The 54,171-nt window shown below is 67.5% G+C and carries 57 protein-coding genes (2 of these 57 only partly in view); 29 read left to right on the top strand and 28 right to left on the bottom strand.

Annotated elements, in window-relative coordinates:
• The 3 genes from J2X92_RS11370 to J2X92_RS11360 all read right to left on the bottom strand — a co-directional run.
• On the bottom strand, positions 1-561 hold the 5' end (the start) of the coding sequence (locus J2X92_RS11370; protein WP_307575749.1) for a CHAT domain-containing protein. It extends 1,485 nt beyond the left edge of the window; the window shows 561 of its 2,046 coding nt (coding positions 1-561); its start codon is at positions 559-561; its stop codon lies beyond the left edge, outside the window.
• A 246-nt stretch (positions 562-807) separates the two neighbouring features.
• Positions 808-2,994: a catalase HPII gene (gene katE, locus J2X92_RS11365; protein WP_307575747.1), complete on the bottom strand. Its 2,187-nt coding sequence runs from the start codon at positions 2,992-2,994 to the stop codon at positions 808-810.
• A complete protein-coding gene (locus tag J2X92_RS11360; protein ID WP_307575745.1) occupies positions 2,991-3,263 on the bottom strand; it encodes a hypothetical protein in 273 nt (90 codons plus the stop codon). The genes katE and J2X92_RS11360 overlap by 4 nt, the downstream gene beginning before the upstream one ends.
• Before the next feature lie 232 nt (positions 3,264-3,495).
• Here J2X92_RS11360 and J2X92_RS11355 point away from each other — a divergent pair, with 232 nt between their 5' ends.
• Complete coding sequence (locus tag J2X92_RS11355; RefSeq protein ID WP_307575743.1) at positions 3,496-4,314, top strand: transglutaminase-like domain-containing protein; 819 nt, start codon at positions 3,496-3,498, stop codon at positions 4,312-4,314.
• 9 nt (positions 4,315-4,323) lie between these two features.
• On the opposite strand, the gene ligD is transcribed toward J2X92_RS11355, so the two are convergent.
• The 3 genes from ligD to J2X92_RS11340 all read right to left on the bottom strand — a co-directional run bounded on the left by ligD (position 4,324) and on the right by J2X92_RS11340 (position 7,400).
• A complete protein-coding gene (gene ligD / locus J2X92_RS11350; RefSeq protein WP_373424824.1) occupies positions 4,324-5,211 on the bottom strand; it encodes a non-homologous end-joining DNA ligase in 888 nt (295 codons plus the stop codon).
• A gap of 8 nt (positions 5,212-5,219) precedes the next feature.
• A complete protein-coding gene (gene ku / locus J2X92_RS11345) occupies positions 5,220-6,209 on the bottom strand; it encodes a non-homologous end joining protein Ku (protein WP_307575742.1) in 990 nt (329 codons plus the stop codon).
• Between the two features lie 204 nt (positions 6,210-6,413).
• On the bottom strand, positions 6,414-7,400 hold the full coding sequence (locus J2X92_RS11340) for a succinylglutamate desuccinylase/aspartoacylase family protein (RefSeq protein WP_307575741.1): 987 nt from the start codon (positions 7,398-7,400) through the stop codon (positions 6,414-6,416).
• Between the two features lie 199 nt (positions 7,401-7,599).
• Here J2X92_RS11340 and J2X92_RS11335 point away from each other — a divergent pair, with 199 nt between their 5' ends.
• On the top strand, positions 7,600-7,872 hold the full coding sequence (locus J2X92_RS11335; protein ID WP_307575740.1) for a hypothetical protein: 273 nt from the start codon (positions 7,600-7,602) through the stop codon (positions 7,870-7,872).
• A gap of 7 nt (positions 7,873-7,879) precedes the next feature.
• Here the strand turns inward: J2X92_RS11335 and rpe are convergent, their stop codons facing one another.
• Positions 7,880-8,575, bottom strand: coding sequence for a ribulose-phosphate 3-epimerase (gene rpe, locus J2X92_RS11330; RefSeq protein ID WP_307575738.1), 696 nt, complete (start codon positions 8,573-8,575; stop codon positions 7,880-7,882).
• 71 nt (positions 8,576-8,646) lie between these two features.
• Here rpe and apaG point away from each other — a divergent pair, with 71 nt between their 5' ends.
• From apaG to J2X92_RS11310, 4 genes are read left to right on the top strand one after another with little or no spacing between them, the layout of a single operon-like run.
• Complete coding sequence (gene apaG / locus J2X92_RS11325; RefSeq protein ID WP_307575736.1) at positions 8,647-9,042, top strand: Co2+/Mg2+ efflux protein ApaG; 396 nt, start codon at positions 8,647-8,649, stop codon at positions 9,040-9,042.
• A 33-nt stretch (positions 9,043-9,075) separates the two neighbouring features.
• On the top strand, positions 9,076-9,279 hold the full coding sequence (locus tag J2X92_RS11320; protein ID WP_307575735.1) for a hypothetical protein: 204 nt from the start codon (positions 9,076-9,078) through the stop codon (positions 9,277-9,279).
• On the top strand, positions 9,276-10,547 hold the full coding sequence (locus J2X92_RS11315; RefSeq protein WP_307575734.1) for a cation:proton antiporter: 1,272 nt from the start codon (positions 9,276-9,278) through the stop codon (positions 10,545-10,547). Before J2X92_RS11320 ends, J2X92_RS11315 begins: the two co-directional genes overlap by 4 nt.
• Before the next feature lie 8 nt (positions 10,548-10,555).
• Positions 10,556-11,770 carry a YbdK family carboxylate-amine ligase gene (locus tag J2X92_RS11310; RefSeq protein WP_307575732.1) on the top strand — a complete coding sequence of 405 codons (1,215 nt, stop codon included), beginning with the start codon at positions 10,556-10,558 and terminating at the stop codon, positions 11,768-11,770.
• Positions 11,771-11,780: 10 nt separating this feature from the next.
• On the opposite strand, the gene J2X92_RS11305 is transcribed toward J2X92_RS11310, so the two are convergent.
• Positions 11,781-12,761: a GlxA family transcriptional regulator gene (locus J2X92_RS11305; RefSeq protein ID WP_307575730.1), complete on the bottom strand. Its 981-nt coding sequence runs from the start codon at positions 12,759-12,761 to the stop codon at positions 11,781-11,783.
• A 103-nt stretch (positions 12,762-12,864) separates the two neighbouring features.
• Between J2X92_RS11305 and J2X92_RS11300 the strand changes: the two genes are divergently transcribed.
• On the top strand, positions 12,865-13,494 hold the full coding sequence (locus J2X92_RS11300) for an isochorismatase family protein (protein ID WP_307575728.1): 630 nt from the start codon (positions 12,865-12,867) through the stop codon (positions 13,492-13,494).
• Between the two features lie 25 nt (positions 13,495-13,519).
• Entirely contained in the window at positions 13,520-14,479 is a 960-nt protein-coding gene (thiL, locus tag J2X92_RS11295; protein WP_307575726.1) for a thiamine-phosphate kinase, read from the top strand.
• Here the strand turns inward: thiL and J2X92_RS11290 are convergent, their stop codons facing one another.
• Complete coding sequence (locus tag J2X92_RS11290) at positions 14,480-15,190, bottom strand: DUF3053 domain-containing protein (protein ID WP_307575724.1); 711 nt, start codon at positions 15,188-15,190, stop codon at positions 14,480-14,482. It abuts the gene before it with no gap.
• A 216-nt stretch (positions 15,191-15,406) separates the two neighbouring features.
• Here J2X92_RS11290 and J2X92_RS11285 point away from each other — a divergent pair, with 216 nt between their 5' ends.
• The 4 genes from J2X92_RS11285 to J2X92_RS11270 are packed head-to-tail and all read left to right on the top strand — an operon-like array spanning position 15,407 to position 17,292.
• Complete coding sequence (locus J2X92_RS11285) at positions 15,407-15,934, top strand: phosphatidylglycerophosphatase A family protein (RefSeq protein ID WP_307575722.1); 528 nt, start codon at positions 15,407-15,409, stop codon at positions 15,932-15,934.
• Between the two features lie 8 nt (positions 15,935-15,942).
• A complete protein-coding gene (locus J2X92_RS11280) occupies positions 15,943-16,485 on the top strand; it encodes a CinA family protein (protein WP_307575720.1) in 543 nt (180 codons plus the stop codon).
• Position 16,486: 1 nt separating this feature from the next.
• On the top strand, positions 16,487-16,981 hold the full coding sequence (locus J2X92_RS11275) for a nuclear transport factor 2 family protein (RefSeq protein ID WP_307575718.1): 495 nt from the start codon (positions 16,487-16,489) through the stop codon (positions 16,979-16,981).
• On the top strand, positions 16,978-17,292 hold the full coding sequence (locus J2X92_RS11270) for a GNAT family N-acetyltransferase (protein ID WP_307575717.1): 315 nt from the start codon (positions 16,978-16,980) through the stop codon (positions 17,290-17,292). Before J2X92_RS11275 ends, J2X92_RS11270 begins: the two co-directional genes overlap by 4 nt.
• Here J2X92_RS11270 and J2X92_RS11265 read toward each other — a convergent pair.
• Entirely contained in the window at positions 17,282-18,469 is a 1,188-nt protein-coding gene (locus J2X92_RS11265; protein ID WP_307575781.1) for an MFS transporter, read from the bottom strand. The two genes, J2X92_RS11270 and J2X92_RS11265, sit on opposite strands and share 11 nt — an antisense overlap.
• A gap of 46 nt (positions 18,470-18,515) precedes the next feature.
• A complete protein-coding gene (locus tag J2X92_RS11260; protein ID WP_307575780.1) occupies positions 18,516-19,298 on the bottom strand; it encodes a UPF0149 family protein in 783 nt (260 codons plus the stop codon).
• Between the two features lie 60 nt (positions 19,299-19,358).
• On the opposite strand from J2X92_RS11260, the gene J2X92_RS11255 reads away from it, so the two are divergent.
• Positions 19,359-21,056, top strand: a complete 1,698-nt coding sequence (locus J2X92_RS11255) for an FMN-binding glutamate synthase family protein (protein ID WP_307575715.1) — start codon at positions 19,359-19,361, stop codon at positions 21,054-21,056.
• The gene (locus tag J2X92_RS11250; RefSeq protein ID WP_307575713.1) at positions 21,053-21,979 is read left to right on the top strand and encodes a hypothetical protein; all 927 of its coding nucleotides are present in this window, start codon (positions 21,053-21,055) and stop codon (positions 21,977-21,979) included. The genes J2X92_RS11255 and J2X92_RS11250 overlap by 4 nt, the downstream gene beginning before the upstream one ends.
• On the opposite strand, the gene J2X92_RS11245 is transcribed toward J2X92_RS11250, so the two are convergent.
• Positions 21,976-22,596 carry a putative toxin-antitoxin system toxin component, PIN family gene (locus J2X92_RS11245; RefSeq protein WP_373424823.1) on the bottom strand — a complete coding sequence of 207 codons (621 nt, stop codon included), beginning with the start codon at positions 22,594-22,596 and terminating at the stop codon, positions 21,976-21,978. The two genes, J2X92_RS11250 and J2X92_RS11245, sit on opposite strands and share 4 nt — an antisense overlap.
• Between J2X92_RS11245 and J2X92_RS11240 the strand changes: the two genes are divergently transcribed.
• On the top strand, positions 22,564-22,965 hold the full coding sequence (locus J2X92_RS11240; protein WP_307575711.1) for a surface-adhesin E family protein: 402 nt from the start codon (positions 22,564-22,566) through the stop codon (positions 22,963-22,965). The two genes, J2X92_RS11245 and J2X92_RS11240, sit on opposite strands and share 33 nt — an antisense overlap.
• Positions 22,966-22,989: 24 nt before the next feature.
• Here the strand turns inward: J2X92_RS11240 and J2X92_RS11235 are convergent, their stop codons facing one another.
• Complete coding sequence (locus J2X92_RS11235) at positions 22,990-24,234, bottom strand: THUMP domain-containing class I SAM-dependent RNA methyltransferase (protein WP_307575709.1); 1,245 nt, start codon at positions 24,232-24,234, stop codon at positions 22,990-22,992.
• An 83-nt stretch (positions 24,235-24,317) separates the two neighbouring features.
• On the opposite strand from J2X92_RS11235, the gene J2X92_RS11230 reads away from it, so the two are divergent.
• The 4 genes from J2X92_RS11230 to J2X92_RS11215 all read left to right on the top strand — a co-directional run bounded on the left by J2X92_RS11230 (position 24,318) and on the right by J2X92_RS11215 (position 28,097).
• Positions 24,318-26,114: an ATP-binding response regulator gene (locus J2X92_RS11230; RefSeq protein WP_307575707.1), complete on the top strand. Its 1,797-nt coding sequence runs from the start codon at positions 24,318-24,320 to the stop codon at positions 26,112-26,114.
• A 90-nt stretch (positions 26,115-26,204) separates the two neighbouring features.
• Positions 26,205-26,828, top strand: coding sequence for a cytochrome b (locus tag J2X92_RS11225; RefSeq protein ID WP_307575705.1), 624 nt, complete (start codon positions 26,205-26,207; stop codon positions 26,826-26,828).
• On the top strand, positions 26,825-27,403 hold the full coding sequence (locus tag J2X92_RS11220; protein ID WP_307575703.1) for a YceI family protein: 579 nt from the start codon (positions 26,825-26,827) through the stop codon (positions 27,401-27,403). The genes J2X92_RS11225 and J2X92_RS11220 overlap by 4 nt, the downstream gene beginning before the upstream one ends.
• 58 nt (positions 27,404-27,461) lie before the next feature.
• The gene (locus tag J2X92_RS11215; RefSeq protein ID WP_307575701.1) at positions 27,462-28,097 is read left to right on the top strand and encodes a YceI family protein; all 636 of its coding nucleotides are present in this window, start codon (positions 27,462-27,464) and stop codon (positions 28,095-28,097) included.
• An 18-nt stretch (positions 28,098-28,115) separates the two neighbouring features.
• Here J2X92_RS11215 and J2X92_RS11210 read toward each other — a convergent pair whose 3' ends face one another.
• The 7 genes from J2X92_RS11210 to argS form a co-directional block, all read right to left on the bottom strand.
• Positions 28,116-29,717 (bottom strand): phospholipase D family protein, encoded by a 1,602-nt coding sequence (locus tag J2X92_RS11210; RefSeq protein WP_307575776.1) that lies wholly within the window; start codon positions 29,715-29,717, stop codon positions 28,116-28,118.
• 13 nt (positions 29,718-29,730) lie between these two features.
• A complete protein-coding gene (gene rpoN / locus J2X92_RS11205) occupies positions 29,731-31,323 on the bottom strand; it encodes an RNA polymerase factor sigma-54 (protein ID WP_307575699.1) in 1,593 nt (530 codons plus the stop codon).
• Between the two features lie 17 nt (positions 31,324-31,340).
• The gene (gene lptB, locus J2X92_RS11200; protein WP_307575698.1) at positions 31,341-32,135 is read right to left on the bottom strand and encodes an LPS export ABC transporter ATP-binding protein; all 795 of its coding nucleotides are present in this window, start codon (positions 32,133-32,135) and stop codon (positions 31,341-31,343) included.
• The gene (gene lptA, locus J2X92_RS11195; protein ID WP_307575696.1) at positions 32,132-32,869 is read right to left on the bottom strand and encodes a lipopolysaccharide transport periplasmic protein LptA; all 738 of its coding nucleotides are present in this window, start codon (positions 32,867-32,869) and stop codon (positions 32,132-32,134) included. The genes lptB and lptA overlap by 4 nt, the downstream gene beginning before the upstream one ends.
• A gap of 153 nt (positions 32,870-33,022) precedes the next feature.
• Positions 33,023-33,670, bottom strand: a complete 648-nt coding sequence (locus J2X92_RS11190; RefSeq protein ID WP_307575695.1) for a thiol:disulfide interchange protein DsbA/DsbL — start codon at positions 33,668-33,670, stop codon at positions 33,023-33,025.
• Positions 33,671-33,844: 174 nt separating this feature from the next.
• Positions 33,845-34,585 (bottom strand): SPOR domain-containing protein, encoded by a 741-nt coding sequence (locus tag J2X92_RS11185; protein ID WP_307575693.1) that lies wholly within the window; start codon positions 34,583-34,585, stop codon positions 33,845-33,847.
• Between the two features lie 7 nt (positions 34,586-34,592).
• Complete coding sequence (gene argS / locus J2X92_RS11180) at positions 34,593-36,278, bottom strand: arginine--tRNA ligase (RefSeq protein ID WP_307575692.1); 1,686 nt, start codon at positions 36,276-36,278, stop codon at positions 34,593-34,595.
• A gap of 131 nt (positions 36,279-36,409) precedes the next feature.
• Here argS and J2X92_RS11175 point away from each other — a divergent pair, with 131 nt between their 5' ends.
• Positions 36,410-36,850, top strand: coding sequence for a PsiF family protein (locus tag J2X92_RS11175; RefSeq protein ID WP_307575691.1), 441 nt, complete (start codon positions 36,410-36,412; stop codon positions 36,848-36,850).
• A gap of 57 nt (positions 36,851-36,907) precedes the next feature.
• Here J2X92_RS11175 and J2X92_RS11170 read toward each other — a convergent pair whose 3' ends face one another.
• The 5 genes from J2X92_RS11170 to J2X92_RS11150 all read right to left on the bottom strand — a co-directional run bounded on the left by J2X92_RS11170 (position 36,908) and on the right by J2X92_RS11150 (position 42,556).
• The gene (locus J2X92_RS11170) at positions 36,908-38,950 is read right to left on the bottom strand and encodes a fused MFS/spermidine synthase (protein ID WP_307575689.1); all 2,043 of its coding nucleotides are present in this window, start codon (positions 38,948-38,950) and stop codon (positions 36,908-36,910) included.
• A 6-nt stretch (positions 38,951-38,956) separates the two neighbouring features.
• Positions 38,957-39,409: a DUF2214 family protein gene (locus J2X92_RS11165; protein WP_307575688.1), complete on the bottom strand. Its 453-nt coding sequence runs from the start codon at positions 39,407-39,409 to the stop codon at positions 38,957-38,959.
• 73 nt (positions 39,410-39,482) lie between these two features.
• Positions 39,483-40,409, bottom strand: coding sequence for a LysR family transcriptional regulator (locus J2X92_RS11160; protein WP_307575687.1), 927 nt, complete (start codon positions 40,407-40,409; stop codon positions 39,483-39,485).
• Between the two features lie 25 nt (positions 40,410-40,434).
• Positions 40,435-41,625 (bottom strand): CaiB/BaiF CoA transferase family protein, encoded by a 1,191-nt coding sequence (locus J2X92_RS11155; protein WP_307575686.1) that lies wholly within the window; start codon positions 41,623-41,625, stop codon positions 40,435-40,437.
• On the bottom strand, positions 41,618-42,556 hold the full coding sequence (locus J2X92_RS11150) for a hydroxymethylglutaryl-CoA lyase (protein ID WP_307575684.1): 939 nt from the start codon (positions 42,554-42,556) through the stop codon (positions 41,618-41,620). The genes J2X92_RS11155 and J2X92_RS11150 overlap by 8 nt, the downstream gene beginning before the upstream one ends.
• 117 nt (positions 42,557-42,673) lie before the next feature.
• Between J2X92_RS11150 and J2X92_RS11145 the strand changes: the two genes are divergently transcribed.
• The 4 genes from J2X92_RS11145 (at position 42,674) to J2X92_RS11130 (ending at position 47,704) form a co-directional block, all read left to right on the top strand.
• Complete coding sequence (locus J2X92_RS11145; protein WP_307575682.1) at positions 42,674-43,414, top strand: IclR family transcriptional regulator; 741 nt, start codon at positions 42,674-42,676, stop codon at positions 43,412-43,414.
• A 103-nt stretch (positions 43,415-43,517) separates the two neighbouring features.
• Positions 43,518-44,195, top strand: coding sequence for a haloacid dehalogenase type II (locus J2X92_RS11140; RefSeq protein WP_307575681.1), 678 nt, complete (start codon positions 43,518-43,520; stop codon positions 44,193-44,195).
• Positions 44,196-44,255: 60 nt separating this feature from the next.
• Positions 44,256-46,430 (top strand): malate synthase G, encoded by a 2,175-nt coding sequence (locus J2X92_RS11135; RefSeq protein WP_307575679.1) that lies wholly within the window; start codon positions 44,256-44,258, stop codon positions 46,428-46,430.
• Positions 46,400-47,704 (top strand): MFS transporter, encoded by a 1,305-nt coding sequence (locus J2X92_RS11130; RefSeq protein WP_373424818.1) that lies wholly within the window; start codon positions 46,400-46,402, stop codon positions 47,702-47,704. Before J2X92_RS11135 ends, J2X92_RS11130 begins: the two co-directional genes overlap by 31 nt.
• Here J2X92_RS11130 and J2X92_RS11125 read toward each other — a convergent pair.
• On the bottom strand, positions 47,701-48,465 hold the full coding sequence (locus J2X92_RS11125; protein WP_307575676.1) for a hypothetical protein: 765 nt from the start codon (positions 48,463-48,465) through the stop codon (positions 47,701-47,703). The genes J2X92_RS11130 and J2X92_RS11125 overlap by 4 nt on opposite strands.
• Positions 48,458-48,685 carry a hypothetical protein gene (locus J2X92_RS11120; protein WP_307575675.1) on the bottom strand — a complete coding sequence of 76 codons (228 nt, stop codon included), beginning with the start codon at positions 48,683-48,685 and terminating at the stop codon, positions 48,458-48,460. The genes J2X92_RS11125 and J2X92_RS11120 overlap by 8 nt, the downstream gene beginning before the upstream one ends.
• 400 nt (positions 48,686-49,085) lie before the next feature.
• Here J2X92_RS11120 and J2X92_RS11115 point away from each other — a divergent pair, with 400 nt between their 5' ends.
• On the top strand, positions 49,086-49,658 hold the full coding sequence (locus tag J2X92_RS11115) for a fasciclin domain-containing protein (RefSeq protein ID WP_373424817.1): 573 nt from the start codon (positions 49,086-49,088) through the stop codon (positions 49,656-49,658).
• Positions 49,659-49,704: 46 nt separating this feature from the next.
• On the opposite strand, the gene J2X92_RS11110 is transcribed toward J2X92_RS11115, so the two are convergent.
• A complete protein-coding gene (locus J2X92_RS11110) occupies positions 49,705-50,631 on the bottom strand; it encodes a LysR substrate-binding domain-containing protein (RefSeq protein WP_307575674.1) in 927 nt (308 codons plus the stop codon).
• Between the two features lie 82 nt (positions 50,632-50,713).
• Here J2X92_RS11110 and J2X92_RS11105 point away from each other — a divergent pair, with 82 nt between their 5' ends.
• The 4 genes from J2X92_RS11105 to J2X92_RS11090 form a co-directional block, all read left to right on the top strand.
• Complete coding sequence (locus J2X92_RS11105) at positions 50,714-51,037, top strand: DUF2917 domain-containing protein (RefSeq protein ID WP_307575673.1); 324 nt, start codon at positions 50,714-50,716, stop codon at positions 51,035-51,037.
• 130 nt (positions 51,038-51,167) lie between these two features.
• Positions 51,168-52,346 (top strand): acetyl-CoA C-acetyltransferase, encoded by a 1,179-nt coding sequence (locus J2X92_RS11100; protein ID WP_307575672.1) that lies wholly within the window; start codon positions 51,168-51,170, stop codon positions 52,344-52,346.
• Positions 52,346-53,149, top strand: coding sequence for an enoyl-CoA hydratase-related protein (locus J2X92_RS11095; protein WP_307575671.1), 804 nt, complete (start codon positions 52,346-52,348; stop codon positions 53,147-53,149). The genes J2X92_RS11100 and J2X92_RS11095 overlap by 1 nt, the downstream gene beginning before the upstream one ends.
• Positions 53,150-53,153: 4 nt before the next feature.
• Positions 53,154-54,171: the 5' portion of an acyl-CoA dehydrogenase family protein gene (locus J2X92_RS11090; RefSeq protein WP_307575669.1), read on the top strand. It continues 146 nt past the right edge of the window; 1,018 of the gene's 1,164 nt are visible here — the first part of the coding sequence; the start codon lies at positions 53,154-53,156; its stop codon lies off the right edge, out of view.

Below are 54,171 nucleotides of genomic sequence, written 5' to 3'. Positions count from 1 at the left end.
CATGTCTCGCGCCCGAGCGGCATCGCCCGATTCGATGAGCGCATTGACGAGCGAGGCTTGGACCAGCGGCGCATAGCGCGGCGAGCTGTTGGTCAGCGCCTCGTCGTAGCTGAGCACGGCGCCGGCGTAGTCGCCGCGGCGCGTGCGCACGTCGCCGATCACCTTCTGCACCGGGCCGACCACCAGCTTGGGGTCGCGCGCCGGATGCCTGAGCGCCTCGCGCGCAAACTCCTCGGCCTTGTCGAGCTGGCCCGAATAGCTGTAGACGATGGCCAGGTCGCGGTTGGCCATGGCCATGAGGTTCGGATCGCGCGTGGCATTGGCCAGGTGCAGCGCCTTGCTGGCGGCGCGCACGCTCTGGCGGAATTCACCGGCCTCGGCCAGCGCCACCGCCTGGCTGCAATACTGGTAGCCGGAGAGCTTGACCGCGTCCTGCCCGTAGAGCACCGCGCCCTCGCTGGTCAGGGCCAGCAAGGTGTCGGTGTCCGCAAGCCGGGCCTGCTCGGCCTTGCTGGCGGCGGCCTCGGCATTGGTCGCCTGCTGCTGTTGTGCCAATGCCAACGGCCCATGGCCCAGCAGGAAAATGCCAGCCAGCCCGAGGGCACCCGCGGCTCCTGCACGACGTGCCGAGCGCCCCCATCCCGTTCTCGAAAACCACGTCATTGGACCCCCGCGCGCGGCCCGTGTGCCCGCGGTTGCGGGGGTCGACGTCGCGGAAGTGCGCGCCGTTCAGGCCTCGTGGGGAAAGTCTAGGAGCGGCCCTGCGCCCCGCCTATTCGCAAGACGGTCTAGCGCAAAAGGACTATTTCATGCGGGGACCGAATCGATGTCGGTGCGGTCCCAATGGCGATGCTTGGCAATCGCGGCAATGAAATCCTGCGCGATCTGCGTGGCCGCGGTGGCATCGCCGAGGTTGGTCACGGGCGTGGCCGCCACCACCATGCCGGGAGGCAGGCTGCCGGGTTGCGCGTCCGCGCCGATGCCCAGCCTCGACAGCAGCTGCACGCCCTCGCCCACCGTGCAGATGGCCTTGCAATGCTTGTAGGCCTCGAGTACGAAGTGCACGGCATCGCCCATGCCCGCGAGCGCCGCGGCGCCCAGGCTGCCGCCGGGCACCAGCACGGCATCGAACATCACCGAAGGCGCATTGGCGAAGGTCATGTCAATGTCGATCTGCCGCTTCGACGCGCTGGCCACGGTGCCCAGGCGCGGGCCCACCACCTTGCACTTGCCGCCAGCCTGCTCGAGCGCATCGCGGATCGGCTTCAGAGAGGCCGAGTCGATGCCGTCCGCCACGAGGATCGCGATCTTGCGGGTGCGGATCGAGCCGTCGCCGGTGTCGACCATGCTGAGCGCGGGCGACTCCTCGATGGGCAAGGTCATGCGGTGCTCGCGATAGCCCGCGCGGCCCGCTGCCGCCTTGGCATCGGGCGCACCGATGCCCAGAGGCTCGGCCACGCGGCGCGCAAGCTTCTCGTCGACGTGCGCGAGGTTGTCGACCATGCGCTGGCGGATCGCCGGCACGTCCACCTTCGAGAGCTCGAAGCGAAAGCCCGCGACGATGTGTTCCTTCTCTGCCGCGCTCTGGCTGTTGAAGAACAGGCGCGCCTGCGTGAAGTGGTCGTCGAACGATGGGCTGCGCCGGCGCACCTTGGTTCCCTCGACATCGTCGGGGAAGGACTGGAAGCCCACGCTGCCCCCGTCGACCCGGAACTCCTTGCCGTCGCCCAGCGAGTTGGGCTCGTAGGCCACCTGGCCTCGCGCGATGGTCTGGCGGTGCATGCCGTCGCGCTGGAAGTTGTGGAACGGGCACACGCTCTTGTTGATGGGCAGTTCGTGAAAGTTGGCGCCCCCCAGCCGAGAGATCTGCGTGTCGGTGTACGAGAACAGCCGGCCCTGCAGCAAGGGATCGTTGGTGAAGTCGATGCCGGGCACCACGTGCCCGGGGTGAAACGCCACCTGCTCGGTTTCCGCAAAGAAGTTGTCGGGGTTGCGGTTGAGCACCAGCCGGCCGATGCGCTGCACCGGCACCATCTCTTCAGGAATGAGCTTGGTCGGATCGAGCAGGTCGAAGCCGAGCGACTGCGCCTTGTCCGGTGCGATGAGCTGCACGCCCAGCTCCCACTCGGGGAAGTCGCCGCTCTCGATGGACTCCCACAAGTCGCGGCGATGGAAGTCGGGGTCCTTGCCCGCGATCTTCTGCGCTTCGTCCCACGCGAGGCCGTGAATGCCGAGCTTGGGCTTCCAGTGGAACTTCACGAAGTGGCTCTCGCCGCGGTTGTTGACGAAGCGGAAGGTGTGCACGCCAAAACCTTCCATCATCCGGAAGCTGCGCGGGATGGCGCGGTCCGACATCGCCCACATCAGCATGTGGGTGCTCTCGGGCATCAGCGAGACGAAATCCCAGAAGGTGTCGTGCGCGCTCGCGGCCTGCGGCATCTCGTGGTGCGGCTCGGGCTTGACGGCATGAATGAGGTCGGGGAACTTCATCGCGTCCTGGATGAAGAACACCGGGATGTTGTTGCCCACGAGGTCGTAGTTGCCCTCGCGGGTGTAGAACTTGACGGCAAAGCCGCGCACGTCGCGCACCGTGTCGGCCGAGCCGCGCGAGCCGGCCACGGTCGAGAAGCGCACGAAAACGGGCGTCTTCGCGTCAGGGTCCTGCAGGAAGTCGGCCGCGGTGAACTGCGACATCGACTTGTAGACCTGGAAGAAGCCATGCGCCGCCGCGCCGCGCGCATGCACCGCGCGCTCGGGAATGCGCTCGTGGTCGAAGTGCGTGATCTTCTCGCGCAGGATGAAATCTTCGAGCAGCGAGGGGCCGCGCAACCCGGCCTTGAGCGAGTTGTGGTTGTCTGGAATCTGAAGACCCTGGTTGGTCGTCAGATTAGGCGCATGATCGGTCGCGAAGCCATCGAGTTGCTGCTGCTTGGCATTGCTGCCATCCGTGGCCTTTGACCGGCGTCCGGCGGCGGCCTTGTTCTGAGGCGTCATCGAGGATCTTTCATGGGGGGGTCAACTTCGTTGTCGAGAAAAAGGTCAAGCACGTTCACCAGCGCAATCAGGCAGATGAAACCCGCCACGGCGGCCACCACCCAGAAAAGGATCTCATCTCCCCAGGCACCGGCGAACGAATCGAACAGCGACGAAAGCTCCATGGTTCGCTCCAGCAGATCAGGTTTCAATGGCCAGTCGGTGCTTGCGCTGCAGTCTCCATGAAGCCACGAAAGGGCGGCTTTGATGGCGGTTGCGAGCGAATCCAAAGGTTATGTTTTTCTCACACTGTTACCCGTAGTGGCGGCTCGCCCTCGCATGTGGGAGAGACGGTGCGCAAGGGGTAGGAGCGCACCGACACCACATGGTCCCCGCCTACGGCGCCTCGCGTATCTGCCCGCGTGCCGCGGCTCGGGCCCTTCTATAGCATCGGGCAAGGACGGCATGAAGCCTGCTTGCACGACACCGACAACACACATGGTTCACACAGGGAAGAAGCAAATGCAGATCAGGATCGGTTTCGACATCGAGCTCGCCGTCACGGCACCCACGGCCTTGATCTACATGCTGCAGGTTCATCCCTCGCGGGCGGCGGATCTCCAGAACGGCGAGCACATCACCATCACCCCGCCGCTGCACACCGACTACTACATGGACGTGTTCGACAACCACTGCGCTCGCGTTCGCATTCCCGAAGGTGTTTCGAGTGTGCGGCTGCGCAACCATGCGGTGGTGTTCGACCCTGGCTGGGCGGACCCGGTGGACTACAGCGCCATCCAGCACGCAGTGGCCGACCTGCCGGTATCGACGCTGCCCTTCCTGCTGCCGAGCCGCTATTGCGAGGTCGACAGCGAACTGCTGCAGTTCGCATGGGACACCTTCGGCGGCGTAGTGCCGGGCTGGCATCGCGTGCAGGCGATCTGTAATTTCGTGCACGATCACCTGCGCTTCGACTACCAGACCGCTCGCCCGACCCGCACCGCGCTCGAAGGCTTTCGCGAAGGCACGGGCGTGTGCAGGGACTTCAGCCACCTGGCCATCGCGCTGTGCCGCTGCATGAACATACCGGCGCGCTATGTCACGGGCTATTTGGGCGACATCGGCATTCCGCCCGTGCCGTATCCGATGGACTTCAGCGCCTGGTTCGAGGTCTACCTCGGCGACCGCTGGCACACCTTCGATGCACGCCACAACACGCCGCGCATCGGCCGCATCGTGATTGCGCGCGGCCGCGACGCGGCCGACGTGGCGATCACCATGGTGTTCGGCGTCAACTCGCTGCAGCGCTTCGAAGTGACGACCGAAGAAATAGCGCAGTAGGCCTCTTCGCTAGGGCAGGTAGCCGAGCATCTGCATCGCGGCGCCCAGCGTCGTGCGGCTGCCTTCCATAGCGTCCCAGGGCGCGTTGCCGACTGCTAGGCGTGGGCCGATGTTGGCGACCGTCCAGTGCGCGGCGCTGCCCAGGTCCGGCAGCTCTTCCCAAGCCAGCGGCACCGACACGCCCAGACCCGGGCGCGAGCGCACCGACCAGGCACAGGCGGTGGTGGCGCCAAAGCCATTGCGAAGATAGTCCGGGAAGATCTTGCCGACGCGGTTGCGCGGGCCGCTCTTCACGACGAAGCGCTCGGGCACCGTGCGCGCCAGATGCTCGACGATGGCGCGCGAGAAGCCCCGCACCTCGTCCCAGCCGAACTGGCGCCGAAGCGGCACCACCACGTGCAGCCCCTTGCCGCCGCTGGTCTTCACGAACGCCGGCAGACCGAGCTCGTCGAGCAGCACGTGCACGAGCAGCGCCGCCTCCTGCATCTTCTGCCAGTCGACGCCTTCGCCCGGATCGAGGTCGAAGGTCATCCGGTCGGGCTTGCCAATGGCGCGCGAGGTGGCGTTCCAGGTGTGCAGCTCGATGGTGTTGAACTGCGCCGCGCCGACCAATGCCCGCGCGGTGTCGATCTGCAGCAGCGGGTCGTGCCCCGGGTCCAATGCGGGGTCGAGCAGCTTGATTCCGGCGATGTCGCTGTGCTGTGCGTGCTTCTGGAAGAACAGCTCGCCGCCCACGCCTTCCGGTGCGCGCACCAGTGCCACGGGACGGCCCTTGAGGTGGGGAAGGATCAGCGGCGCCACGGTCTGGTAGTAGGCTGCGAGCTCGCCCTTGGTGATGCCGCTCGCGGCGTCGATCACGCGCTCGGGATGGGTGATGCGCGGTGCCTGGGTGCTCATTCGATCGTTCATGCCGCGCTGCGCCGGGTCGAGGCGGCCTTGGCCGCGGTGCTGCGCTTGCGGGCGGGGCTGCCGGTGCTCTTGGCGGCGCCCTTGGCGGCGCCCTTGCCGTGTGCCTTGCCCCTCGGCTTGTCGCGCGTGTCGGTAGTGATGGTGGCCTTGCCGCCGCCGCCCTGGCGCAGGCTGCGCTGCAGCAGTTCGGTCAGGTCGATGATCTTCGCGCCGCGGCCCTCTGCCCCCTGGCCTTCCTCGGGTTCGGGCTGAGTCACGGTCTCGGTCTGGCCTGCGGCCACCTTGCGGTCGACCAGGCGCAGGATCTCATCCTTGAACTCGTCCTTGTAGTCGGCGGGGTCCCACTCGGCGCTCATGTCTTCGACCAGCTGTTCCGCCATCTTGATCTCTTGCTCGCGCAGGCCCGCCTTCTTCGCGTCCTCGGAAGGCAGCGGCAGGTCGGTCCAGGGGCGGATGTCGGCGCCCCAACGCAGCAGATTCAACACCAGGCCGGGACCCACGGGCACGAGCGCGGCAAGGTGCTGCTTGGTCTGGATCACCACGCGCGCCATGCCGATGCGCCCGGTGCGCTGCAGCGTTTCGCGCAGCAGCGCATACACCTTGGCTCCGCGGTTGATGGGCGCCACGTAGTAAGGGCGCTCCAGGTAAACGAAGGGAATGGCGTTGGCGGGGACGAAGCTCTCGATCTCGATGGTCTGCGTGGTCTTGGGGTAGGCGTCGGCAATCTTCTTGTCGCTCAGCACCACGTATTCGCCGTCTTCGTATTCGATGCCCTTGACGATGTTCTCGCGCGCGATTTCCTTGCCGGTCTTCTTGTTGATGCGCTTGTAGCCCACCGGGTCCATGGTGCGCTTGTCGAGCCAGTCGAAGTCGATGGCCTGGCTGGTGGTGGCCGAATAAAGCGCGACCGGAATATGGACCAGGCCGAAGCTGATCGCGCCCTTCCACAGGACGCGCGGCGCCGGTGCTTTTTTCGAGACTGCCATGGGCACACTCCTTCAGCGTGGAGACTTGCGCCCCAGGACGTTGCGGGGTGTAGGAACGCTACGGCGCCCGCCGTAGGGTTCAGGCCGGCATTTTCTCCCTCCCCTCCGGGGGAGGGCTGGGGGTGGGGGCAAGCGGCGTGTCCATTGAGCGCTCTGCCCGCCCCCATCCCAGCCTTCCCCCAAAGGGCGAAGGAGCGAAATGCGTCAGGGCCCGAGCACGCGCTCGCTCGGGCGCGCAAAGTAGAACCACTCGGCGCCGGGCAGCGCCAGCGCATTGGGGAAGACGATGAAGCCGTCGTCCGGCGCGCTCACCATCGTGCCGTCGTGGCGCATGCCGATGGGCTCGCCGCGCTGCACCGGATCGAAAGTGGCCCAGTCGCGCACGAAGCTGTCTTCCTCGTCCAGCCGGTCCGTCACGCTCGCCAGGCGCAGCAGGCGGGGCGGTGCGGGAGGCGCGGCCTCCAAGCCTTCAGGCAGCGGCGCCATGCCGAGCAGCGCAAGCGCACGGCGAATGGCGCGCCACGCCACCTCGGGCGCCTCGGGGTTCTGGTGCTGGCCGCATTCGAGCGTGACGCCGTAGCCGCCGCAATTGCGGATGTACTCGTTGGTGCCTCGGCCGAAGTCGATCGCGCCCTCGCCCACCTCGGCGCCGGCGGCGCGCTGCGCCAAGCCGGCGGCATAGATATCGAGCCAGCCCTCCACCACGATCGGCGTGCCCAGGTGCAGTGCGAGCAGGCCTTCCTCGCGGGCGCGCGCGAAGGGCTCGAGCGAGCCGTCGTTGTCCCGCGGGCCGATCATCGCGAAGGCCTCGCCCTCGCTCTGGAAGGAATGCAGGTCGAGCAGCACGTCGTGGCGCTCGATCACCTGGCACAGCACGTTGGTGACCCTGCCCTCGTAGTCCGCGGGCTCGGCCACGGGCTTGAACAGGCGGTTGAGGTTGCGCTCGCCTTCCCGCTGCAGGCGCCGCCTTGCAAGCGGGTTGGCAATGGGCACCAGCGTCAGCTGGCCTTGCAGCAGCTGGAGCGTGCCGCCATCGATTTCGCGCAGCACGCGCTCGATGCCGACGGTGCCGCAGGTCTCGTCGCCGTGCACCCCGCCCATCACGAGCAGCCGGGGACCGGGATTCAGCGACGCTACGGTATGGATGCGCAGGCTGTCGGTGGCGGCGCCGGCAAAAGGATCGGAGGACATGCGGGCGATTATTGCGGAGGCCTTGCCCTTGGCGCAAAGCTGCTACTCGTTTCATAGCGGCGCAGCCAAGGTGGCCAGACGAATCGCATCGTCCGGCTCGGCCGCGGAGGGCCTACAGGGCATGCCTCGCCTGTCCTACCGGATGCGTCCCGCGGGCCATGCAGGCTTCAACCTGACCCTATCGAAAAGGAACAGTGCCATGACCAGCAGCAAGCCCCGCCCGAAAGAACCCAGCACCCCGGAAGACCCGGTGCGGGACGCCGGCGGCGGCAACACCAAGATCGAACAGGGCGGCGATTCGGCGCCGCGCCTGCCCCACGAACATGACCAGTCTTCGGACAGCCAGGAAGCGCAGGACGGACAGCCGCCTGAAGTGGGCCGCAGGGGCCATGACGACATCGAGCGCGGCACCGTGGACACGGACCGCGGCCCGGTGGCCGACCGCGTCTACAACGACAAGGTCAAGCGCTGAGCCGGATTTACTTCTTGCCTACGCCAGCGAGCTGCTCGCGCATCGACGAGATCACGGCGCCGTAGTCCTTGGCATTGAAGATCGCGCTGCCCGCCACGAAGGTATCGGCACCGGCCGAAGCCACGCGCGCGATGTTGTCGGCCTTGATGCCGCCGTCCACCTCGAGGCGGATGTCGCGGCCGCTCTGCTCGATGCGCTTGCGCGCGAGTTCGATCTTGCGCAGCGCCGAATCGATGAAGCTCTGCCCGCCGAATCCGGGGTTCACGGACATGATGAGGATGAGATCGATGTCGTCGATGGCCCAGTCGAGCGCTTCGAGTCCAAGTCCCGGATTGAAAACCAGCCCCGCCTTGCAGCCCGCGCCCTTGACGGCCTGAATGCTGCGGTTCACGTGCGGCGAGGCATCGGGGTGAAAGCTGATGTAGTCGGCGCCCGCTTCGGCAAAAGATGCGGCCAGCGCGTCGACTGGCTGGATCATCAGGTGCACGTCGATCGGCACTGGTTCGCCGGCGGCCGTCTTGGCGTAGGGCTTCAGGGCCTTGCAGATCATCGGGCCGAAGGTGAGGTTCGGCACGTAATGGTTGTCCATCACGTCGAAATGGATCCAGTCGGCGCCGGCGGCGATGACCTTGGCCAGCTCGTCGCCCAGGTGGGCGAAATCGGCCGAAAGAATGGAGGGGGCGATGCGAAACGGCGTGCTCATGCGCCGATTGTCGCAGCCGCCGCAAAACCCGGAAAGCAGTGCAAGAGAAGGCTCCAGTTACCATCGCGCGCATGCCGCAAAGCCCCATCAGTGTTCACGTAGAGCCGCGCTACCTCGCGGAGCAGTCCTCGCCGAAGGACAAGATCTACACCTTTGCCTACACGGTCACCGTGACCAACGTGGGTGAAATCAGTGCCCAGCTCATTGCGCGCCACTGGCTCATCAACGACGCCTCGGGCCATGCCCAGGAGGTCAAGGGCCTGGGCGTGATCGGCCAGCAGCCGCTGCTTGCACCGGGCGAATCGTTCCGTTACACCAGCGGCTGCCGCCTGCAAGCGCCGAGCGGGACCATGCACGGCAGCTATTTCGTAGTCACTGAAGATGGCGAGCGCTTCGACGTGCCGATTCCGATGTTCGTGCTGGAAGCCGACATCGGCGGGGCCCCGGTTTCAAGGGTATTGCACTAGGTAGCCCCTGTCCTGCGTCGCTGCGACTGGGCCATGCGACACTGTCGGCCGGGCAGCCCGCGCTTTGGTAGGGTGGCGCTCATCCCGGAGATGGGCGCGCTCAAAGTGCGCGTGAACTTTTGTCTCGCTTTTCGTCTGGCGCTGCGCGCGCGCAGCGTCAACCCCGGTGACCGCATCCGCGGCGCCGCCCAGGCACGCTGGCGCAGCCGGCCCTTCCGCATTTTTCTACCTGCATGAATTTGACGAGTCTCTTCAACGATCTGCTGGGCTTCTGGTCCGAGTGGCTGCGCCCTTCGGCGGGCCTGCCGACCGTGCTGTGGTCGCTCCTGTTGGCCGCGGCGGCCGCCTCCGGCCACCTGGTGCAACGCTACCTGGGCTTGCCCAAGGTGGTGGGCTATTCGGTGGTCGGCGCGGTGGTCGGCCTGGCCGGCTTCGAAGGCGCCATCTGGCCGCTGCGCGGCATCGGCCTGTTCCTGCTGGAACTGGGCGCCGCCGTGGTGCTGTTCGAGGCCGGCGGTCGGCTGCCGCTGCGCTGGTTCCGCCACAACCCGATGGTGCTGGTGCAAAGCCTGCTCGAAGCCACGCTCACCTACTTCGGCGTGTACTGGATGCTGCAGCTCTTGGGCCTGCCCGATCCGGTGGCCAACCCGATCGCGCTGATGGCCATCGTGGCCTCACCGGCGGTGCTGAGCCGCGTGATCATCGACACCCGCGCCTCGGGGCCGGTGACCGAGCGCGCCATGACGCTGGCGACGCTCAACACCTTCTATGCGCTGGCGCTCGGCTATGCGCAGGCCGGGCTGATCGAGCGGGCGCCGCAAACGCTGCTGCAAAAGCTCTACCCGGTGGCGGTGGTGCTCGGCCTCTCGTTCGTGATCGGCGGCATCCTGGCGCTGGCGCTGCGCACGGCGCTGCGCTTCATGAGCCCGACGAGCGAGAACACCTCCATCTTGCTGCTCGCGCTCATCGCGGCGGCCAGCGCTCTCACGGCCCACTTCGGCGGCTCCGCCCCGCTGGCCGCCCTGATCGGCGGTGTGCTGCTCAAGACGCTCAACGCCAAGCCCTGGGCCTGGCAGCGGCAGCTCGGCACGGCCTCGTCGCTGCTCACCATGCTGATGTTCGTGCTGGTGTCCATCGTGGCTGCGCAGGCCGACTGGACCCTGCCCGTGGCCAGCATCGTGCTGGCGGTGATCGGCGTTCGCCTGTTTGCCAAGATCGCCGGCGTGGCCATTGCCAATCCGGGCAGCGGCGCGAGCTGGAACCAGGCCTTCTGGGTCGGCTGCGCGATGTCGCCGCTGTCGTCGATCGCGCTGCTCATCGCGTCGAACTTCACCACCGCGTCGCCCTTGCTCGGCACCATGATCACGCAGGTGGCCCTGCCCTCGATTCTTTTGATGGAAGTGATGGGCGCCGTGCTCGCCACCGTGGCCATCCACGCGGTGGGCGAGAGCTCGGTGCCCTGGGCACCCCAGGCCTTCAGCACCACGGAGGACACGCAGCGATGACCGCGGCCATGCCCCTTTCCAGTAACAACCCTCTTTCGATCGACCCGGACAGCGACGACTTCCGCTCCGCGGCGCTTCCCGCCGATCCCGCGAGCCGCGTGGTCAAGCTCGAACCCTTCAACCACTCCGAAGCGCTGTCGCTCGGCGTGGAACTGGAACTCCAGCTCGTCAACACGCACGACTACGACCTGGCGCCTTATGCGGAGGACATGCTGCGCCTGATGGCGCAGACGCCGCTCCCCGGCAGCGTGGTGCCCGAGATGACCTCGAGCATGATCGAGATCTCGACCGACATCTGCCATTCGGCGCAGGACGTGATCACGCAGCTCTCGCCCATTCGCGAGGCGCTGATCAAGAATGCCGACAAGCTCAACATTGCGGTGGTGGGCGGCGGCACGCATGCGTTCCAGCAATGGCACGAGCGGCGCATCTACGACAAGCCGCGCTTTCGCGAGCTGTCGGAGCTGTACGGTTACCTGAGCAAGCAGTTCACCATCTTCGGGCAGCACGTGCACATCGGCTGCCCCGATGCCGACGCGGCGCTCTTGATGCTGCACCGCATGTCGCGCTACATCCCGCACTTCATCGCGCTGTCGGCCTCGTCGCCGTTCGTGCAGGGACAGGACACGCAGTTCGACTCGGCCCGGCTCAACTCGGTGTTCGCGTTTCCGCTCTCGGGGCGCGCACCCTTCACGTTGAGCTGGAAAGAGTTCGAAGCCTACTTCGAGCGCATGACCCGCACCGGCGTCGTTCGCAGCATGAAGGACTTCTACTGGGACATCCGGCCCAAGCCGGAGTTCGGCACCATCGAGATCCGCGTATTCGACACGCCGCTCACCGTGGAGCGTGCGGCCGCGCTGGCAGGCTACGTGCAGTCGCTGGCCGCTTGGTTCCTGCAGGAGCAGCCTTTCGAACCGACGGAAGACGACTACCTCGTCTACACCTACAACCGCTTCCAGGCCTGCCGCTTCGGGCTCGACGCGGTGTATGTCGACCCCGCCAGCGGCCAGCACATGCCACTGCGCGACCACATCCTCATGACCATGACGCAGCTCGAATGGCACAGCGAGGCGCTCAACGCCACGCAGGCCTTGGGCGAGCTGCGCACCAGCGTCGAAGCCAATCGCAACGATGCGCGATGGCTGCGCGAAAAGCAGGGCAAGGAGCGCCTGCTGGCCGAGGTGGTGCGGCAGGCGGCGCTGCGCTTTCGCGGCGCGGCCTAGTTGATCTGATTCAGGCGGCCACCACTGCGTCCTGCGAGAACTGCCTGCGGTACGCCGTGGGCGAGGTCTTGAATGCAGCGACGAAGTGCTTTCGCAGCGACACCGCCGAGCCGAAACCCGCATCGGTGGCCACCCGCTCCACCGGATGGCCGGTGGTCTCCAGCAGCCGCTGCGCGAGCGCCAGGCGCTGGTTCTGAAGCCATTGGCCCACGGTAGTGCCCGTGGCCTCGCGAAAGCGCCGCGTGAAGGTGCGCCGGCTCATCAGCGCGCGCTTGGCAAGGCCGTCCAGCTCATGCGCACTGTGCAGATGGCGGCCCAGCCATTCGAGCAGCGGCGCGAGCCGGTCGCTCTCGGCGGCGGCAGGCACCGGCCGCGCAATGTATTGCGCCTGCCCGCCCTCGCGATGCGGCGCTACCACCATGCGCCGCGCGGCACGGTTCGCCGCCTCCGCACCGTAGCGCACGCGCAGCAGGTGAAGACAGCAGTCAATGCCGGCTGCCGTGCCTGCGGACGTGAGCACGTCGCCATCGTCGACATACAGCACCTCGGGCTGCAGCGTGACCTTCGGATATTGCCTTGCAAAGGCTTCAGCCAGGTTCCAGTGCGTGGTGGCCGGGCGGCCGTCGAGCAGGCCCGCCTCGGCCAGCACGAAGGCGCCCAGGCACAGCCCGACCACGATGGCGCCGCGGCGGTGCGCCGCCTGCAATGCACGAATGAGCGCGGGCGGTGCGGGCCGCCCGTCGTCGCGCCATGAAGGGACGATCACGATCTGTGCCCGCCGGATGGCTTCGAGCCCATGCGTCACCACGAGCGTGAATCCCGCGTTGGTTTGCAGCGGGCCGGCCTCGGTGCCGCAGACTTGCAGACGAAAGCGCGGAACGCCGGCCTCGGTGCGGTCTTCGCCGAAGACCATGCACGGCACGGATAGGTGAAAGGGACTGATGCCGTCGAAGGCCACGACGGCGATGGTCTCAGCAGGCTTGCTCTTCATGGCCCGATTTTATCGATGAATGGCTTCCGGGCCACTTTCTCGCATGCACCCGAGCGAGAACAATCACCTCATTCCACAACACATCCAACGGAGCAGACAGACCATGAGCAACACCACCGCACCGCGCCGCGCCCTCGTCGTGATCGACGTGCAGAACGAATATTTTGAAGGCGGCGGACTGCCGATCGAATACCCGCCCGTGGAGCAATCGCTGCCCAACATTGCCCGGGCCATGGACGCAGCCCATGCCGCCGGCACGCCCGTGGTGGTGGTTCGCCACCATGCACCCAAGGGTGCCCCGGTGTTCCAGGCCGACACCCACAACGGGCAGCTGCACCCTGAGATTGCCAGGCGCCCGCACGACCACCTCGTGACCAAGGCATTCCCGAGCGTCTTCACCGGCACCGACTTCGGCGACTGGCTTGCGCGCCACGAGATCGACACGCTGAGCGTAGCCGGCTACATGACCCAGAACTGCGATGCATCCACCGTGTTCGAGGCGATGCACCGCGGGCTGAACGTGGAGTTCCTGTCGGACGCCACCGGCGCGCTGCCCTATTCGAATGCGGCCGGCCGGGTGAGCGCCGAGGAGATCCACCGCGTGTTCAGCGTCGTCTTCCACAGCAATTTTGCGGCCGTGACGAGCACCGAGGCCTGGATCGCGGCCATGCAGGCCGGCCAGGCGATCGAGAAGGACAACGTGGTGATGTCGAACCGGCGTGCGCGGGGGTGAGTGTCGTAGCGCTTATGCTCGCCCCATGGGTGAATTCGACCTGATCGCACGCTACTTCAAGCGCCCCGCCAAGCGCTCTCCGCTCGGCGTGGGCGACGACTGCGCACTGCTCGCGCCAGCGCCCGGCATGCAACTGGCCGTGTCGTCCGACATGCTGGTCGAAGGACGCCACTTCCTTTCGACTGTAGATCCGGCGCGGCTCGGCCATAAGGCGCTGGCGGTGAATCTCAGCGACCTGGCGGCCTGCGGTGCGAAGCCCTTGGCCTTCACGCTCGCGCTCGCGCTGCCGGGTGTCGACGAGCCCTGGCTCGAGGGCTTCTCGCGCGGGCTTTTTGCGCTGGCCGACGAACACGGTTGCGAGCTCGTCGGCGGCGACACCACGCGCGGGCCGCTCAACATCTGCATCACGGTGTTCGGCGAAGTGCCGGCCGGCGCGGCGCTGCTGCGATCGGGCGCACGCGCCGGTGACGACATCTGGGTCAGCGGCACGCTCGGCGACGCACGGCTCGCGCTCGAAGTGTTTCGCGGCACGCTCGCACTGCCGGCCGAGGTGTTCTCCATGGCACGACAACGCATGGAGCAGCCCACGCCGCGCGTCGCGCTAGGGCAGGCGCTGCGCGGCATGGCTTCGTCCGCCGTGGATGTGAGCGACGGGCTGGTCGGCGACCTGGGCCACATCCTCGCCTCGAGCCGCGTGGGCGCCACGCTCGATGCCGATGCAGCCGTTTCGGTTGTGTCGGCCGCAGCATCCTCCGACCTCGGCTCCGACGTGCTGCGCACCTGCGCGCTCTCGGGCGGCGACGACTACGAGCTGGTCTTCACCGCGGCACCCTCCGCGCGGGCGGTAGTCGAACAGGCCGGCAAGGCAAGCGCCACGCGCGTCACGCGCATCGGCCGCATCGAGGCCGAAGCCGGCCTGCGCATCGTGGACGCGAGCGGCGCGCCGGTGGCGCAGCGCTTCGGCTCCTTCGACCACTTCGGCTGATCAGGGCCCTCGGACCATCGCCTGCATTTTTGTTTGCGCGGCGTTGATGGCCTTCGAGTGGCCGTTGAGGTCTTGCAGCATCTTGTTGAGCTCGGCCTGTACGGCCGGATCGCTCACGGTCAGGGACGCGCCCGACACCTGGATCTTCGACTTGTTCTTTTCGAGGTAGTCGCCCACCGCCAGCGCGCCGTCGAACACGGAATCGAGCGCGGGGAACACCTCCTTGAAGGTGGCGGCCGGCGTGGCGACGGTCTTTTCATAGGCCTTGTCGTAGACCTGCTTCAGGTCGTCCGGCTGCTTGAGGCTGGCATGCGCGGCGTCTGCCTTGGCCAGCTCCTTGTCGAGCGCTGTGCGCAGACCGCCCAGCCCCTCCTTGGCCGCCTTGAGGTCGTCGCGTCTCGATGCCAGATCGGCCACCGACCGCAGCGCACCCTTGGCCATCACCTGGCTCATCGGCTGGCCGACGGACTTGTTCATGCCTTCGTTGAAATCGGCAATCACTGCGTAGTGCTGCGCATAGTCGCCGAAAGAGGCTTTCTCTTCGGGCGTGAGCGTTGGCACGCGCAGGCCCGGCTTGTCGAGCACGCGGGTCTGCAGGAAGCCGATGAAGGCGGTGCGCTGTTCCGCCTCCTTGTTGCCGCAGGCCGCGAGCAGCACACTGAACGCGAGGCAGAGCCAAAAGGCGCTGAAACGGATTGGGGTTCTTTTCATGATGACCATCCCTTTGCTTGAAATCGAGCCGCCGAGCATACGACGGCCGTTGGCGCCGGCGAATACATCGGAGGGCATGCATTGCTTACAGCGATCGCTTGACCACCTCGGCGACACCGCGCGGCGTTGGGCAGCGCCCGAATGCGCGACACTCTGGCCTTGATGCAAGCCGCTTCTTCCCCTTCTCCCGCCCCCTCTGCTTCTTCCGCAGGCGCCATGCCGCAAGCCACGCCCCACCGTCCGACAATCGGCTTTCTTCTCTCCCACCCGGCGCATTTCATTGCCATGGGTTTCGGCTCCGGGCTGCCCCGTATCGCGCCGGGCACCGTCGGCACGCTGTGGGCCTGGGCGGCCTTCGTCGTGATGCAGCTGTGGCTCACGCCCGCCGCCATCGGCTGGGTCATCCTGGCCTCGCTGCCCATCGGCTGGTGGGCGTGCAGCGTCACGGCACGCGACATGGGCGTGGCGGACCCGGGCAGCATCGTGTGGGACGAGGTGATCGCGTTCTGGATCGTGCTGTGGCTCGTCACGCCGGCTGGCCTGCTCGCACAGGTCATCGCGTTCGGCCTGTTCCGCTACTTCGACGCCGCCAAGCCCGGCCCGGTGGCCTGGGCGGATGGCTTGTTCAAGCAACGCGACGCCTCCGAAGTACGCTGGTGGCGGGCAGGTTTTGGCATCATCCTGGACGACCTGGTGGCGGCGTTCTGCACGCTGCTGGTCATTGCGCTCTGGCGCGCATGGTGAAGAACTTCATGGAACCGTCCTCCCCGTCGAACTTTCTTGCCGACCAGGCCACGCCCGTGCTGGTGGCGGCCACCGCCGATCTGCTGCTGAAGAAGGGCTGGATGATGGCCACGGCCGAAAGCTGCACCGGCGGCCTCATTGCGGGCGCGTGCACCGATCTCGCAGGCTCCAGCGCATGGTTCGAGCGCGGCTTCGTCACCTATTCCAACGCAGCCAAGATCGAGCTGCTGGGCGTCGATACGGCGCTGATCGACACCCACGGCGCGGTCAGCGAAGCCGTGGCGCGCGCCATGGCCGAAGGTGCCATCGCGCGATCGGCGGCCCAGGCGGCAGTGGCCGTGACCGGCGTGGCCGGCCCGACAGGCGGGAGCCCCGAGAAGCCGGTCGGCACCGTGTGGTTCGGCTGGTCGGTCGGCGGGCAGGTTCGCACCGAGCGCCGCCGCTTCGAGGGCGACCGCGCCGCCGTGCGCGCGGCCACGGTGCACTACGCGCTCCAGACATTGGTGGGCCTGCTCGGCCCGCATTCAGACACAACAAAAGAGGCCCCATGACATGACAGCAGCAGCCAATGCCCAGACCATCGAGCGCTTTTACCAAGCCTTTTCAAGGCTCGACGGCCCCGCCATGGCGGCCTGCTATGCCAGCGATGCGGCATTCGACGACGAGGCCTTTTCGCTGCGCGGTCGGCGCCAGGTGGGCGGCATGTGGCGCATGCTGTGCGATGCCACCCGGGCCAAGGGCGCCGACGTCTGGCGCCTGACCTGGCGCGACGTGCACGCCGACGACACCAGCGGCCAGGCCCACTGGGACGCGCACTACCGCTTCAGCGCCACGGGCCGGCTGGTCGACAACAGCGTGGATTCGCGCTTCAGCTTCACGCCGGAAGGACTGATCGCCACGCAGCAAGACAGTTTTGCGTTCTGGACCTGGTCGCGCCAGGCCCTGGGTGCCCCCGGCCTTCTGCTCGGCTGGACGCCGATGCTGCGCAACAAGGTACGCGCCACAGCCGCCGCCAATCTCGCCACCTATCTCGCACGCCAACCATGAGCAACAGCAACCTCGTCATCACCAACAACGAAGCCCAGCATCGCTACGAAGCCATGCTCGAGGGCCAGCTCGCGGCCTATGCCGAATACAACCTGCTGACCGACGCCATCATGTTCACCCACACCGAGGTGCTGCCCGAGCACGAAGGCAAGGGCGTGGGCTCCGGCATTGCGCGGCATGTGCTCGACGAGGCGCGCGCCAAGGGCCTGCACGTCATTCCGGTGTGCCAGTTCATCGCCGGCTACATCCGCAAGCACCGCGAATACGCCGACCTCGTGCGGCCCGACATCCAACGCGCCTTCAAGATCTGAGAGCGTCGGCCTTTGGCGCGGGCAGCCACGCGAAGGCCGCGATGCCCAGCACCAGCAGCAGTGCGATGGTGGCCAGCACGGCCGTGAGCGGATCGCCGCCATGTGCCGCGGCCACCGAGGCCGCCACGCCGGTTCCCCACTGCATGAGCGCCACGCCGAGGAACATCGCCATGGTGAACACCGCCATCGCGCGGCCCGTGAGCGTGACCGGGTAGGCCACGCGCACGTCGGCGTATTGCCAGACGATGAAGCCCGAGAGCACGCCGATCAGCACCATGCCGCCGACGTCGAGCCAGGCCGAGTGCGTGAAGGCGATGAGCGCGAACAGGCCCGCATAGCCGAGCGCGCAGGCCACGATCCAGCGGCGGCGCGCGGGGCCGTTCCGGTCCAGGCGCCCGAACAGCGGCGCGCCCAGAAGCGAGATCACTGACACCGCCAGCGCGACGTTGCCGCTTTGCACCAGCGAATAGCCGTGGCGCTCCATCATGAGCGGCCCGAGCCAGAGGCCGCGCAGCGAGATGAACGCGGCATAGGTCACCGCGCCGAGCAGCACGATGCCCAGCGTGTGCGGCATGGCCAGCAGCGCGCCGAACTGGCGGATCGCCTCGGGAATGGACTCGTTCACCTCGGGCACGGCCGACGCGGGCTCGTGCACCCAGTGCCAGATGGCGAGCCACGCGAGTGCCGAGGCCGCGGCCAGCACCAGGAACCCGGCGCGCCAGGAATACGCCTGCACCAGCCACGCGAGCGGCGTGCCGGTCGCCAGCATGCCGACACCGCCGATGGCGAGCACCAGCCCCGAGACGGTGGCGAAGCGCGCCGAGGGAAAGTGCCGCGCGATGAACACGGTGCACACCAGGAAGGCCGGCGCGCAGCCGATGCCGATCAGCGCCTGTCCCGCCACCAGCACCAGGTAGCTGGGCGCCACCGCCGACAGCAGCGCGCCCGCAATGGCGATCGGAAAGGCGACAAGCACCGTGCGCCGCACGCCGTGCAGGTCGATGCCGATGCCCATGAAGAGCTGCATGGCACCAAAGGCGAAATGGAATGCCCCCGAGAAAATGCCGAGCGCCTGGGCCGAGAGCCTGAAGTCGGCCTGCAGCGGGCTCGCCATGATGGCGCCCACGGTGCGGAAGGCCTGGCTCAGCGCCACCCCGGCGCAAAGCGCCAGCACCATGGCCCACGCCGCGCGCGGCGTGAGCGCTGCGCTGGCCGGGCCGGTGTCAGGCACCGTGGCACTTCTTGTATTTTTTTCCGCTGCCGCAGGGGCAGGGATCGTTGCGGCCGGGTGTCGCTTCCTTGCGGATGGTCTCTACCTTCGGACCCAGGCTCTTCCAGAGCTGGCGCAGGTCGTACACGGCCCAGATGGCGGCGCCGAAATCGTCCATTCGCTGCTGGCTCACGCTGGGCGGGCCGTCGTCGCTGAACATCGAAAGGGTGGGCTTGGCCTTGTCGTCCTCGGTCAGCGCGACGATGTTGTCGAGCGCGTCGTCGAGCATTTGCGCGGCTTCCTTGTCGCGCGGCGTGGCCCAGTCTTCGGGCCAGTTTTCGACCGCGTACATGAAGCCCAGCGCCCAGACCTGCGCGAAGGAGGGAATTTCTTCGCCCTCGACCGCGGCGCGCTCTTCCTCGGGCAGCGAGGCAATGGCGCCGCGGGTGTCGAGCACCTCGGGCTGCCAGCTGCGCTCGTCGTCGAGCGACTGCACGCCGGCGTCCAGGCCCTCTTCGATCTCGCGCCAGCGGCGCTTCCAGTTCCAGACGAATTCCATGTGTTGGGCCGGCACGAAGCCATCGCCCAGCAGCACGGGCCAGTATTCGGCCGGCTCGATGGTGCGGCGGGTGCAGATCAGCGCGGCCATGAAGCCTTCGCAGAACTCCCACTGGGGAATTTCCTCGTCGTGCTCGCGCATGGCATCGAGCGCCTGGTCGAGCGCGTCGAAATCCTCGGGGCCGAGGGGGGCGGACGCGGGCGCTGCGTCCTGGGGGGTGTCGTTGGTGGTCGTCATCATGGCAAGTTCGGGGCAGCCCTCTATGATGCAGCAGGCTCCGGCAGTCCACTCATCTCCATGCCCACGATTATTCCGTTTCCGGCGCGCTACAGCGCCTTTGCCCTGTGCGTGACCGGCCTGGCCGTCAGCCTGGCCGTCGTGCTGGTGGCCCCGCACCTTTGGGCCGCCTGGGTGGCGCTGGTGGTTTTTGCGGCGCTCAGCGGCACCGGCGTGCACGACCTGCGCCAGACGCGCCACGCCATTTTGCGCAACTACCCGGTGATTGGCCACCTGCGCTTTCTGCTCGAATTCATCCGGCCAGAAATGCGCCAGTATTTCATCGAGAGCGATTCCGAGGCGGCGCCGTTTTCGCGCGCGCAGCGCTCGCTGGTGTACCAGCGCGCCAAGGGCGACCCGGACAACCGCCCTTTCGGCACACAGCTCAACGTGACGATCGCGGGCTACGAGTGGATCAACCATTCGATGCAGCCGACCCGGCTCGAGAACCACGATTTCCGCATCGTGATCGGCGGCACGCCTCAACCCGCGGAGGCCAACCCGGCCCAGGTTTGCACCCAACCGTACAGCGCGAGCGTCTTCAATATTTCGGCCATGAGCTTCGGCGCGTTGTCGGCCAACGCGATTCTCGCGCTCAACCAGGGCGCGAAGTTGGGCGGCTTTGCGCACGACACCGGGGAAGGCTCCATCTCGCAGCACCACAGGGTGCATGGCGGCGACCTGATCTGGGAAATCGGCTCGGGCTACTTCGGCTGCCGCAACGAGGACGGCAGCTTCAACGCCGAGCGTTTCAGCGCCAATGCGCGCGATCCGCAGGTGAAGATGATCGAGCTCAAGCTGAGCCAGGGCGCCAAGCCCGGGCACGGTGGCGTGCTGCCGGCGCCCAAGGTCACGACCGAGATTGCGGCGGCCCGGGGCGTGCGGGTGGGGGTGGACTGCATTTCGCCCGCCTCGCACAGCGCGTTCTCCACGCCCATCGAGATGATGCATTTCATCGCCAAGCTGCGCGAGCTTTCGGGCGGCAAGCCGACCGGCTTCAAGTTCTGCCTCGGCCATCCGTGGGAGTGGTTCGCCATCGTCAAGGCCATGCAGGCGACCGGCATCACGCCCGACTTCATCGTGGTTGACGGTGCCGAGGGCGGCACGGGCGCCGCGCCGGTCGAGTTCAGCGACCACGTGGGCGCGCCGCTGCAGGAGGGCCTGCTGCTGGTGCACAACACGCTCATCGGCGTGAACCTGCGCCACCGCATCAAGCTGGGCTGCGCTGGCAAGGTGATCACGGCCTTCGACGTGGCACGCATGATGGCGCTGGGCGCCGACTGGTGCAACGCGGCGCGTGGCTTCATGATGGCGCTGGGCTGCATCCAGGCGCAAAGCTGCCACACGGGCCATTGCCCGACCGGCGTGACCACGCAGGACCCTGTGCGCCAGCAGGCGCTGGTGGTGCCGACCAAGGCCGACCGCGTTCGCAACTTCCATCGCAGCACGCTGCACGCGCTGCAGGAGCTGGTGCAGGCGGCCGGGCTCGATCATCCGCAGCAGATCACCGCGCACCACATCGTGCGGCGCATTTCCGACACGGAAGTGCGCCTCTTGAGCAACCTGGTGATGCAGGTGCAGCCGGGCGCCCTTCTCGGCCCACTCGACAAGCAGCACAACGTGTTCCGCACCTACTGGCCGCTGGCCAGTGCCGAGAGCTTTCAGCCCGTGACGCAGGGGCCGCACGGCCTGGTGTCGAACCTCCCGCTGGCCGCATGAACCCTTTGCGACGCGGTGGTTCGGCGCGCCTCCAGGGCGCCAAGGGTGCGGCCTCGGCGCCGGCGCCCCTCGATGCGCAGCCCTTTGCGCCGGCACCAGGCGATTACGCCGAGTTCCTGCGCCTCACGCTGCCCAAGCAGCAGAAGAACGTGGCCAGCCACCGCCTGGGCAGCGAGCGCGTATGGCTCAAGAAGGCCGGTCCGCGCCACGGCAAGTGGGGTTACCGCGTGATGGCGGCAGTTGCGCGCATGGCGCGGCTGGACATCATCAAGCCGGTGCCCAATCCGGGCGGCGAGGCGGCCATTGCCACCGAGGCCCGGCGCCTCAGGCAGCTGGCGGCCGCGGGCCTGCGGGTGCCCGCGGTGCTGGCGCAACAGCCGGACGGCCTGCTGATCTCCGACCTGGGCGAAAGCGGCCGCACCACCGTCGTGCTGCAGGAGCGGCTCGACCAGGCTGCGGCGGCCGGGCCCGCCGCGCTGCTCGCGGTCTGGCGCGAAGGACTGGCCGCGATCGCGCAGGTGCACGTGCGCGGCCAGCACTTGAGCCAGGCCTTCGACCGCAACCTGGTGCAGTGCCCCGATGGGGTCATCGGTTACATCGACTTCGAGGACGACCCGGCCGAAGTAATGACGCTGGCCGAGTGCCAGGCGCGCGACTGGCTCAGCTACCTGCATTCCACGGCCATGATGCTGGAGGCTGCCGCGCCCGAAGCCGCCGGCCAGCACTGGCACGCCGCGCTGGCCGAAGTGAGCGAGGACGTGCGCCAGCGCATCGCCGAGGCGGCGCGGCGCATGAAGTGGGCGCAGAAGCTGCCGGCCAGCCGCCGCTGGGGCCGCGACACGCAGCGCGTGCGCGCGGTGGCGAGGCTCTTGGGGCGCTGGCACTGCAGCGCGCCGCCGCCCCCCTCCTCCTCCGGCGGTTAAAACGCCAGCAGCGCCTGCACCACCACGCCTTGCGCCGCGAGGCGCTTGCGCATCGTCAGCACGGCTTGGTCCTTGCTGAGCAGCCGTGCGCGCCGGGCCACCGCCAGATCGATGAAGACTTGGTCGTCCGGGTCCTTGCAGACGCACGGGGCACGTGGCGGCACATCCGCAACCAGTTGCACGCGCTCGTCGAAGGCCGCGAGAACGGCCTCTGCCGCCAGGTTCCTGCGCGCCAGCCGGGCCGCGATGAGCGGGTAGCCGAGCACCCGCGCCAGCTCGCTGCGCATGGCGGCCGTCGCCAGCCAGCGCAATTGGCTGGCTGCGAGCGCGGCGGCCAGCGGCAGGCAGTCGGGGTTGTCGAACACCAGCAGATCGAGCGCGATGTTGGTGTCGATGACAACGAAGGCGCCCGGCGCGGCGTTTGCTTCTTCTGGAGAAATGAAAATTTGTGCGTTTGGAATAACCCCGATGTTGCCCCATGTGCCATCGCAAGGCGCAAACCGTATCGTCCATTCACAATCTGTTGCCCGGTCCGTGCCCGGCGCCTTTCGAAACTTCCGATGATGAAACGACCTTCCCTGCTGTTGCTCGCTCTTCTGGCCGGACCGCTGGCCCATGCGGAGTGGCTCACCCTGACCGGTTCGGCCGGGGAAGCAGCCAACAGCTACGTGCAGGTGGACCCGACCAGCGTGGTGGTGGACGGAAGCAAGCGGCTCGTGGCGGTGCGGATCAGCCTGGCCGAGCCCCGCACCGGCCAGGACGGCCTCAAGTTCCGGTCAGTCGCGGCAAAGGCCAGCGTGGACTGCGACGCCCGCAAGGCACGCTACGTGAGCGCCACCTATTTCGGGCAGCCGAACTTCGTCGGGGAGCCGCTGGCGGTGCGGGAGTTCGACGAGAGCGATGTCCGTCCGATGAAATTCGACGGCCTGCCCGGCGACTTGGCGGCCAGGACGGTGAACGCAGCGTGCGGCGTTGGCGTGAAGTAACCCCCCGCCGGATCGCCGGTCTGCCTACTTTCTGGCCGAGCCGGCCACCATGTCGAAGCGGAACAGGCGGCATTCGATGGGCCCGTTCCACATCGGCACCCGGCGCGACTCCTTGAGCCGCATGCGCTTGGGCAGTTTCAGGTCGGGCGTGAGCACCCAGGCGGTCCAGCCGGAGTAGTTCTTCTTCCAGTGCGTGGCGAGCTGCGGAAAGAACTCGCCGCCATCTTCACCTTCGCCGCCGCCTTCGCCATTGCCGGACGTCTGCGCGGCCTCCCGGGCGCCGAAGCGCGCCACGCCGCCGACCTCGATCCGCTCGCCATAGGGCGGGTTGAGCATGATCACGCCGCCCTCCGCCGGGGGCATGCGCTGCAGCGCGTCGCCGCCGCGGAACTCGATCGCCTCGGCCACACCGGCGCGCTCTGCATTGCGCTCGGCAAAGTCGACCATGCGGTGCGAGACGTCGGAACCGAAGATCGCGACCTCCCGCGCGGTGGCCGATGATTCGGCCCCCTTCTTGATCGCATCCCAGACGTGCGCCTGGAACGGCAGCAGCTTCTCGAAACCGAAGCGCCGCAGCGACCCGGCCGGAATGCCGCGCGCAATCTGCGCCGCCTCGATGGCGATGGTGCCGCTGCCGCAGCAGGGGTCGTACAGCGGCTCGGCGGCCACCTGGCCGGTTTCGGGGTTCCACCAGCCGCTGGCGGCCAGCATGGCGGCGGCCAGCGTTTCCTTCAGCGGCGCATCGCCTTTGTCCTGCCGCCAGCCGCGCTTGAAGAGCGGCTCGCCGGAGGTGTCGATGTAGAGCGTGCAGTGTTCGGTGGTCAGGTGGGCGAACACGCGGCAGTCGGGCCACTGCGTCTCGATGCTCGGGCGCACGCCGTTGGCCTTGGCGCGAAAGCGGTCGGCAATTGCGTCCTTGATGCGCAGCGTGGCGAAATTCAGGCTCTGCAGCGGGCTGTGCTGCGCCGTGGTCTCGATCTTGAAGGTCTGCTTGGGCGTGAACCAGATCTCCCAGGCCACGCCGCTCGCGATGGCGTACAGGTCGTTCTCGCTGCGGTAGGGCGCATGCGCCAGCTCGACCAGCACGCGCTGGGCGAGTCGGCTGTGCAGGTTGAGCTTGAGCGCGTCGCGCCATTCGGCGCGCACCCGCACGCCGCCGCGCAGCGTGAGCAGGTCTTGCCCGACGCGGCCCGTGAGCGCATGGACTTCCTGCGCCAGGAATTCCTCGACGCCGGCGGCGCAAGGCAAAAAGAGAGAAAGATCGTTCACAGGGGGTTTGCCATCATCATCGGCCGCTGGGGAACCGCCATTGTCGCCGCGACGGGCCGCTTCTCTATATAGTGGCCCGGCCGATGAATTCCACCACCGCGCCCATGGTTGCTCCGGTTGCTGCCGGAAATGACCGCTTTGCGATCGAGTGCGAGGTGCTGCGGCTCTCGGTCCGCCCCATCGGCCCGGTGCTGCTGGTGCAATACCTGCTGAACTGCGGCGTGGCGGCACTCTTCGCCTGGCAATACTCGCTCGCTCATGCGCTGGCGTGGATCTCGCTGATCACGCTCGTGACGATCATGCGCGGCTTTTTTCCCCAGCGCCTGCCCGAGCCCTTCACGCCCGAGAATTTGCGCGAGGCGCAGCGCCTGCACACCATCCGCACCGGCATCTGGGAGCTGGCGCACGGCCTGGCCGGCGTGCTGCTGTTCAACACGGGCCACGCCGACCAGCAACTTCTGCTCGGCCTGATGCTGATGGGAATGACGCTCTCGTCGGCGTTCTCGGTTTCGTTCTACACGCCGGCCACGCAGCTGGCGATCACGCTGCTGCTGGCGCCCGTGATCGTCACCGGGCTGTGGCTCGGCGCACCGACCATGATGGCCGTGTCTGTCATCGGCATTGGCCTCACCGCAATGATGTGGAAGCTGGTGGCCGAACGCTCGCGCCAACTGGAGGAAAACATCGGCCTGCGCCTCAACGAGCGCAGCTTGCGCGAGCAGGCGCTGGCCGGCCTGCGCGCCTCCGAGCAGGCGCAGGCCGAACGGCTGCGCTTCTTCTCGGCCGCCAACCACGACCTGCGCCAGCCGGTAATGGCCATCGGCCTGCAGGCCGAGGTGCTGCGGCAGCAGCTGAACAATGGCGCCGACGCGCCCCTGGTGCAACACACGGTGGCGTCGCTCGCGCGGGCGCAGCAGGCGCTCGAAGGCTTGACCAACCAGCTGCTCGAGATCGGCCGCATCGAAGCCGCGGCCGATCCGTTGCAGCCGGTGGCGGTATCGCTGGCGCCGCTCTTGCGCGAGCTGGCGCGCCAGGTCGGCCACGGCCGCGTCTGGGTGCGCTGCCCCGCCGATGCGGTGGCCTGGGCCGATGCCGTGTCGCTGCGCCGCGTGCTGGCCAACCTGGTCGACAACGCCGTCAAGTTCACGCCGCGCGGCCGCGTGCTGCTGGCGGTGCGGGCGCGACGGCGAGACAGCGGGCGCGCCTGGCGCGTCGAGGTGCGCGACAGCGGCGTCGGCATAGCCGCGGATTCGCAGGAGCGGGTGTTCGGCGACTTCGAGCAGGTCGGCAATGCCGAACGCAACCTGCAGCGCGGCCACGGGCTGGGGCTCGCGATCGTTCGGCGGCTGGCCGGGCAGCTCGGCATCGAGGTGTCTCTGCGCTCGGCGCCGGGGCGTGGCTCGGTCTTCGGCTTTGAACTGCCCGCAGCGCCGGCCGACGCGCCGATAGCGGCGCCATCACCCCTGGCGCAACCGCCGTCCGAAGCGGCGGCGCACACATTGCAGCCGGGGCTCGCCGTGCTGGTGGTGGAAGACAACGCCGTCGTGGCCGACAGTCTCAGTGCGCTGCTGCAGCAATGGCAGCTTGCGCCGCGCGTCTACGGCAGCGCGGCCGAGGCGCTGGCGCTGGCCGACCTGCATGCGCTGGATGCGGCGCTGTGCGACATCCGGCTGCCGGGCGGGCTCGACGGCATCGCGCTGGCGGAACGGCTGCAGCGGCAGAAGCCGTCACTCACGATCGCGTTGGTCTCGGCCGACATCGGCGAAGCCACCCAGCGGCTGGCCACCGAACGCGGCTGGCACGCGCTGCGCAAGCCGGTGCAACCGGCCGAGCTGCATGCCGTGCTGCTGCACGCACAGCAGGCGTCATCGGGGCGCTGACCCCGCCGGCCATGCGCCTGGCACGGCTCGTGCGGTGCCTTCGCCGCTTCCGATATATGCTCCGCGCACAGGCCGCTGGTCCTGCTTCCGATGCCTGCCGACACACCTCCATCCTCCGCCACCGCCCTTGCCGAAACGCCCGCCGCCCTGCGCGACCTGCGCTATGGCCCGGTGGCCATGGCGCTGCACTGGCTGCTCGCGGCCATGATCGTCGGCTCGCTCGGCGTCGGCCTCTACATGACCGGCCTGCCGCTCTCGCCGGCGCGCATCAAGCTCTACAACTGGCACAAATGGGCCGGGGTGACCATCCTGCTGCTGTCGGCCCTGCGGCTTTTGTGGCGGCTGCGCCATGCGCCGCCGCCGCTGCCCTCGCATGCGGCGGCGACCATGCCGCGCTGGCAGCGCACCGGCTACCGGACGAGCCACGCGCTGATGTACCTGCTCTTTCTCGCGGTGCCGATGTTCGGCTGGGCCTACAGCTCCGCGCTCGGGTTTCCGGTGGTGTGGTTCGGCGTGCTACCTCTGCCGGACTTCATGCCAGTCGACAAAGAGCTGGCCGAAGCCGTGCTGAAGCCATTGCATAAGGGCAGCGCGTTCACGCTTGCTGCCATGGCGCTGCTGCACGTGGCGGCGGTGCTCAAGCACCACTGGATCGACCGCGATGGCATCCTGAAACGCATGTGGCCCGCGCCACGCAAGGAACCCACCCGATGAAGCGCGTCTTTTGCCTGTTCCTTGCAGCCGCTGCCTTCGCCGCCGCGGCTCCCGCGGGCGCCGAGCCCCCTACCGCGACCCGGCTCGTGGCCGACAAGAGCCAGATCGCCTTCGTCAGCAAGCAGATGGGCGTGCCGGTGGAAGGCACCTTCAAGAAGTTCGACGCGCAGGTGGCCTTCGACCCAAGAAAACCCGAGGGCGGCACCGTGGCGCTGCAGATCGACACCGCGAGCGCATCGCTCGGCGTGCCGATGAGCGACGCCGAGCTGCCCAAGCCTCCATGGTTCGACGCCGCGCATTTTCCGCAGGCCATCTTCCAGTCGAGCGCCATCAAGGCGCTGGGCGACGGCCGGTTCGAGATGGCGGGCAAGCTCACCATCAAGAACATTGCGCGGCAGGTCACGGTGCCGGTCACCATCGCGCCGGCTGGCGGCTACGCGGTGGCTACCGGAAGCTTTACGATCCAGCGGCTCGACTACAAGGTGGGCGACGGCGAATGGACCGACACCTCGGTGGTCGGCAACGACGTGCAGGTTCGCTTCAAGTTCACGCTCGCGGGCCTCGGCCCGCTTTGAGCCCCGCCTTTTTGCCTTCTCAACTGATTTCGTTTTCAAGCCACGCCCGCCCATAGCCATGAAGAAGCTTTTTCTCGCCGCCGCGCTGTCTGCCGCGGCGGCCCTTGCCACCCCTGCCAGGGCGCAGGAGTACACGGCACCGCCCGTCGCGGCCAAGCCCGCCGGGGGCCCGGCAAAGAATGCCAGCTACGTGATCGACCCGACCCACACCTTCGTGATGTACGAGATGGGGCACTACGGCACCACCACCAACCGCGGCCGCTTCAGCACCAAGGACGGCTCGGTGCAGATCGACGGCACCGGCAGCAGCGGCAAGGTCGACATCACGATGGACATCAGCTCCATCAACACCGGCGTCGATCTGCTCAACCGCCACGTGCAAAGCAAGGACTTCTTCAACGTGGCCGAGTTTCCGACCGGCCGCTTCGTGGCGGACCGCATCGAATTCAACGGCGACAAGGTGGTCGACGTGCCGGGCACGCTCACGCTGATGGGCCAGACCAAGCCGGTCACGCTCAAGGCCGTGCGCTTCAACTGCTACCTGAACCCGCTGATCAACCGCCAGGTCTGCGGCGGCGACTTCGAAACCACGGTGCAGCGCAGCGACTGGGGCATTACCTGGGGGCTGAACTTCGGCTTCGAGAACAAGGTGAAGCTGCTGGTGCAGGTCGAAGCGGTCAACGTGCAGCAATAGCGAACACGAACGGCGGGCCTACAGCAAGCTCTCGGGCGTCAGCGGCGCCAGCAGCTCGAGCATGGCGCGGCCCCAGAAATCGGAGTCGGGCTCCTCGTTGAGCACGGTGGTCTTGCCGGCGTCTTCGCTGATCCACTCGATGCGCGACTTGTTGCCATCTTCGGCAAAGCGCAGTCGGTAGGCGCCCTGCTGTTTCAGCACGTCGATGAGCTTGAGCGCCTGCTGCGCCATCTCGGGGCTGCGGATGAAAAGGCCGATCTCGGTGTTGTGCGTTTCGGAGCGCGGATCGAAATTCATCGAGCCGACGAAAAGCACCTGCCGGTCGATCACCGCCGACTTGGCATGCAGCCGGCCGATCGAAGTGCCGAAGAGCCCCAGCCGCACGCTGCGCCGGGTGCGCGTGGTGCTGAGCTCGTACAGGTCGGCGCCCAGCTTCAGCATGTCGGGGCGGTAGCGGCGGTAGGCCGTGTGGACCAGCGGCTCGTCGGTGGCCGCAAGCGAATTGGTGACCACGCTGATCTTCACGTTGCGCCGGCGGATCTCGCGCATCACCTCCAAGCCGGCCTCGCCCGGTATCAAATAGGGCGAGACGATGGTCACCTCGGAGCGCGCGCGGCGCATTTGCTCGACCACGTTGTAGCGCACGCTGTCGACGTCGAGCAGCGGCACGCCGCCATAGGAGGCCGTCTTGCCGATCACGCGGTCGGGCGAATCGGCATAGGCCTCGGCCAGGGCCCAGATCAGGCCGAGCTTGCCGGTGGCAAGGTCTTCAGCCATCGGGCTGTAGCCGAGCAGGTCGTTGGGCGCGGGCTGCGGCGGCGGGGGCGTGGTGTCGGGGCCGGTGGCGGCTTCGAAGCGCTGCTGCAGTTCTTCGCGCGATAGCCCTGTGACCACCACGGACTGGACGGGCCGCACGTAGGTGCTGTTCCAGTACCGGTCGAACAGGGTGCCGAGGCGCGGCACCAGCGCGCCGGTCACGAAGGTGTCCAGGTCGAGAAAATTCTCGCCCGCCGTCCGCCTGAAATACTGGTTGCCGATGTTGCGGCCGCCCGCCACCGCCATCGCCCCATCGGCAATGAAGAGCTTGTTGTGCATGCGCCGGTTGACGCGGCTGAAGTCGAACAGCGATGCCGTGAAGCGCTTGAGAATGCTGCCGCGCCCGGCCGGAAACGGGTTGAAGAGGCGCAGCTCGACGTTCGGCGTAGCGGCCAGGCCGAGCAGCAGTTCGTCCTCGCCCGAGGTGTAGAGGTCGTCCATCAAGAGCCGCACACGCACCCCGCGCGCGGCCGCGTCGCGCAGGGTGCGCAGCAGGTAGCGGCCGGTCTCGTCGTTCTCGATCTGGTAGTACTGCAGGTCGAGCGTGCGCTGGGCGCGCCGCGCGAGCTGGATGCGCGTGTCGAAGGCGAAGTCGCCGCCCGGCATCAGGCGAAAGCCGCTGAGATCAGGGTCGGGTTGCGCGGCCAGCGCGATCTTGCCGAGCGCCGTGTCGGCCGACACGGCCATGGCCCTGGTGGGTGGGCGCGGCGCTTCGTCGGGCAGGGTGGCGCAGCCGGAGAACAGCAGCGCTGCCGCCATGACGAAAACCCAGTGCCCACAGCGCGACAGCAGGCAACGGGCCATCATCGACGGCTTTCTACAGCGCCTTGCGGAGGTTGGCGGGCGCGATGCGCAGCGCCTCGCGGTACTTGGCCACGGTGCGGCGCGCGCACTCGATGCCCTGCTCTTTCAGCATCTCGGAAATCTGGCTGTCGGACAGCGGCTTCTTGATGCTCTCCGAGCTCACGAACTGCTTGATCAGCGCGCGCACCGCGGTGCTCGAGGCATTGCCGCCGGTCTCGGTGCCGAGCGCCGAGCCGAAGAAGTACTTGAGCTCGACCGTGCCGAAGGGCGTGGCCATGTACTTGGCGGTGGTCACGCGCGAGATGGTCGATTCGTGCAGGCCGAGCTCGTCGGCGATCTCGCGCAGCACCAGCGGCCGCATCGCGAGCTCGCCGTGCACGAAGTAGCTCTTCTGCCGCTCGACGATGGCGTTGGAGACGCGCAGGATGGTGTCGAAGCGCTGCTGGATGTTCTTGATGAACCAGCGCGCCTCCTGCAGCCGCTGCGACAGAGCCTGGCTGCCTTCACCCTTGTGCGACTTGAGCGCGCCGGCGTAGATGTCGTGCACGCGCAGCCGCGGCATCACCTCGGGGTTGAGCATGACGCGGAACTTGACGTTGGTGCCGCGGCCGATCTTGGTGACGATCACGTCGGGGACCACGATGTTGCGCTCGACGTCGACGAAGCGGCGGCCCGGCTTGGGCTCCAGGCGCGAGATGATCTGCAGCGCGGAGCGCACCAACTCTTCGTTGGTGCGGGTGAGCGTTGCCAGGCGCTTGAAGTCGCGCCGTGCCAGCAGCTCCATCGGCTGCTTGCAGATGGCGATGGCGGTCTTGCGGACCAGGGCGTGTTCTTCGGTCTCGTTTTCGCTGGCGAGTGCGCGCAGCTGGATGCCGAGGCATTCGCCCAGGTCGCGCGCGCCGACACCGGCCGGCTCCAGGCTCTGCAGCAGGCCGAGCGCCACCTGGAAGTGATGCACCAGCTCGTCGAACTGGTCGTTGTCGTCGCCCGCGAGGCCCGAGGCCAGCGCCGGCAGTGAATCTTCGAGATAGCCGTCGTCGTTGAGCGATTCGATCAGGAAGCGCAGCGCGGCGCAGTCGTTCTCGTTGAGCCGCAGACTGAGCGCCTGCCGGTGCAGGAAGGACTGCAGCGACTCCTGGCTGCGCGCGAGCTCGGTGGCGTCGGCGCGCTCGTCGTCGCCCAGGTTGTTCTGGCGCGCGGGGGCATCGCTGCCCCACTCGCTGTCGTCCGGCGCCATGTCGACGGTGCCGTCGCCTTCCCAGTCGGGCTCGCGCTCGGTGGCGTCGGCGGCCGGAACGTCGGTTTCGGCCGCGACCGTGGTTTCGCTGGAGGTGGTGGCCGTGCTGCTGGTCGGGGCCGAGGCGAAGTCGCTCTCGCCGGCCTCGCCCGAATCATCGCGAGGCACCGGGGTGTCGATGGCATCGAGTCCGAATTCCTCGCGCGCCGCTTCTTCCGCGGTGCGTTCGAGGAAGGGGTTCTCGTCGAGCATCTGCTCGACCTCCTGGCTCAGTTCGAGCGTGGAGAGCTGCAGCAGCCGGATCGACTGCTGCAGCTGGGGCGTGAGCGCCAGATGCTGCGAGACGCGAAGGGACAGCCCTTGCTTCATGGAGACCGACTCCTCCCTTACATCCGGAAGTGCTCGCCGAGGTACACCCTGCGTACTTCGGCGTTGTCGACGATCTCCGAGGGCGTGCCTTGTGCCAGCACATGCCCGTCGCTGATGATGAACGCGTGATCGCAGATGCCCAGCGTTTCACGCACGTTGTGGTCGGTGATGAGCACGCCGATGCCGCGCTCCTTCAGGAAGCTGATGATTCGCTGGATCTCGATCACCGCGATGGGGTCGATGCCGGCAAAGGGCTCGTCCAGAAGGATGAAGCGCGGCTGCGTGGCCAGCGCGCGGGCAATTTCGACCCGGCGCCGCTCGCCGCCCGAGAGCGCGAGTGCGGGGGAATCGCGCAGATGGTCCACGCGCAGGTCGGCCAGCAGCCCCGAGAGCCGCTCTTCGGTGCGCTGCTTCGACAGGGGCGCGAGCTTGCCGTTGCCATCGGGCTCGCGCTGGAGCTCGAGCACGGCACGCACGTTTTCCTCGACCGTGAGCTTGCGGAAGATGGAAGCTTCCTGCGGCAGGTAGCTCAGGCCCATGCGGGCGCGCCGGTGGATCGGCATGTGCGCAATGGGTTCGCCATCGATGGTGATCTCGCCGGCGTCGGCCCGCACCAGGCCCACGATCATGTAGAACGAGGTGGTCTTGCCGGCGCCGTTGGGGCCCAGAAGCCCCACGACTTCGCCCTTTTGAACGTCGAGCGAGACATCCTTGACGACCTTGCGGCTGCCGTAGCTTTTTTGAAGGCCGCGCACCACCAGGCGGCTGCCCGGCGTGCCATCGGCGTTGTGGCTTCCAGCGGTTTCTATCACTTGCGCCCTTCCCCTTCGCTGCCGCCGAGCGTGGTGCTCGAGCGCAGGCCGGCACCGGGCGCCGGCTGGGGCGCCGCTGGCGCGGCCCGTCCGCCGGCTGGAGCCGAGGCGCCTGGCGCGGGCGCCGTAGCGCTCTTGGGCGTCAGGATGGTCTTCACCCGTCCGCCGCCCGCGGGGGCATTCACCGCGGTGTTCGGCGGAACGGTGGAACCGTTGACCGTGTAGGTGTCGTTGCTCTGGTCGTAGACGATGAGCGCGCCGCTGCTTTCGTCGTTTGGCGTGGCGCCCAGCAGGCGGCGCATCACGGCATTGCGGATGAACTTGACGTTGTCGGCGCGGCTGTCGTACTCGATGACTTCGGATTCGCCCTCGATCCACTCGTCGGGCGCGTTGCGCTTCTGCTTGTAATAGGCGCGCTTGCCCGGCGCCGCCGTGACCACGCCGTACTGGTAGCCCTCGGCGTCCTGGCGCACGTCGATGCGCGCACCGCGGATGATGATCGTGCCCTTCGTGACCAGCACGTTCCCCGTGAACACGCTGGTCTGCTTGAGGTCGTCATACCGCATGGCATCGGACTCGATGTTCATCGGCTTGGTGCGGTCGGCGGTTTCGGCCAGGGCGCCCGTGGCCAGACCGGCCAGCAACAGCGCGCCAACGGCCAAGCGGGACAGGCGGGACAGGCGGCCGATGCGACCGAGAAGAGGAATGGTGTGGGAGTAGGAGTGCAATGTCATAGAGGCACGAAACTTGCTCTGCATTGTATGCGGCAGATGGCGCCAGCCCTGCCCCGCACGGATGAAAAAGCCCGCCAAAGCGGGCTTGACATCCATTCGGAAACACCGCGAAAACCGGCGCTGCCGGCCGGTGTGTCCCCCCCGCGAAGGGGGTCAGCCCTTCTTGGCTTCGCCGATCAGGAAGTTGGCGACCTGGAGCGCCTTGGTCATGTTGCCGGCCGTTTCGCCGTCCACATACCAGCGCCCGGCAATCGCCAGGGCGGGAACGCCAGCCACCTTGTAGGCCTCGGTCATCTGCGAGGCGCGCTTTGCCTTGCTGGCCACGCCAAACGAGGTGAACACTTCCTTGAACTTGGCGCCGTCCAGGCCATTGGCCGAAGCCCAGGCAACGATGTTGGCGTCGCCGTTCACGTTCTGGCGCTGCTTGTGGATCGCGTCGAACACCTTAGGCTGGAATTCGTCGACCTTGCCGAGCGCCTCGAGCGCGTAATACAGACGCTGCTTGGCTTCGACGTCGTTGCCCACGAAAGGCACGGGTACGCGGCGGAAGGCCACTTCCTTGGGCGCGGTCTTGAGCCAGGCTTCGAGCTGCGGCTCGAAATCATTGCAGTGCGGGCAGTTGTACGAGAAGAACTCGATCACTTCGACCTTGCCGGCCGGCGCATCGACCTGCACGCGCTTGTCGAGCACCAGGTACTCGGTGCCGGCCTTGGGCACGCGCGCCTGGGCGTGCGCGGTATTGCCAGCCAGGGAAAGCAGCCCGAGCGAGGTGGCGGCCAGCGAAAAGTCACGACGTTTCATTGAAAGAGTTCTCCTGTTGGGTACGGCAGTACTGAGCCGGCGCGCCGCGCGGAGTTCCCGCATGCGGCTGGCCCGCGCCCATCCTGGTTGGCGGCGGCCCGTGCCGCCCGGCGAAGCTTAAAGAATATTCGCGACCGCCGCTCGCGGATGCCGCGGCCGGCGGGTTTGACGATGTCAGCGCTGGACGCGCACGAGCGCCGATTCGAGGCCGCCGCTGTCCAGCCGCTCCTTGAGGCGGTCGGCATCGTCCTTCTTGTTGAACGGACCTGCGCGCACCCGGTAGACGGTGCGGCCGGCCTGCTCGCGCTCGGTGACTCGGGCCTCGACCCCCATCAAGGACAGCTTGGCGCGCTGGGCCTCGGCGTCTTCGGTGGTGCGGAAGGCGCCGGCCTGAACGAAATACATGAACGGGTCGGCTCCCGCTGCGGCGCTGTTGTTGCTGCTTGGCGCGGCGGAAGCGGTGGTGGTGCTGCCGCCGGCGCGCGCGCGGGCGAGATCGCCCAGCGGATCGTTCGACTGCGGCAACGGATTGGCCTCGGCCGGCACCGGCGCTGGACGCGGAGGTTTGGGCGGAGCCACCACCACCGGCACCGGAGGTGCAGGCGGCGGCGCGGTGGCGGGTGCCGCGGCCGCGGTGTCGCCGCCGGCCGGCCCGACCGGGCCGGTCGCGCTCGGGGCCGGGGCCGGCTTGGGTGCGCCGGCCTTGCCGGCCAGGGGCGCGTTGGGATCCCAGTCGCGGTTCTTGCGAGCCTCGGCTTCGTCCTGCTCGGCACCCCCGCGTTGCGTCTTTGTCACGAACGGAATCGGCACCTTGGTCACATAGACCGCGATGCCCAGCGCGACCCCCAACCCCAGCACCAGGCCGACGATGAGCCCGATGACGATGTTGCCGCGTTGTCTGGTTGTCTTCTTCATGGTGATTTCACATCTTGCTCGGCGCACTGACGCCGAGAATCGCGAGCCCATTGTGCAGCACCTGCGCGGTGGCCGCGACGAGCGCGAGCCGCGCCAGCTTCACCGGCTCTTCGTCGACCAGGATGCGCTCAGCGTCGTAGTAGCTGTGGTAGCTGGCGGCCAGTTCGCGCAGGTAGAAGGTGACGTCGTGCGGCGCGAAATCCTTGGCAGCCGCCGTGAGCATGGCGGGGTACTTGGCGAGCAGCAGCATCAGCGCCTGCGCGGCCGGGCTTTCGAGTGGCGAGAGGTCGACGTTCTTCAGCGTGGCGGCATCGCCGCCCCAGCCGGCCAGCACCGAGCAGATGCGCGCGTGGGCGTACTGCACGTAGTACACCGGGTTGTCGTTGTTCTTGGTCACGGCCAGGTCGACATCGAAGGTGTATTCGGTGTCGGGCTTGCGGCTCAGGAGGAAGAAGCGCACGGCGTCGGTGCTGGTCCATTCGATCAGGTCGCGCAGGGTGACGTAGCTGCCCGCCCGCTTGCTGATCTTGACCTCTTCGCCGCCCTTCATCACGCGCACCATGGTGTGCAGCACGTAGTCGGGGTAGCCCGCGGGAATGCCGACGCCCGCGGCCTGGAGCCCTGCGCGCACGCGTGCGATGGTGCCGTGGTGGTCGGTGCCCTGGATGTTGACCACCTTGTGGAAGCCGCGCTCCCACTTGGCGATGTGATAGGCGACGTCGGGCACGAAGTACGTGTACGTACCGTCCTGCTTCTTCATCACGCGGTCCTTGTCGTCGCCGTAGTCGGTCGACTTGAGCCACAGCGCGCCGTCCTGCTCGTAGGTCTTGCCGGCGGCCACGAGCTTTTGCACCGCGGCCTCGACGCGGCCGCTGGTGTAGAGGCTCGACTCGAGGTAATAGTTGTCGAAACGGACGCGAAAGGCCTGTAGATCCAGATCTTGTTCGCGGCGCAGGTAGGCCACGGCAAACTCACGGATCGAATCCAGGTCGTCGATGTCGCCGCTGGCGGTGTATTCGCGGTCGTCCGACTTGACGGTTTTCTTGGCTTTGAAGTCTTCGGCGATGTCGGCGATGTAGTCGCCGTTATAGGCCGGGGCCTTTTCGCCGCTCGGCCATTCGGGGTCGCCGGGCTTGAAGCCGCGCGCGCGCAACTGCGTGCTGTTGGCCAGCGTCTGGATCTGCACCCCGGCGTCGTTGTAATAGAACTCGCGCCAAACGGTGTCGCCCTGGGAAGCGCGCAGGTTGCAGATGGCGTCGCCGAGCGCGGCCTGGCGGCCATGGCCGACGTGCAGCGGGCCGGTCGGGTTGGCGGAGACGAACTCGACCAGCACCTTTTCACCGGTGGCAGGCTGCTGGCCGAAGGTATCGGCCGCGTTCAGTACCTCGCGCACGATCTGCTGCTTGGCGGAGGTCTTGAGGCGAATGTTGAGAAAGCCGGGGCCGGCAATCTCGATGGTTTCGACCCACTGGCCGAAAACGGGAGTAGCGAGCAGCGCGGCGCTGAGCTCCTCGGCCAGTTCGCGGGGCTTGCGCCCGAGCGGCTTGGCGAGTTGCATGGCGGCCGTGCTGGCGAAGTCGCCATGGGCAGCCACCTTGGGCGACTCGAACGCGGCTTTGGAGCCAGCGCCGGGCGAGAGGGATTCGAGCGTGTTCGCGAGCGCCGCGAGCAGCTCCTGTTTGACCAATAGCATCTGCGGATTTTACCGGGGGCAAACCCGTGCGGCCGCGGCGATGGTCATCCGGCGGCCGGTATGGGCCGTTAGTGTGAGCAGCCCCGGGGCGGGGCACCTGTCACAACCCAACCCTGCAAGGACATATCACCATGAAGAAGCTCCTTTCCCTGGTCGCCCTGGGCGCCTGCCTTTCGTTCGGCGTCGCACAGGCACAAGACAAGGCCCCCGCGCCTGCGGTCGCCCCGGCTGCCAAGCCCGCCACCCCGGCAACGGCAGCCGTCCCGGCCATGCCGGCCGCCAAGGCACCGGCAACGCCCGCCACTCCAGCAACGCCAGCCACCCCCGCCACGCCGGCGGCCAAGGCCCCGACCGCCCAACAAAGCAAGATGACGACCTGCAATCAGGAGGCCGGCGACAAGAAGGGCGACGAGCGCAAGGCCTTCATGAAGAGCTGCCTGAGCGCCAAGCCCACCATGACCGCCAAGCAGACCCAGCAGCAAAAAATGAAGACCTGCAATGCCGATCAGAAGGCCAAGACCCTGAAGGGCGATGCCCGCAAGGCCTTCATGAAGGAATGCCTGAGCGCCTGATCGTTTCCGGAATGAGCCCCGCACGCGCTTTGCGCCGGCGGGGCTTTTTTATGGGCGCTACTTGAGCACGCCCAGCAGGTTGTTGAAGTCGTCGCTCCAGGGGCGGGCGTCTTCATGCGTTCCGATGGGCGATGCCGCCGCGCGAAGGGGTTCGCTGGCCAGCACGCCCGGGTCGCGCGCGACCAGCACCCAGTCGGTCGGGTTGAGCCACTTCGAGGCTTCCGCGTCGTCGCTGACGAGCACCGCGTGCAAGCCTTTCAGTTCCGCGATGCGCGCCACCACGGGAGCCAGTTCGAGATATTTGTTGGTCACGTGAAAGGCCACGATGCCATTCGGTTTCATGTGCCGCAGGTAGACGTCCATGGCTTCCGCCGTGAGCAGGTGGACCGGCACCGCGTCGCCCGAGAAGGCGTCCACCGCGAGCAGGTCGAACCCCTGCGGCGGCTCGCGCTCCAGCGCCAGCCGCGCGTCGCCGAGCACGCGCTCGATGCGCGCGGGGCTGTCGCGCAGGAAGGTGAATTCGCTGTCCGCCAGCTCGAACACCTGCGGATTGATCTCGTAGATCCGATAGACGTCGCCGCTGCGGCCGTAGCTCGCCAGCGTGCCGGCACCAAGGCCGATCAGCCCGACGTGGCGCGGTGCGGCCGGCGCCACGGCCATGGCGCGGCCGATGCCGGACGTCGCCCCGTAGTAAGTCGTGGGCTCGCGCCGGCGCAATGGATCCAGGAACTGCTCGCCGTGCTTGATGGACCCATGGGACAGCAGGCGCACATTGTTGGCGGGGTCAGTGCGGCGCACGTCGAAGGTGATCAGTGCGCCGTAGAAATTGCGCAGCAGGTGGCGCGCGTCCGACCGGTCGCCGTCTATCTGCACGATCAGGAAGAAGGCGCAGCAAGTCGCCAGGGCCACGCCGGACACCCGCAGCCAGATCCGTTGGCGCAAAACGGCCGCCGCTGCCAGCGCCGTCAGCATCAGGCCGATCCCCAGTTCGTAGTACGCCGGCAGCACGTGCGGCGCTACCAGCCCCACCAGGGCGCCGCCCGTGGCACCGCCCAGCGACAGCATCAGATAGAAGCGCGTGAGATGGCGCGGCCCCGGCCGCAGCCTTGCCGTCTCTCCATGCAGGAACATGCACAGCACGAAGAGGCCGCCGACATAGATCGGCAGCCCCGTGCGCAGGTCGGAGCCGACGTGGTGCTGCAAGCCGAAAGCGCACAGCACCAGCACGGCCGCCGAGAGCGGCAGGAACACGCTGCGCCGGTACCAGCGGTCGCTCTCGAAGCACAGCACGAAGGTGAACAGGTACAGCGAGAGCGGCAGTATCCAGAGAAACGGAACCGCGGCCACGTTCTGGGTGATGTGGTTGGTCACCGCCAACAGCAGCCACGAGGCCAGCGCCGGCAGCACGAGCCAGAGCAGGCCGTCAGTCCAGGACGGCGGCTTGTCTTTATCGGCACAAGCGGCCTCCCCCGGCGCTGCCGGCAACGGTGTGGCCTCAGGCCAGCGGCGCGCCACCAGCAAGGTCGTGCCGGCGCAAAGCACCACGAACAAGCCATAGCCCCATGACCATCCGCGCGCCTGCTGCCAGAGCGAGCTGCGCGGCTCGATGAGCACCGGATAGCAAAGCAGCGACAGCAGCGACGCGAGGTTCGACAGCGAGAAGTACCGGTACACCTGCGCGCCCCACGGCGTGCGCGCCACCCACGACTGCACCAGAGGCCCGGTGGTCGACAGCAGGAAGTACGGGAGGCCGATGGTCGCGAACAGCAGGCCCAGGATCAGCCAGGTCGGGTCTTCGGCACCGCTGGGCTTCCAACCCGCGCGCACCACGAGCGGAAGAAACGCCAGGCTCGCAAGCAGCAGCGCCACGTGCAGCGCGGCCTGCGTCCGCACCCGCAGGTGGCGCGTGACCCAGTCGGAATACGCATAGCCCGCGAGCAGCACGGCCTGGAAGAACACCATGCAGATCGACCACACGGCGGCCGAGCCGCCGAACCACGGCAGGATCTGCTTGGCGATCAGCGGCTGCACCAGGAACAGCAGGAACGCGCTGCTGAAGATGGTGCCGGCAAACAGGAGTTGGATGCCGGCGCGTTGCATGGGGGCCTACTTGCCGAAGCCTCGTGCAAGGAATACGGCCACGAGCGGAATCAGCGCGATCAGGTGCGCCTGCACCATCACCAGCTTGCGTGTCTTCCGGATGTCGTCCTCGGCCGGCAGTGTGCCGTTGGCGCGCAGCGCCTTGCGCCAGCGGAAGTAGGTCAGCGTGGGAAAGATCGAGAGCACACCGACGACGATGAACAGCCCGAGCTTCACGTGCAGCAGCGGATTGGTCCAGTACCAGGCCGTGCCCTTCACGCCCCACACGGTGCGGGCGATGCCGGTGGCCAGCACCATAACTGCCGCAATGCCGTAGACCATGTCGACCCTGGCCAGCCGTTCCACCACGGCGGCATTGAGCCACTGCACGCGGCACAGCGCCGCTTCGCTGGAGATGAACACGACCATGGTGAGGATGGCGAGCAAGTGCAGGTAGGCAAGGATGGCTTCGAGGGTCATCGTCGGCTTTCTCTCTTCTGTTCTCTTCAGTGGGGTTGCAAATGCTTGCACATTGTGCCGCCCCTCGCGCGCTTTACCCCCGTCCGCCCCAGAATTCGGGCCGTCCGTAGTGCGCCTTGAGGAAATCGAGCCACAGCCGCACCCGCAGCGGCAGGTGCTTGGTGCCGGTGAACACCGCATAAATGCCGTTGGGGGGCGCGGCAAAGTCGTCGAGCAGCGGCACCAGGAGCCCGGCGTCGATCTCGGCCTCCACCTCCCAGGTGCTGCGCCACGCGATGCCGTGGCCCGCCAGGCACCAGTCGTGCAGCACCTGGCCATCGGAACAATCCAGCGGGCCTTCGGGCCGCAGGTAGATCAGCTCCTCGCCGCCGTCTTCGGTCGGCAAGCGAAATGCCCAGCCGCGCGTTTGCGACGCATCGCTCGAGAGCGTGAGACAGGCGAAGCGCGAGAGCTCGCTCGGATGCCGCGGCATGCCGAAGCGGCGCACGAACTCCGGCGTTGCGACGCAGCGGCGCCGGTTGTCGGCCAGCCGCACGCTGACCAGGGAAGAGTCGGGCATGTCGCCCACGCGCACCGCGCAGTCGAAGCTTTCTCCGCGCACGTCGACCACGCGGTCGCTGAGGTTGAGCGAGATCGTGACCTCCGGATGCAGCGCATGGAAGCGCGGCACCAGCGGCGCGACGTGGCGGCGGCCAAACCCGGCTGGCGCCGTCACGCGCAGGTGGCCGCTGGCCTTGACGCCTCCCGCGCTCACGCTGGCCTCGGCATTGGCGAATTCGGTCAGCAGGCGCTGGCAGTCTTCGAGAAAGGCACTGCCTTCGTGCGTGAGGGTGATGCGCCGCGTGGTGCGCACCAGCAGCTTCACGCCCAGCCGGGCCTCGAGAGCATCGAGCCGCCTCCCCATGATTGCGGGCGCGACGCCCTCGGCCTTGGCCGCGGCCGTGAGACCGCCGCGGGTCGCCACCGAGACGAAGGATTCGAGTTGCTTCAGGCGGTCCATGGCGCCCGAACTATATCGCCCGCGTTCAGGAAGCCATGCCGGCCCGGCGCGCCTCGAAGGCTGCGATCTCCTTGTCGGTGTAGCCCACCTCGCGCAGCAACTCGCCGGTGTGCTCGCCAATGCGCGGCGGCTGCAGGCGGATGCCCGGGCGCTCGCCGCCAATCGTGAACGGCATCAGCGGCACCTTGGCCATGTGGCCGTCGTTCATGCGCATGGGCGCGAGCCCGCCCGTGGCGTTGAGGTGCGGATCGTCGAACAGCTCCTGCGGCTTGGTAATGGGCGCGAAGGGCAGCTCGTTCTGCTCGAACACGGCGCTGAGCTCGGCCGCGCTGTGGCCCGCCAGGTGCGAGCGCAGGATCGGCATCATCCAGTCGCGCGCCAGTACGCGGTCGTTGTTGCTTTGCAGACGCGTGTCGGCCAGCATCTCGTGGAGGCCGAAAGCCTTGCAGAAGATCGCCCACTGCTTGTCGCTCACTACGGCGAGGAAGACCTGCTCGCCGTCCTTCACGGTGAACACGTCGTACACCGCCCAGGCCGAGATGCGGCTGGGCATCGGGTCGGCCGCACGGCCCGTGGCCGCGAACTGCATCATGTGCTGCGCTACCAGGAACACGTTGTTCTCGAACAGCGCGGACTGCACTTCGCAACCCTTGCCGGTGAGCTCGCGCTGGCGCAGCGCGGCCATTGCCCCGATGGCGCCGAACATGCCGCCCATGATGTCGTTCACGCTGGTGCCCGCGCGCAGCGGGTCGCCGGAGCGGCCCGTCATGTAGGCGAGGCCGCCCATCATCTGCACGACCTCGTCGAGGGCGGTGCGATGGTCGTAAGGCCCGGGCAGGAAGCCCTTGTGGCTCACGTAGATGAGGCGCGGATGGCGCTCGCGCAGCGCCTCGTAGTCGAGCCCCAGCTTCTTCATGGTCCCGGGCTTGAAGTTCTCGCTCACGATGTCGGCCGTGGCGACAAGCCGCAGCGCGGCCTCCACGCCCTCGGGTGTCTTGAGGTCGAGCGCGATGCTCTTCTTGTTGCGGTTGAAGGTGGGGAAGAAACCCGAGCCCGAACCGAGCAGGCGGCGCGTGCTGTCGCCCTCGATCGGCTCGACCTTGATCACCTCGGCGCCGAGATCCGCAAGCAGCAGGCCGCAGGTCGGTCCCATGACCATGTGCGTGAACTCGACGACACGGATGCCGGCGTAGGGAAGTGGATTGGTTTCAGCCATGTGCAATGGTTTCCTGTTGGACAAAGCCCTTGGGCAGGCCGGCTTCGGGCGTCATGCCGTAGACCGGTTCGCCGGGGAGGCCCGCCATGAGCGGCGCGCGCGCCGCAATGAGCTTTGTGATGTCGATGCCGGTGCGAACGCCCATGGCCTCGAACATGAAGACGAGGTCTTCGGTCACCGCATTGCCCGAAGCGCCCGGTGCGTAGGGGCAGCCGCCGAGGCCGCCCAGGGATGCGTCGAAAGTGCGCACGCCCTCGTCCCAGGCGGCAAGGCAGTTGGCAATGCCAAGGCCGCGCGTGTTGTGCATGTGGGCGGCGCCGGCATGCCGGCCGAGCTCGGCGCGCAGCCGCTTGAAGAGCCGGCGCACCTGCGCGGGATTGGCATAGCCCACGGTGTCCGACAGGCCGACCTCCTCGGCGCCGGCTTCGGCGCACTGCGCCGCGAGGCGAATCACGTCGTCTTCCGGCACCAGCCCCTGCAGCGTGCAGCCGAAGGCGGTGGAGATGCCGGCCTCGAGCTTCACATGCGGCGCCATGGCGCGACGAAGCTCCGAGATGGCGCGCACCTCCTCCACCATTTCGGTCGGCGTCTTGCGCACGTTGGCGAGCGAGTGCGCGACGCTGGCCGAGACCGGCATGGTGAGCTTGTGCACGCCGGCTTCGAGCGCGGCCTCGGCGCCTTTGCGGTTGGGAACCAGCGCCATCACGGTGAGGCCCGGCAGCGTGATGGCGTGGCGAACCACCTCGGCCGCGTCAGCCATCTGCGGCAGCAGCTTCGCGGGCACGAACGAGGCGACCTCGATTTCACGCACGCCGGCGGCATGGAGCGCATCGATCCAGCGCAGCTTGTGCGCCGTGGGCATGGTGGCCTTGACCGACTGCAGGCCGTCGCGCGGACCAACCTCGCTGATGAGGACATCGGGAGAAGTCATCGGATGTGTTCCTTGGCGCGATTGGGCATTTGATCGCTTGACAGTTCTATCTTACAGAACTAGATTCCGTAAAACAGAATTAGACCTCCGATCGACTTTCACTGTCAAGTTGGCGCCGTGCCCCGCAAAGCCCAGACCGAATCCGTTGCCGACCGTCATGCCGCCCCCGGGGGCGCGGCCGCGGTCGACCGCGCGCTGAGCCTGCTCTCGGCCTTCCAGCCTGGCGACGAGGCGTTGTCGCTCGCGCAGTTTGCCGAGCGCACGCAGCTCTACAAGAGCACGGTGCTGCGCCTTTTGGCTTCGCTCGAGCATTCGCGGCTGATCCGCCGGCAGGACGACGGGCGCTATGCGTTGGGCGCGGAGATCGCGCGGCTGCACGGCCTGTATGCGGCGTCGCTCTCGCTCGACCGCATCGTGCTGCCAGTGCTGCGCGCGCTGGCCGCCGCCACGGGAGAGAGCGCGGCGTACCACGTGCGGCAGGAACAGGGTGCGAGCTGGGTGCGGCTGTGCCAGTTCCGCGTCGACTCGTCACACGTGGTGCGCGACCACGTGCGCGCGGGCGACCTGCTGCCCAACGACCGGGGCGCGGGGGCGCGCGTGCTGATCGCATTCGGCTCCGAGGCCGGGCGGCCGCGCAGTGCGAGCGAGCGGAAGCTCTACGACACCATCCGCGCGCAGGGCTACTGCGCGCTGGTGGGCGACCGCACGGCCGAGCTGGCGGGCATTTCTGCACCGGTGTTCCATGCCGACGGACGCCTGGCCGCGGCGCTTACGCTGACCATGCCCACGCACCGCTACGACGAACGCCACATCGAACCGGTGTGCGCCGCGGCGCGCGAACTCAGCGCACTGATCTGACATCGGGATGCATGAAGGCTTCCTCGATTACATTCATTTTTGTCACTGATAAATCCCGGTTTCGGCTCTTACTCGCCGACAAAGTATCGAATAAAGTCAGCGCATGGACCATCCCGGGGCAGTTCTCTTCGACGCATACGGCACCTTGTTCGACGTGTACAGCGTCGGGCAGACGGCCGAGCGGCTGTTCGCCGGCCAGGGCCAGGCGCTGGCCACAGGCTGGCGCGACAAGCAGATCGAATACACCCGCCTGGTGACCACCAGCGACGACGGCGCGCACTACCAGCCCTTTGGCGAACTCACGCGCGCCGCATTGCGCTACACCTGCAAGAGGCTCGGCCTCGCCCTGACGGAGACCGCCGAGCAGCAGCTGATGGACCAGTACCGCACGCTCACGGCTTTTCCCGAATGCCGCGACGTGCTCCAGGCGCTCAAGAGCCGCGGGGTCGTCACCGGAATCCTCTCGAACGGCGACCCTGGCATGCTCGCCGCGGCCGTTCGCAGCGCCGGCCTCGACGGCCTGCTCGACCACGTGCTGAGCGTGGACGGCATCCGCAAGTACAAGACGCACCCCGAGGCCTACCGGCTCGGCGTCACGGCCACCGGCCTCGCGCCCGCGCAGATCGCCTTCGTGAGCTGCAACGGCTGGGACGCGCTCGGCGCCACCTGGTACGGGTTTCGCACGCTCTGGGTCAACCGCTACCAGCTTCCTTTCGAAGAACTCGGCACTGAGCCCGAACGCATCGGCAGCAGCCTGCGCGACGTGCTCGGGTTCTTCTGACAGACACCGCCTTCCTTCTCATCCAGCATCCGCATTGCACCGTTCTCCAGGAGAAAAAACATGACCGCCCGCACCACCGCCCACCGACTTCAGGTTGCGACCGAGCTCCACCGCTTCATCGAAGACAAGGTCCTGCCTGCCAGCGGCGTGGCGAGCGACTCCTTCTGGAAGGGCTTCGACGCCATCGTGCACGACCTCGCGCCGAAAAACATCGCTTTGCTGGCCGAACGCGATCGCCTGCAGACCGAGATCGACGCCTGGCACAAGAAGAACCCCGGGCCCATCAGCGACATGCCGGCCTACCGCGCGTTCCTCGAGAAGATCGGCTACCTGCTGCCGCAGCCCAAGGGCGCGAAGGCCACCACCGCCAACGTCGACTCCGAGCTCGCCTTGCAGGCCGGCCCGCAGCTGGTGGTGCCTATCTTGAACGCCCGCTACGCGCTCAACGCCGCCAACGCGCGCTGGGGCTCGCTGTACGACGCGCTCTATGGAACCGACGCCATTCCCGAAACCGATGGCGCCGAAAAGGGCAAGGGCTACAACCCTGTGCGCGGCGCCAAGGTCATCGAGTTTGCGCGCAACGTGCTCGACCAGGCCGCGCCGCTCGAAAACGGTTCGCACAAGATGGCGACCGGCTACAGCGTGAAGGACGGCCAACTGCACGTCGCGCTGCAAAGCAGCGGCACCACGCTGCGCGATCCCTCTGCCTTCGTAGGCTACCAAGGCGATGCGGCATCGCCGTCGTCGGTGCTGCTGAAGCACAACGGTATTCACCTGGACATCCGCATCGACCGAAGCACGCCCATCGGCAAGGGCGATGCGGCCGGCATCAGCGACGTGGTGCTCGAATCCGCGCTCTCGACCATTCTCGACCTCGAAGACTCGGTGGCCGTGGTCGATGCAGCCGACAAGGTCATCGCGTATTCAAACTGGCTCGGCATCGTGCAAGGCACGCTCACCGAAGAAGTCGCCAAGGGCGGCAAGACCTTCACGCGCGGCCTCAACCCCGACCGCGAATACACCGGCGCCAACGGCCAGCCCGTGAAGCTGCACGGCCGCTCGCTCATGTTCCTGCGCAACGTGGGCCACCTGATGACCAACCCGGCCGTGCTGTATGCGGACGGCAAGGAAATTCCCGAAGGCATTCTCGATGCCGTGGTGACCACCACCATCGCGATGATCGACCTGAAGCGCAAGGGCAACTCGCGCACCGGCAGCATCTACATCGTCAAGCCCAAGATGCACGGTCCGGCCGAAGTGGCTTTTGCCAGCGAGCTGTTCGGCCGCGTCGAGCAACTGCTCGGACTGCCGGCCAACACCGTGAAGCTCGGCATCATGGACGAGGAGCGCCGCACCAGCGTGAACCTGAAGGCCTGCATCGCCGAGGCCGCCGCGCGCGTGGCCTTCATCAACACCGGTTTCCTCGACCGCACCGGCGACGAGATGCACACCGCCATGCATGGTGGCCCGATGATCCGCAAGGGCGACATGAAGTCGAGCGCGTGGATCGGCGCCTATGAAAAGAACAACGTGCTGGTCGGCCTCTCGTGCGGGCTGCGCGGCAAGGCGCAGATCGGCAAGGGCATGTGGGCCATGCCCGACCTCATGGCCGCGATGCTGGAGCAGAAGATTGGCCATCCCAAGGCCGGCGCCAACACCGCCTGGGTGCCGTCGCCCACCGCCGCCACGCTGCATGCGCTGCACTACCACCAGGTGAGCGTCACGGCCGTGCAGCAAGAGCTCGAGAAGATCGACGCCGATGCGGAACGCGACAACATCCTGAACGCGCTGCTTCAGGTGCCCATCGCAGCGCAAGCCAACTGGACCGACGCCGAGAAGCAGCAGGAGATCGACAACAACGTGCAGGGCATCCTCGGCTACGTGGTGCGCTGGATCGACCAGGGCGTGGGCTGCTCCAAGGTGCCCGACATCCACAACGTGGGCCTGATGGAAGACCGCGCCACGCTGCGCATCTCCAGCCAGCACATCGCGAACTGGCTGCTGCACGGCGTGGTGACCAAGGCGCAGGTCGACGAGACCTTCCAGCGCATGGCCAAGGTGGTCGACGAGCAGAACGCGGGCGATCCGGTCTACCAGCCGATGGCCGGCAACTTCGACACCTCGGCTGCGTACAAGGCGGCGCAAGACCTGGTGTTCAAGGGCATCGAGCAGCCGAGCGGCTACACCGAGCCGCTGCTGCATGCATGGCGTTTGAAGGTCAAGGGCGAAGCCTGACCGGCAACCTCGGCACCCCGCCGCGCCGTTCTGTTTCGGCGGCCGCGATGCTCGTGGCACTGGCTTCGGCCTTTGCCCTGAGCCAGGCCTTCCGCACCGTCGGCGCGATGATGGCCACGCCGCTCAGCGGCCAGTTCGGCCTGACGCCGCAGCAGCTCGGAACCTGGGCGGGCACGTTCCATTTCATGTTCGGCGTCATGCAGCTCGCGATGGGTGTCTCGATCGACCTCTTCGGCGTGCGCCGCACGGTGCTGACCGCCTTTCCGCTGGCCATTGCGGGTGCCGCGTTGTGTGCGGCGGCGCCGAGCTTCGGCGCGCTGCTGCTGGGGCAGGCGCTGATCGGCGTCGGCTGCGCACCCGCTTTCCTTGCCTGCACCGTGTTCATCGCGCGGCATTTCGATGCCTCGCGCTTCACGGCGATGTCGGGGCTGGTGTTGAGCCTGGCCGGTCTGGGCATCCTCTTCACGGGCACGCCGCTGGCGCTGCTGATCGAAGCCGCCTCATGGCGCGCCGGCTACGCGGTGCTGGCTGGCTTCGCCGTGCTCTCTTGGCTCGTGATCTTCTGGCGCGTGCGCGAACCGTCGCGCACGGAGGAGGCCGCGGACCCGAAGGCTGCTCCGGCCGAACGCCAGTCGTTGCGCAAGGCCGTGCGCGAACTGCTGCCGCTGTTCGCGATGCCGCACACGCTGGGGTTGCTCTGCTTCGCCTGCGTGTCGTATGCCGCCTTCATCACGCTGCGCGGCCTGTGGCTCGGGCCGGTGCTGCACGAGCGCCACGGCCTGTCGCTCGTCGCGAGCGGCAACGTGGCGCTGGTCATGACGATCACCGGCATGATCAGCCCGGCGCTGTTCGGCCGCATGGACCCGGGCGCCGCCCGGCGCGCGCGCTGGATGATGGCCTGCGCCGCCACCGGCGCGCTGATGTTCGGCGCGATGGCGCTCACGCATTCGCGCGCGGTGGACATCGGCCTGCCGATCGTCTATGGCCTTCTCTCCGGCTATGGCGTACTGCAGTACGCGTATGCCCGGAGCGCCTATCCGGCGGCCATGACCGGGCGCGCCATGGCGCTGCTCAACATGGCGATGTTCCTCGGCGTCTCGCTCATGCAATGGACGACCGGCGTGGCCGCATCGTGGGCCGTGGCGAACGGCATTGAGACTTACCGCGCGGTGTTCCTCACAATCGCCGGCATGCTGGCGGCGGGAACCCTCGCGTTCAGGGTGATGCCGCGCGCATCGGATGCGGGCTCGCCGCGCGGCGTCGACCACCGTTAGCCATCGCCGAGCCGCGTGCGCACTTCGCGGCGGCTCAGCTGGCGCTTGGCCACCGCATAGACGAAGGATCGCGCATAGGTCACTGGGCGGTTCGACATCCCTGGCATGACGTGGCATGCACCGCTGCGCGTCACGAGGCAGCCGCGCATCACGTCGAAGCGCTTGTCCTGCTTCGCGCTGTCGCCCTGGGCCTCGGGAAAGGGCGCCAGCCGCACCTCGAACCAGCAGCCATCGACCCGGTGCCACTCGGTGAACGCATCGATCACGAGGCGATCGGCCACGGCCTGCTTGCGCTTCGCGGCCTCCTGCTGCCGGCCTTTGCGCCGCAGCCGGTTGGGCAGCAGGATGCCGGTTGCCGGGTGCACGAACAGCTCGACATGTGCGGCATCGCGCAATGGCACGCGGTCGCCGCCGCTCCTCCACCAGGATTCGCTGACCCACACTTCGCCGTCCCGCAGCACGGCCTCGCGTTCAACGAAATCGTCGATGTGCAGGAAGATGTGCGCCTGCACCGTGCTGCGCCGATCGATGCCGCTGCACAGTTCCGCATACACCTTGTCCCACGGCCGGTGCACCTGCTTGTGCAGCCAGCGCTTCAGCGGCGCAAGGTTCTCGTTGAAGCCCTTGGGATGGGCATAGCCCTGCGTCATGCCCAGGTGCGAACCACGTTCCCTGCTGTTGCGCCACTTGCGTCCATCGCCCTGCACACCCCCGCCGCGGCGCGGCCGCTCGACGATGACCTTGTCCATGTCGTCACGCATCGCTGCCCCTCCCCTGCAGGCTGCGCGCAGCCTTTTGCAGCGCCACCTTCTGCGCCCGCCGCTCCGCGCGGTGCGTTCGCAGATGGCGGCCTGCGCCCTGGCTCGACTCGCGGCGCGCCATCGCGGCCACCACGGGATTGCGCGGCGCCGCATTCGGCACCGAAAAGTAAAACCGGCCCAGGCGCTTCCGATCGTCGCGGGCCTTTCGTTGAGCACTCATGTGCGCACACTCCAAAAACAAAAAAGCCCCGGCGAATGGCTGCGCGGGGCCTTTGTCGATGGGCCTCGGGCGGATGCATGGATGCACATCCGGCCGGGGCGGTCGGTGTGCGGGTCAGGTGTTCAGAAAACGGTTCATTGAATGGAGTTGCCGCCCGGGAGGTTGATCGTCGCCGGGCGCGGATGGAAAAACTGTTGCTGAAAAACGAAGGGCGGATTCTGGCGAGCACGCGCGCTGTGCGCAAGCGGCGCGTGAATCGCTGTGGCGCAAAGCCGACGCGGCTTCGAGGGCGAATCCAAATGCGCAATTGCCCCGTATTGCTCTGGAGCGCGCCGCGCTTCCGAGCTGTCGGCGGTCGCCGCAGAGGTCTTTCAGGAATATTTTTACCAGGAGCCTTTCAATGAAAAAACTCGTGATTGCCATCGGCGTTTCGGTTGTGCTCGGCGCTTGCGCGGGCGGCATGGGCATGAGCGGCAGCAGCGCCACAGCGGCCAACCCCATGGTGGGCGGCGCCGCGATGCTTCCAACAAAGGACATCGTCGACAACGCCGTGAATTCAAAGGACCACACCACGCTGGTGGCCGCGGTGAAAGCGGCGGGCCTCGTGGGCACGCTCAAGAGCCCCGGCCCGTTCACGGTGTTCGCGCCGACGAACGCGGCCTTCTCGGCACTGCCGGCCGGCACGGTCGACACCCTGCTCAAGCCCGAGAACAAACCGACGCTCTCCAAGGTGCTGACCTACCACGTGGTGCCCGGCAAGATGGACGGCGCCGCGCTCATGAGCGCCATCAAGGCGGGCGGCGGCAAGGCCACGCTGAAGACCGCGAGCGGCGGCACGCTCATTGCCACGATGAGCGGCAGCAACGTGATGTTGAGCGGTGCCAAGGGCGGCATGGCCACGGTGACCATCGCCAATGTCTACCAGTCGAACGGCGTGATCCACGTGGTCGACAAAGTGCTGCAGCCGGGCTGATCCCCTCTCCTCTCCTCTCCTCTCCTCTCGTCTCGCGGCGGTCTCTTCAGCTTCGCTGCGCCGCCTCGGCTTCGTCGCGCAGCCACTGCGCGAATTCCAGCGCGTCGCGGTTGCCCGCGGCGCGCCGCGAAGTTTCGATGAAATAGCCGCGATGCGAGGCCACGCCTTCGCCGAGCGGCGCGACCAGCCGGCCCGCCTGCACCAGATCACGCAGCAGCGGCAGCCGGCCGATCACCACGCCCTGCCCCGCCACCGCGGCGGCCACCGCATCGGTGTAAAGGGTGAAGCGCAGCGTGCTCTTCATGCGCAGGTGGTCGAGCCCCATCACGCGGAGCCAGGGCTCCCAATCGACGGTGGGGGCCTCACCATGGTCGGCGTATTCCACGGTCAGCAAGGTGAGCTTCGAAAAATCGGACGGCTCGCGCAGCGAGGCGGCGAGTTGCGGCGAACACAGCGGAATCACCGACTCCTCGAACAGCGCCGGGCCGATGCCGCGGCCGATCGGCACGAAGCGCACCGCAAGGTCGATGCGGCTGCTCTCCAGGTCGAGCACGTCGAGCGTGGCCGACACCCGCACGTCGACCTGCGGGTGGCTGCCGGTAAAGCGCGCCAGTCTCGGAATGAGCCAGAACGATGCGAAGCCCGGCGTGCTGGTGATCGCCACCTGCCGCGGCGCGGAGCTCGCGCGCACCCGCGCCGTGGCATCGCGCAGGCGTTCCAGGCTGTCGGTCACGGCCCGCTGCATGACGCCGCCGGCCTCGGTGAGCGCCAGCGCACGGTGGCGACGCTCGAACAGCAGCACGCCCAGGCTGGCCTCGAGCTGCTGGATCTGCCGGCTCACCGCCGATTGGGTGAGGTGCAGTTCGCCGGCCGCCAGCGTGAAGCTGAGCCGGCGCGCCGCGGCCTCGAAACTGCGCAGCAGTTCGAGCGGCGGAAGTTCGCCAGCAGGGGCTCTCGCATTCTCTGGATGCATGCAATGAGTTCCGAATGACCGCGTGTAAGTAATAGATCAACTCACTATATTCATTCGTACCACGAATGCAATGGAGCTTGCCATGAGCACCCACCCGAATCCTTCTTCGCGTTTCCACGTCAGCCTGCCGACCCGTTCCATCTTTGCCGTGCCCGATGGCGCGGGCGTGGGCATCGAATGCCGCAGCGGCTCGGTCTGGGTCACGCTCGACCGCGACCCGCGCGACATCGTGCTCGCGCCGGGCGAGCGCTTCGTAGGCAACGAACACCGGCGCGTGCTGGTCTCCGCGCTGGAGGCTTCGTGCATCAGCGTCTCGGATGCGCAGCCGGCGGCCATGCCGCTGCCTGCGGCTGCACGCCGCGCGTCGCCTTGGCGACTGCGGCCTCTCGGGTTGTCCCCGGCTTGACCTACGGGTCCTCGGCATCGAACCTCGATGCCATGGACTTTCCAAGCACCGAATGCCGCCCTCCAGAGGGGCGGCTTTTTTGCGTCGGGCGTCCGTCTCCCGTTGTTTTCTTATCGAGAAGGACATGACCATGGCAGAGGCATACATCGTGGCCGCGGCGCGCACCGCCGGCGGCCGGCGCGGCGGCAAGCTCGCGGGCTGGCACCCGGCCGACCTGGCGGCGCAGGTGATCGACGCATTGGTGGCAAAGAGCGGCATCGACCCGGCGGCGGTCGAAGACGTGATCCTCGGCTGCGTGAGCCAGGTGGGCGAGCAGGCGACCAACGTCGCGCGCAATGCGGTGCTGGCGTCGACGCTGCCCGAATCGGTGCCGGGGACTTCGGTCGACCGGCAATGCGGCTCGTCGCAGCAGGCGCTGCACTTCGCGGCGCAGGCGGTCATGTCGGGCAGCATGGACGCGGTGATTGCTGGCGGCGTCGAAAGCATGACGCGCGTGCCGATGTTCACGCCCAACGCGCTGCCGGCCAAGGCGGGCCTGGGCACTTACATGAGCCCGGGCATGAAGAGGCGCTACCCGGGCGTGGAGTTCAGCCAGTTCATCGGCGCCGAGATGATCGCCAAGAACTACGGCATCGAGAAAGAAGCGCTCGACCGCTATGCGCTCGAAAGCCACCGCCGCGCGATCACCGCGACCCGCGAGGGGGCCTTCGACGATGAGATCGTGCCGATCGAAATTCTCTCGGCCGACGGCAGGGGCACCGGCGAACGACACGCGCTGGACGAAGGCATCCGCTTCGACGCCACCCTCGAAGGCATTGCGGGCGTCAAGCTGATCGCCGAGGGCGGACGCTGCACCGCGGCCACCGCGAGCCAGATCTGCGACGGCGCGAGCGGCGTGCTGGTGGTGAACGAACACGGCCTGAAGGCGCTGGGCGTGAAGCCGCTCGCGCGCATCCACCACATGAGCGTGCTGGGGCACGACCCGGTGATCATGCTGGAAGCACCGCTGCCCGCCACGCTGCATGCGCTGAAAAAGGCCGGCATGCGCATCCAGGACATCGACCTCTATGAAGTGAACGAAGCCTTCGCACCCATTCCGATTGCGTGGCTGGAAGCGCTGGAGGCCGACCCGGCGCGGCTCAACGTGAACGGCGGCGCCATTGCGCTCGGCCATCCGCTGGGCGCCTCGGGCACCAAGCTCATGACCACGCTGATCCACGCGCTGGGTCGGCGCGGCAAACGCTACGGGCTGCAGACGATGTGCGAAGGCGGCGGCATGGCCAACGTCACCATCGTGGAAAGGCTCTGATGGACACGCAGCCTTATGTGCTCTACGAGCTGGCCGACGGCGTCGCCACGCTTACGCTGAACCTGCCGGCGAAGCTGAATCCGATCGCCCGCGAACTGCAGATCGAACTGCGCGACACGCTGGAGCGCATCCGCGACGACCGCGCGGTGCGCGCCGTGATCCTGACCGGCGCCGGCAAGGCCTTTTGCGTCGGCGCCGACCTGAGCGCGATGGCGCCCGGGGACGAAGGCAAGTCCCTCGGCGACCAGACGGCCGAATGGATGCAATCGCTGAGCAATCCGCTGATCGAGACGCTGCGCACGCTACCCGTGCCGGTGGTGGCCGCAGTCAACGGCGCCGCAGCCGGCGCGGGGGTAGGCCTGGCGCTTGCGGCCGACGTGACGATTGCCGCGCGCAGCGCCTACTTCTACCTGTCCTTTTTGCCCAAGCTCGGCATCGTTCCGGACCTTGGCTGCACCTGGGCCATTCCGCGCCGCGCGGGCAAGGCGCGCGCAATGGGCATGGCGCTGCTCGACGAGCGCCTGAGTGCCGCGCGGGCGGTGCAGTGGGGCCTGATCTGGGCCTGCGCCGACGACGAACAGCTGCTGGAGGAAGCACGCGCCATCGCACAGCGGCTCGCACGCCTACCGGCGCATGCGGTTGTCGAGGCGCGCGAAGCCTTCGAAGCCTCGGAGCGCCACACGCTCAAGGAACAGCTGCATTACGAAAGCGAACGCCAGCGCGAGCTGATCGACCGTCCCACCTTCCGCGAAGGCGTGAGCGCCTTTTTGCAAAAGCGCCCGCCAACGTTTCCGGGGCGCTGAGGCCATGATCGAACGCACGCTCTTCAGCGCCGATCACGAGGCCTTTCGCGACAGCTTCCGCCGCTTCATGGACAAGGAGATCGCGCCCTTCCATGAGGCATGGGAAGAACAGGGCTACGTGGATCGCGCCGTATGGTCCAAGGCGGGCGAGAACGGCTTTCTGTGTATGGCGCTCCCCGAAGAATATGGCGGCGCGGACGCCGACCTGCTGTATTCGGTGATCCAGTTCGAGGAGCTTTGGGCGCGCGGCTTCACAGGTATCGGCTTCGGGCTGCACAGCGAGATCGTGGCGCCGTACATCCTGCGCTATGGCACCGAGGCACAGAAGCAGCGCTACCTGCCCAAGCTCGCGAACGGCGAGATGGTCGGCGCCATTGCGATGAGCGAGCCCGGCGCGGGCAGCGACCTGCAGGCGGTCAAGACCAGTGCCATCCAGCAGGCGGACGGCAGCTACCTGCTCAATGGCAGCAAAACCTTCATCACCAACGGCTGGCATGCCGACCTGGTGATCGTGGTGGCCAAGACCGACCCAGCCGCCGGCGCGAAAGGCACCAGCCTGTTCCTGGTCGAGCGCGGCATGGCGGGCTTCGAAAAGGGGAAGCGCCTGAAGAAGCTGGGACTGAAGGCGCAGGACACCTCCGAGCTGTTCTTCAACGACGTGCATCTGTCCGCCGATGCGCTGCTCGGCGATGCCGCGCAGCTGAACCGCGGCTTCATCTGCCTGATGGAGCAGTTGCCGTGGGAGCGGCTGCAGATTGCCATCAGCGCGGTGGCCGCATCGCAGGCCGCCATCGACCAGACCGTGGCCTATGTGAAGGACCGCAAGGTGTTCGGCCAGCCGGTGGGCAACTACCAGAACACGCGCTACACGCTGGCCGAGCTGCAGACCGAGGTGCAGGTGGCGCAGGTGTTCGTCGACAAGTGCATCGAGCTGTTGATGGCCGAAAAGCTCGATACCGCCACTGCCAGCATGGCCAAGTACTGGACCACCGACCTGCAGTGCAAGGTGATGGACGAATGCG

Source organism: Variovorax paradoxus (genome assembly GCF_030811855.1).
Taxonomy (GTDB): Bacteria; Pseudomonadota; Gammaproteobacteria; order Burkholderiales; family Burkholderiaceae_C; genus Variovorax; species Variovorax paradoxus_L.
The sequence above is the reverse complement of the archived record's forward strand: the minus strand, read 5'-3'. Positions and strand labels throughout refer to the sequence as shown.

Coding starts and splice junctions, on each gene's coding strand:
- J2X92_RS11355 (WP_307575743.1), top strand. CDS start 3,496: ATGCAGATCAGGATCGGTTTCGACATCGAGCTCGCCGTCACGGCACCC.
- J2X92_RS11285 (WP_307575722.1), top strand. CDS start 15,407: ATGCCGCAAGCCACGCCCCACCGTCCGACAATCGGCTTTCTTCTCTCC.
- J2X92_RS11290 (WP_307575724.1), bottom strand. CDS start 15,190: ATGAAAAGAACCCCAATCCGTTTCAGCGCCTTTTGGCTCTGCCTCGCG.
- J2X92_RS11190 (WP_307575695.1), bottom strand. CDS start 33,670: ATGAAACGTCGTGACTTTTCGCTGGCCGCCACCTCGCTCGGGCTGCTT.
- J2X92_RS11170 (WP_307575689.1), bottom strand. CDS start 38,950: ATGCAACGCGCCGGCATCCAACTCCTGTTTGCCGGCACCATCTTCAGC.
- J2X92_RS11280 (WP_307575720.1), top strand. CDS start 15,943: ATGGAACCGTCCTCCCCGTCGAACTTTCTTGCCGACCAGGCCACGCCC.
- J2X92_RS11095 (WP_307575671.1), top strand. CDS start 52,346: ATGGACACGCAGCCTTATGTGCTCTACGAGCTGGCCGACGGCGTCGCC.
- J2X92_RS11310 (WP_307575732.1), top strand. CDS start 10,556: ATGCCCCTTTCCAGTAACAACCCTCTTTCGATCGACCCGGACAGCGAC.
- J2X92_RS11210 (WP_307575776.1), bottom strand. CDS start 29,717: ATGGCCCGTTGCCTGCTGTCGCGCTGTGGGCACTGGGTTTTCGTCATG.
- J2X92_RS11215 (WP_307575701.1), top strand. CDS start 27,462: ATGAAGAAGCTTTTTCTCGCCGCCGCGCTGTCTGCCGCGGCGGCCCTT.
- J2X92_RS11165 (WP_307575688.1), bottom strand. CDS start 39,409: ATGACCCTCGAAGCCATCCTTGCCTACCTGCACTTGCTCGCCATCCTC.
- J2X92_RS11150 (WP_307575684.1), bottom strand. CDS start 42,556: ATGACTTCTCCCGATGTCCTCATCAGCGAGGTTGGTCCGCGCGACGGC.
- J2X92_RS11250 (WP_307575713.1), top strand. CDS start 21,053: ATGAACCCTTTGCGACGCGGTGGTTCGGCGCGCCTCCAGGGCGCCAAG.
- argS (WP_307575692.1), bottom strand. CDS start 36,278: ATGCTATTGGTCAAACAGGAGCTGCTCGCGGCGCTCGCGAACACGCTC.
- J2X92_RS11225 (WP_307575705.1), top strand. CDS start 26,205: ATGCCTGCCGACACACCTCCATCCTCCGCCACCGCCCTTGCCGAAACG.
- J2X92_RS11300 (WP_307575728.1), top strand. CDS start 12,865: ATGAGCAACACCACCGCACCGCGCCGCGCCCTCGTCGTGATCGACGTG.
- J2X92_RS11230 (WP_307575707.1), top strand. CDS start 24,318: ATGAATTCCACCACCGCGCCCATGGTTGCTCCGGTTGCTGCCGGAAAT.
- J2X92_RS11125 (WP_307575676.1), bottom strand. CDS start 48,465: ATGCGTGACGACATGGACAAGGTCATCGTCGAGCGGCCGCGCCGCGGC.
- katE (WP_307575747.1), bottom strand. CDS start 2,994: ATGACGCCTCAGAACAAGGCCGCCGCCGGACGCCGGTCAAAGGCCACG.
- J2X92_RS11270 (WP_307575717.1), top strand. CDS start 16,978: ATGAGCAACAGCAACCTCGTCATCACCAACAACGAAGCCCAGCATCGC.
- J2X92_RS11185 (WP_307575693.1), bottom strand. CDS start 34,585: ATGAAGAAGACAACCAGACAACGCGGCAACATCGTCATCGGGCTCATC.
- J2X92_RS11220 (WP_307575703.1), top strand. CDS start 26,825: ATGAAGCGCGTCTTTTGCCTGTTCCTTGCAGCCGCTGCCTTCGCCGCC.
- J2X92_RS11115 (WP_373424817.1), top strand. CDS start 49,086: ATGAAAAAACTCGTGATTGCCATCGGCGTTTCGGTTGTGCTCGGCGCT.
- J2X92_RS11105 (WP_307575673.1), top strand. CDS start 50,714: ATGAGCACCCACCCGAATCCTTCTTCGCGTTTCCACGTCAGCCTGCCG.
- J2X92_RS11275 (WP_307575718.1), top strand. CDS start 16,487: ATGACAGCAGCAGCCAATGCCCAGACCATCGAGCGCTTTTACCAAGCC.
- J2X92_RS11315 (WP_307575734.1), top strand. CDS start 9,276: ATGAATTTGACGAGTCTCTTCAACGATCTGCTGGGCTTCTGGTCCGAG.
- J2X92_RS11155 (WP_307575686.1), bottom strand. CDS start 41,625: ATGGCTGAAACCAATCCACTTCCCTACGCCGGCATCCGTGTCGTCGAG.
- ligD (WP_373424824.1), bottom strand. CDS start 5,211: ATGAGCACCCAGGCACCGCGCATCACCCATCCCGAGCGCGTGATCGAC.
- lptA (WP_307575696.1), bottom strand. CDS start 32,869: ATGACATTGCACTCCTACTCCCACACCATTCCTCTTCTCGGTCGCATC.
- rpe (WP_307575738.1), bottom strand. CDS start 8,575: ATGAGCACGCCGTTTCGCATCGCCCCCTCCATTCTTTCGGCCGATTTC.
- J2X92_RS11135 (WP_307575679.1), top strand. CDS start 44,256: ATGACCGCCCGCACCACCGCCCACCGACTTCAGGTTGCGACCGAGCTC.
- J2X92_RS11305 (WP_307575730.1), bottom strand. CDS start 12,761: ATGAAGAGCAAGCCTGCTGAGACCATCGCCGTCGTGGCCTTCGACGGC.
- J2X92_RS11175 (WP_307575691.1), top strand. CDS start 36,410: ATGAAGAAGCTCCTTTCCCTGGTCGCCCTGGGCGCCTGCCTTTCGTTC.
- J2X92_RS11320 (WP_307575735.1), top strand. CDS start 9,076: ATGCGACACTGTCGGCCGGGCAGCCCGCGCTTTGGTAGGGTGGCGCTC.
- J2X92_RS11160 (WP_307575687.1), bottom strand. CDS start 40,409: ATGGACCGCCTGAAGCAACTCGAATCCTTCGTCTCGGTGGCGACCCGC.
- J2X92_RS11110 (WP_307575674.1), bottom strand. CDS start 50,631: ATGCATCCAGAGAATGCGAGAGCCCCTGCTGGCGAACTTCCGCCGCTC.
- rpoN (WP_307575699.1), bottom strand. CDS start 31,323: ATGAAGCAAGGGCTGTCCCTTCGCGTCTCGCAGCATCTGGCGCTCACG.
- J2X92_RS11100 (WP_307575672.1), top strand. CDS start 51,168: ATGGCAGAGGCATACATCGTGGCCGCGGCGCGCACCGCCGGCGGCCGG.
- J2X92_RS11265 (WP_307575781.1), bottom strand. CDS start 18,469: ATGGTGCTGGCGCTTTGCGCCGGGGTGGCGCTGAGCCAGGCCTTCCGC.
- J2X92_RS11245 (WP_373424823.1), bottom strand. CDS start 22,596: ATGGGCCAGCGGTCCGGCCAGAAGAGCGAGCAACAGCAGGGAAGGTCG.
- J2X92_RS11130 (WP_373424818.1), top strand. CDS start 46,400: ATGGCGTTTGAAGGTCAAGGGCGAAGCCTGACCGGCAACCTCGGCACC.
- J2X92_RS11140 (WP_307575681.1), top strand. CDS start 43,518: ATGGACCATCCCGGGGCAGTTCTCTTCGACGCATACGGCACCTTGTTC.
- J2X92_RS11340 (WP_307575741.1), bottom strand. CDS start 7,400: ATGTCCTCCGATCCTTTTGCCGGCGCCGCCACCGACAGCCTGCGCATC.
- J2X92_RS11255 (WP_307575715.1), top strand. CDS start 19,359: ATGCCCACGATTATTCCGTTTCCGGCGCGCTACAGCGCCTTTGCCCTG.
- ku (WP_307575742.1), bottom strand. CDS start 6,209: ATGGCAGTCTCGAAAAAAGCACCGGCGCCGCGCGTCCTGTGGAAGGGC.
- J2X92_RS11335 (WP_307575740.1), top strand. CDS start 7,600: ATGACCAGCAGCAAGCCCCGCCCGAAAGAACCCAGCACCCCGGAAGAC.
- apaG (WP_307575736.1), top strand. CDS start 8,647: ATGCCGCAAAGCCCCATCAGTGTTCACGTAGAGCCGCGCTACCTCGCG.
- J2X92_RS11260 (WP_307575780.1), bottom strand. CDS start 19,298: ATGACGACCACCAACGACACCCCCCAGGACGCAGCGCCCGCGTCCGCC.
- thiL (WP_307575726.1), top strand. CDS start 13,520: ATGGGTGAATTCGACCTGATCGCACGCTACTTCAAGCGCCCCGCCAAG.
- J2X92_RS11120 (WP_307575675.1), bottom strand. CDS start 48,685: ATGAGTGCTCAACGAAAGGCCCGCGACGATCGGAAGCGCCTGGGCCGG.